This is a genomic window from Limosilactobacillus frumenti DSM 13145 (genome assembly GCF_001436045.1).
GTDB lineage: Bacteria > Bacillota > Bacilli > Lactobacillales > Lactobacillaceae > Limosilactobacillus > Limosilactobacillus frumenti.
Genome location: NZ_AZER01000013.1, coordinates 146,731 through 204,018, shown reverse-complemented (window position 1 = coordinate 204,018; position 57,288 = coordinate 146,731). Strand labels below are relative to the sequence as shown.

Genomic DNA, 57,288 nt, shown 5'->3' with positions numbered 1-57,288 from the left:
ACGCGGTTTGTCGGCTATTTTTCTGTGCGTTCAAGGACAGTAACACTCTCAACATGTGTTGTCTGTGGGAACTGGTCCACCGGTTGGATCGGTTTCGTAACGTGGTAACCATGATCCGCAAAGCGCTGAATATCTCGAACTAAAGTGGCTGGATTACACGACACATAAATAACCTTCTTCGGTGCCATCTTGCCAGTTGCTTCAATCAAGCTTTCTGCCAGGCCCTTCCGTGGCGGATCCACGATAACGACATCCGGCTTTAGTCCTGCTTCTTGCCACTTAGCAAATTGCTCTTCTGCCTTGCCAACAACAAACTTGGCATTCTTAATCCCGTTCCGCTTGGCATTGTGCTTAGCATCATCAATTGCCGCCGGAACAATTTCTACCCCATACACTTGCTTGGCGTTCTTGGCCACTGCCAGAGAAATCGTTCCGATCCCACAGTAAGCATCAATCACGGTTTGTGATCCATCCAAGCCAGCATTGTCGATGGCAGTTTGGTACAGTCGTTCTGTTTGTTGCGGGTTAACCTGGTAGAACGACAGCGGCGAAATGGCAAAATCAATGCCCAGCAACTGATCATGAATTTCAGGAGCACCCCACAAAGTTTTATTCTTATCACCAAGCAAACGGTTCGTCTTCTTGTCGTTCAGGTTCTGCACAATTGACTTGACCTCTGGCACACCAGCAACGATCCCATCAACAATCTGGTCAGCCATTGGCAACCGTTTAGTATTCGTGACCAGGACTACCATCACTTCATGACTGTAGTATCCCCGTCGTACCATTACCGTCCGAATTACACCCTTGCCAGTTCGTTCATCATATGGTTGAATGTGGTACTTTCGCAGCAAGTCACGAACAACAACGACGGCTTCGTCAATCTTCGGATCTTGAATATAGAAGTCCTCAATTGGGACCAGCGTGTGGCTTCCCCGCTTGTAAAAGCCGGTTTGTAATTGTCCATGAATTAACTTTACTGGTACTTGAGCCTTATTGCGATAGTGATATGGCTTGTCCATCCCCATCGTCGGTGCTACCTCAATGTCAGCTAAGTGCGCTTTCTCCAGCAACTCCTTGATCTGGTGCTGCTTAAACTTCAATTGCGCTGCATACTTAAGATGCCCTAGCGGTGCAATCCCGGTTTGAATATATTTTTTATCCTTAACGTTAACACGGTCAGGACTCTTGCTTTGCCATTCCATGACGCGGCCCCAGGCAAAATGGCTAGCAACTTTAGTAATCCGCACCGTAATTTTTTCGCCTGGTAAAGCGTTGGGTACAAATACTGGAAAGTCATCAATTTTGACAACCCCGTTACCTTCGTATGTCAAATCAACCACTTTAGCTGGGTATTCTTCATTTTTATGTACTGGAATGTGTAATTTCAACCTTATTCCTCCATTAATCTCGTAATAAACTTCTCCTATTATAAACAAAAGCGTGAGTTAAGGCGAGCCAGAAATTTATAAATAATAAATAGCCGTCAACTATGGTGATACCTCATATCTCATGCATAGTCATCCTACTATTGTCATTCTTCCTTGACTAATACATGCATATGCATCTATAATCTTATTCGAAGTTAAATGCATATGCATGTATCTTAAGGAGGAATGATTTATTATATCTATTACAAAGCGGCAACGAACTTTAATTGCCATTATCCTATTGCTTGCTTCATTTATTAGTCTGATGAGCCAGACGATGGTGGTAACTGCCATTCCAGTTATTCAAAATGAATTGCAGCAACCATTAAACCTTGTTCAATGGCTGACAACTGGTTATACCTTGGTGCTTGGAATCACCACTCCTCTCTCAGCTAATCTTTACGAACGTTATAACAATCGGCAACTGTTCTCTGGAGTCCTAGCAATCTTTATTGTGGGTACACTATTGGGATGTGTCGCTCCGAACTTCCTATGTTTATTAATTGCCCGCTTAATTCAAGCGGCAGCTGGTGGCGTATTGATTTCTTTCCAAATGACAGTACTGGTCTCTATTTATCCACCAGAAAAAAGAGGAACAATTATGGGATTGTCATCCCTCGTCATCGCTTTTGGCCCAGCTATTGGTCCAACCCTCGCTGGGGTCACGATGAAGTTTTGGGGGTGGCGCTCAATTTTTTGGGTTGTTTTACCTTTCATGATAATAATTTGGTTAACCAGTTTTGTAGTAATGCCCGTGTTTACTCATGCCCATCCCATTAAACTCGATAAATTATCTATCTTGGAATTAGTCATTGGACCAGGACTATTTTTAGCTAGCTTTTCCTTTTTTGATCACCAATTGGTATTAGGTTGCTTGATGCTGGTAATTGGAGTTATAGTATCAATAGTTTTCTATAAGCACCAAGCAAATTTAGATACTCCTCTTTTGGACTTCACTGTCTTTAGATATCGTCCTTTCCGCTTAATGCTCATTGCAGGAACTTTTCTATTCATGACTCTTCTCAGTGCTGAACAGATGATTTCTGTCTTTGCCCAAAATAGTCTGCATGTTTCAAGTATGACAGCGGGGCTAATCCTATTTCCCGGGGCATTTTTAGATGCTATTACTGGCCTGATTGTCGGCCGCTTGTACGATCGCATTGGTGTCAACTTAGTAGCAATTCCAGGGCTTATTTTATGTATTCTGACCACTATTCCAACCTTATTTATTACCGATCATATTTCGCTGGTCAGTCTGACATTGCTGTATATTGGTCGAATGGTGGGAATTGGGATGGCATTTGTCCCAACAATGTCTGAATCTTACCTGCACATGCGCAAGGAAGATATTGGTCAAGCAACCGCATTGAGTAATGCGTTGCGTCAAATGGCCGGAGCACTAGCGGTAACAATGGTAGTCGTGATTAGCGATGTACCTAGCAATCCAATTTTGGGGATGCGCTGGTCAATGGGCATCACTTTACTTTTTGCTATCCTGTCATTAGCCGGCTGCTTAATCTATTCCAGTCAGAAAGGATTGAAACAACAGTAATGCAAGAAGATTTTGTCGGTCAAGTCGCGATTTTGAACGCATTAATCCGCCGTCGATTAGACCATTTATTACACTCTCTGGGCTTGTCAGAAATTAATTATTTCTATTTAATGATCATTGATAAAACCCCCGGTATCAGTCAAGCCGGTTTAGCAGAACGGATTATCCGTGATCAATCCAGTATTACTCGCCAGGTCGATCGCTTAACAAAACAAGGTTGGCTTGAAAAGCGGCGGTCCGCTTCAGATGGTCGTCAAACTTTACTATTTCTCACTAGTCAAGGTAAAAAGGTAATTCCACAAATTCATGCGATCACTGAGCAGGTCAATGAAGAAGCATTGTCGTCATTTGCACCTGAGCAACGTGAGAAATTTCAACAATGGCTATATAATACCCGACAAAAATTTATCAACTAAACAGACAAAGAAGCAATCAGTACCACATTGGTGCCGATTGCTTCTTTGTTTAGTCTTTATTAATAAAGAAAAGAGACCCAATGATTGGCCTCTTTCAATCTTAATTCTGTTTTTGATCCTTAATCTCATCGACACCCTTAACGAAGTCCTTCTCGACACGCTTAAAGTCTTCAGACTCAGTAATTGCATCATCAGGGATTTCATCCAGGTTGGCAACGACTTCGAGATGTTGCTTCAAATTATGGAACTGCATTGGTGCATCGCCACCATATTCACCATCAAGGTTAATCATCAGGCGATCTGCTTTATCCAATGGCTGTAAGTCAACATTCGCTGCTTTTGCATAAATGATCCGAGGGTCTTCCAAGTGATTTCCTTGAAGGGCCTTGGCCATTAAGCTCATCATATCAACCAAACTGCTCTTCTTGACAATGATCATCGTGAATTTACCGTCATCCAAAGCAGCATCTGGCACAATTTGCTCAAAGCCACCAACAGAATTGGTCAAGGCTAACAGGATCATCGAAACTTGACCTTTGTATTCATGATCATCATACTTAATTTTCATTTCAACCGGCTTGATTCGAGGAAGCAGTTCGGCCCCCTTTGCGAGGTACGCTGCATAGCCGAATAAGGACTTCATCTGTGAAGGAACGTCGTAAGTCAGTTCCGTTAACGTCCCACCAGCCGCAATGTTCATAAAGTATTTGTCACCAGCTTGGCCAATATCAATCTTGAACTTCTTGTTCTTACGCAAGATCAACTTAGCTGCAGCAATCGGATCATCACGCGGAATCCGCAATGCACGAGCATAGTCATTCGTCGTCCCTGCCGGAATGATTGCTAACGTGGGCCGGTGTTCTAATCCGGCAATCCCGTTAACAACTTCATTGAGCGTTCCATCACCACCAGCAGCAACGATCAGATCAAAGCCCTCTTCAGCAGCCCGTTTTGCTTCATTGCGTGCAGAATTAGGCGCAGGAGTTGTCGCAAAGGCACTGGTTTCATACCCCGCCTTTTCATAGATTGACAGGATATCAACAAGGTACGTGCGTAACGCTTCCCGACCCGAAGTTGGATTATAAATAATTCGAGCACGTTTGCGCATGACTATCCCTCCTGTTTATTGAGCGTCTAATGACTTCTTTAGTAATTTAGTAACCACTTGTGGGTTAGCCTTACCACGGGTTTGCTTCATAATTTGACCCATTAAGTAACCAACAGCCCGGTCCTTACCGTTCTTGTAGTCTTCGATGGATTGAGCGTTGTTAGCTAAAACATCGTCAACGATTGGTTGCAATTGAGCAGGGTCAGATAATTGAACTAAACCATGTTCCTTAGCGTAGGCGTTTGGTTCTTCACCATTCAAAATTCCCTTGAAGACCTTCTTAGCCATCTTGGAGGAAATTGTCCCGTCATCAATCAACTTAACCATGCCAGCCAAGTTAGCTGGGGTCAACTTAGTATCAGGCAGGTCAACGTGGTTATCATTCAAGTATGAGTTCACATCGTTCATCAGGTAGTTAGCAACCCGCTTTGGATCGCCACCATCCTTAACTGCTGCTTCAAAGAAATCAGACATTTCCTTGGTCTGGGTCAGAACCATGGCATCGTAATCAGTTAAGCCTAGATCCTTAACGTAATGTTGACGACGTTCACCAGGCATTTCTGGCATTTCAGACTTAATTTCGTTAATCCAGTCATCGCTAACGTTCAAATCAGGAATATCTGGTTCTGGGAAGTAACGATAATCATCGGAACCTTCCTTGGTCCGCATGGCAACAGTAGTTCCAGTTGGTTCATCGTAACGACGGGTTTCTTGGGCAATCGTGCCACCAGACAAAAGAACGTTTTGGTGACGCTTTTCTTCGAATGCTAATGCTTTACGGACGTAGTTGAAGGAGTTAATGTTCTTCATTTCCGTCTTAGTACCAAACTTATCGGAACCGATTGGCCGGATCGAAATGTTAGTATCAACCCGCATCGAACCTTCTTCCATCTTAACGTCAGAAATCCCGGTAAATTGGATCCGTTGACGAAGAGCTTCCAAGTATGCAACAGCTTCATCTGGAGAAGCAATATCAGGCTTAGAAACAATTTCAATCAAGGGAGTTCCCTGACGGTTCAAGTCAACGTAAGAATACTTACTGGTGTGCGTGTTTTTACCGGCATCTTCTTCGATATGCATTTCTTCGATCCCGATCTTTTTCTTCTTACCGTTGACTTCAATTTCAATCCAACCATCGTGAGCAATTGGTGTTTCAGATTGGGTAATCTGGTAAGCCTTTGGGTTATCTGGGTAGAAGTAGTTCTTCCGGTCAAAGTGCATGTGGTGGGCAATTTGAGCATGCAGAGCTAATCCTGCCATGATACCATCACGAACAACACCCTTGTTTAAGGTTGGCAGGACACCAGGATATCCCCAATCGATGACGTTAGTATTAGTGTTAGGCTTGTCACCATATTCAACTGGTGATGGACTATAAATCTTGGACTTGGTCTTTAATTCAACGTGAACTTCTAGACCGATAGTTGTTTGAAAGTTCATCTTAGTTTTGACCTCCTAACTTAGGTGCTTTCTTGTGAACATCAGTGGTTTGTTCAAAGACGTAACCAGTGTTGTAAACTGTTTGTTCGTCGAAGGCCTTACCAATGATTTGAAGACCAACAGGCATCCCGTTCTTAGCTGAGAATCCAGCTGGAACAGACATTGCAGGTAAGCCGGCCATGTTAACTGGAACAGTCAGCACATCGTTCATGTACATGGTTTGTGGATCATCAATTTCAGCACCAATCTTGAATGCTGGGGTAGCACCAGTAGCACCGACAATCACATCATGATCCTTGAAGACATTATCAAAGTCTTGGGCCATTAGGCGACGAACCTTCGCTGCCTTATTGAAGTAGGCATCGTAGAAACCAGCTGAAAGTGAGAAGGTCCCCAGCATAATCCGCCGCTTAACTTCTTCACCAAAGCCTTCTGTCCGTGAACGAACATAAACATCTTCAATGTTCTTAACATCTTTAGCACGGAAGCCATAACGAATACCATCGTAACGTTGTAAGTTCGATGATGCTTCAGATGATGCCAGAATGTAGTAAGCTGGAACACCGTACTTAGTGTGTGGTAAGGAAACTTCATCCACAATTGCCCCTAAGGATTCAAGATGGTCAAGGGCAGCCTTGATGACGTCATGAACATCATCGTTGATCCCTTCAAAGTATTCCTTTGGTACGGCAATCCGCAGACCCTTAACGTTGGTATCATCATTCAGTTGAGCAGCCCAGTCTGGCACTTCCTTGACTGAAGAAGTCATGTCGTGAGGGTCGTTCCCAGAAATCATGGCCGTTAACAGAGCATTATCCTTAACAGTCCGGGTTAACCAACCAACTTGGTCAAAACTAGAACCGAAAGCAATGATTCCCCAACGAGAAACACGGCCGTAAGTTGGCTTCATCCCAACAACACCGTTAAATGAAGCTGGCATCCGGATAGAACCACCAGTATCAGTTCCAAGAGCACCAAGGACATCGCCGGCGGCAACAGCAGCAGCGGAACCACCTGAAGAACCACCAGGAACACGGGTAAGGTCCCATGGGTTGTGCGTTGTGAAGAATGCAGAGTTTTCAGTTGAAGACCCCATCGCAAATTCATCCAGGTTAGTCTTCCCAACATTGATGAAGTTGTTAGCATTCAACTTTTCAATAACAGTAGCATCGTAAACAGGGTTAAAGTTTTCTAAAATCTTGGAAGCAGCGGTCGTCCGCAAGCCCTTGGTTAAGATGTTATCCTTAACAGCCAATGGAACACCTGCAGTTAATTGATCGTCTTGAATACCAGCAGCGTCGACTTCAGCAGCCTTCTTCAAAGCGGCTTCCTTGTTCATTGTTAAGAAAGCCTTGACTTGATCATCATTAGCTTCAATGTGGTCAAAGGTTTCCTTCGTTAATTCGGTAGCACTGATCTTCTTGTTTACTAAATCAGCATGTAATTGAGATAGATCGGTTTGGTAGAAATCCATTATTCGCCGTCCTCACTTTCGTCAATGATTGCTGGAACACGAATGTAACCATCATCAGTATCTGGTGCATTCTTCAACAATGCATCGGTTTCTTCCTTAGAACTCTTAACGGCTTTGTCTTCACGCATTACGTTAACGCGATCAGTAGCTGAAGTCATTGGTTCAACGTTATCTGTGTCAACTTGCGTCAAATCTTCGAACATATCGATAATGTTGCCTAATTGAGTGGTAAACTTACCGAGCTCATCTTCAGGGAATTCAAGTTTGGCAAGTTCAGCAACGTGTTTTACTTGTTGCTCAGTGATCTTACTGGCCATTCTCTCTACCTCTTTTCAAGAAATTATGTCTACATACATTTAATCATTCTAGCACAGAATTGTCCTGTATTTCAGCAATTAGGGTGAAGAAAAGAGGATGACTTGCTAGCCATCCTCTTTTGTCGATCATGATTTAATTAGTACGATTCAAAAATGTGCGTTTGCCACTTATCGGAACCATTATTCCGGTAAACAACGGATTGCATCTGGGAATCAGATTGAATCTTAATGTCAATTGGAATCCCACTTGGCAAGTACTTCTTAGCAGCCCGTGCAATATACTGTGTGAAGCTGTTAATTTCCGTTTGACTGTAGAACTGTGTTGTCACCGTGATGTGCATCCCCGTCAAGGACTTACCATCATATTGAGCTTGCGCAGTCACACCAGAAACATTCGGGAAGAAGTTCTGTACCTGACTCTTGAAGTTTGAGAAGTTATCATTGTCAGTTTGGTTAGATTCAGTCGTACTGTTATTCGTCCCATTAGCCTTTGGCAGAACAGCAGTCTTGTAATCCAAGTCATGCCAGCTACTAATGGAGTCACCATTGTTCTTGCTGTAAGCAAAGAAACTGCCACCAACTAAACTATCATCAGGAGCCTGTTTGTACAGAGCAATAACAATTGGGACGTCTTTTAATGCTGGATTTTGACGCAGACGCTTTAAAACCTTTTGGGCCGCAATTTCACCCTGACGATGAACCTCATCATTGGAGATGTTCTTCGTGTAATTTGGTCCATCAGTCTTCTTTTGGTAATTGTATTCGGAGTTAATCCCAATCCCAATCGTAACGCCCTTCAGCTTCATTGAATTACCACTTTCTTGCATGTAATCCTGTTCTTCAATTTGCTGAACGTATTCTGGATTTGGATTGCTCTTCTTACCTTGGGCAGGGTTCAATCCTTCAGGGTTCTTCTTGGTCTTCCGTCCTAACCAGTTTTCAACAGTATTGGTGTCTAAGTACTGACCTTCTTGGAAGATGTAGCTCTTGGTGGAGAATACCCGTTTGGAAACTTGGGTTAAGCCACTTTCAAAGCTCTTTAAGTTATAGGGATTACTGTTCTGGCCAGTGTTAACACCCCGCGCCTTGCTGACCCGGTAGTGTCCCTTGTGGATCACCCCTTGATAATTACCCGCACCAGATCCGGTCGTGCTGTAATCCTTGGATGATGATTTTCCACATGAAGCCAAAACGATTGTTGACATCAGAAGCACAGTGCTAATGATGACCTTTTTCCACTTGGTTTTCACGATTATTGTTCCTCCTCCATTGCCTGGTGAAAGCGTCCTTCATCCCAAACAGTGATACCCAGATCTTGGGCCTTAGTGAGTTTACTACCCGCCTTATCACCGGCAATGACGATATCAGTCTTCTTAGAAACACTGCTGGTAACCTTAGCCCCATGATCTTCTAACCATTGTTTAGCTTCACCACGGGTCATCTCAACCAGTTTCCCGGTCAATACAACCCGACGACCGTTCCACTCACTGTCCTCATCAACTGGTGTGGTACTACCAAGATATTCAAAATTAATACCAGAATCACGCAGTTCATTGATCAGCTCAACCACTTGCTGGTTAGCGAAATATGTCTCCACACTTTCACCAATCGTTGGCCCAATACCATCCACTGACGATACTTCATCCGCAGATGCGTGCATCAGGTGATCAAGGTTACCAAAATGTTCCATAATCAAACGTGCTGCCTTAGCACCAACATGGCGGATACCAAGGCCAAATAAAAGACGTTCGACAGAATTATTACGACTATTGTCGATCGATGTCAATAGATTAGTGGCTGATTTATCACCAAATTTATCTAAAGTTAATAATTGATCACGATTAAGGGCATATAAGCCAGCAACATCATGGATTAATTTCTTATCCCACAATTGCTCAATGATCTTAGGGCCTAACCCATCAATGTTCATCGCGTTCCGCGAGGCAAAGTGAGCTAAGCCTTCCTTGATTTGCGCTGGACACATTGGGTTAATGCACCGTAAAGCCACTTCATCATCTAAATGGACTAGCTTAGAACCACATACCGGACATTCCGTTGGGATCTGGTAAGGTTCACTATTAGCAGGACGCTTCTTAAGGTCAACTTGCGAAATTTCTGGAATAATATCGCCAGCTTTGTGAAGATAAACCGTATCACCAATGCGGATATCCTTATCCTGCAGGTAATCCGGGTTGTGGAGTGACGCCCGACTAACAGTGGTCCCCGCTAACTGAACTGGATCCATTACTGCAGTCGGTGTCACATTCCCAGTCCGGCCGACAGTCCATTCAATATCACGAACAACCGTGGCTTCTTCTTCGGGAGGAAACTTATAAGCAATTTCCCAGCGTGGAACTTTGACAGTATTTCCAAGGGCAATCTGGGTATCCAGGTCATTAACCTTTTCGACAATCCCGTCAATCCCATAAGTCAGTTGATCACGTTGAGCAGTGTATTCATCGATGTAATCTTCAATTTCTTGCCGGTTATGGACCACTCGATTATTGGGGTTCACTTTAAAGCCTAGTTCACGCATCTTATCCAGGGCTTCCGCCTGCGTACTGACACCAATCTTTTGGTATTCAGGAACATAATACATAAACGTATCTAAGTCCCGATGAGCAGTCACTTTAGGATCAAGTTGCCGTAAACTACCCGCTGCCGCATTCCGTGGATTAGCAAATGTCGGCTGTCCCGCAGCTTCACGCGCAGCGTTCAATTTAGCAAAGGATTTCTTTGGCATGTAGCATTCACCACGAAATTCAACTGACAGTGGTTCAGGTAATTCGTGGGGAACCGACTTAATAGTCATCACATTAGCCGTGACATCTTCACCGATATTTCCATTTCCCCGCGTGGAACCTTGGACAAGCTTCCCATTTTCGTAAACCAGGGACAGGGACAGTCCATCGATTTTGAGTTCCAAATTATATTCTGGGGTAACCTCAACATCAGCATTATCTTGCTGACGACTGTTAAAGTCCATTAACTCATCGAGCGAGAAAACATCCCCCATCGACAACATCGGGATTTCATGCCGGACCTTCGTTAATTGGCTTTCCGTTTCCCCACCAACTCGTTGCGTCGGTGAATCAGGAGTAACTAATTCCGGAAATTTAGTTTCGATTTGGACCAGCCGTTGGTAAGCACGGTCATAAACGTAATCCTCAACAGTCGGATTATCCTGTTCATAATACTCACGACCCCACTGACTAATTTGTGCACGAAGGGGCCCAATTTCCTGTTGGGCTTGAGCTAACGTTAATTCTTCAACTGGTGTTTGCTTATTATCCATGAAATTGGCCTCACTTCATTGTTAATCCACTTTTTTAATTGGTGCAAAACTGGCCAGCAGCCGTTTAACTCCTTGGTCAGGGAAAGCAATATCAAGTTCCATATCGTTACCAGTTCCACTGACCTTTACGACAGTTCCTTGACCCCACTTCTTATGGCTGACCTTATCACCAGTCTTCCATGATACCTTATCAGCACCGGTCCCAGTGTTCGTAACCGGCTTGACCCGTTTGCCTGCACTACGATACTGGTGTTTTTGCTGGTGACGGTACGTGGTTGCAGTTGCAGCATCACCACCAAATGGCAGTTTCTGTCCGCTAACTGACGTTTCTTCATCACTATTTTCAAATTTCAAGAGATCCGGATTGATCTCTTCCACAAAGCGTGACGGCTGATTGCGTTGAATACGCCCATAAAGCAGCCGCGAGAAAGCATTTGTCAGGTAGAGCTTCTTTTTAGCACGCGTAATACCAACGTAGGCTAACCGACGTTCTTCTTCCAATTCGTCATCTTCCATGATGGCTCGTGATAGTGGGAAGATTCCTTCTTCCATCCCCACTAAGAACACAACTGGAAATTCAAGTCCCTTAGCGGCATGGAGAGTCATCAACGTCACGGCAGGAGCTTGTTCGTCAACATCATCCTGGTCAGACACCAAGGCTAAGTCAGCTAAGAAATTGGTGATCTTCTGGATATTACTATCATCGTCATCCTTGTGCTGTTCATCATACTCTTTAGTAACGGACTTAAATTCGTCTAAGTTCTCCCGTCGTGCCTGGGCTTCCAAGCTACGATCGTCTTTAAGGGACTTATTGTAGCCACTGCGTTCCAAAATTTCTTCCGTCAGATCAGTCAGATTCAGAAATTCAGCTTGCTTTGTTAAGTCACGCATTAGTTGGCCAAATTGATCAATTTTAGTCCGGGTACGAGTTGAAATATTATTGGCAATATCAACATTTTCTGCTGCCTGCAACAGTGACCAATGATTTTCATCCGCAAATTCACGGAGATGTTCGACACTGGTCATCCCAATACCCCGCTTAGGTGTATTCACAACTCGGGTGAAAGAAATCGAATCTTGTGGGTTAACGATTAGGGTTAAGTAGCCCAAGACGTCTCGGATTTCCTTCCGGTCATAGAACTTGTGACCACCGACCATCGTATATGGGACACTGGACTTAAGGAAGGTTTCTTCGATCATCCGTGATTGGGCATTTGTCCGATAGAGAACTGCAAAATCGTTGAAGTTATAACCATGCTGGTCATGTTCTTCCTTGATTTTAGCAACAATGAATTGGGCTTCATCGTGTTCGTTTTGCGCCCGGTAATACGAAATCTTGTCTCCTTTGCCATTTTCCGTCCACAGGTTCTTCTTCTTCCGTTGGACGTTATTTTCAATCACTTCGTTGGCTGCATCCAGAATGGTTTGGGTTGAACGGTAATTTTGCTCCAGCATTACCGTATGGGCATTTGGATAGTCACGTTCAAAGTTCAAAATGTTATTCATGTTAGCGCCACGCCAGCCATAAATACTCTGGTCAGCATCACCGACAACACACAGGTTTTGATACTTTTGGGCTAATAAGTTAACCAACTTGTACTGGGCATCGTTGGTATCCTGGTATTCATCAACGTGAATGTAATGGAACTTATCCTGGTAAAATTCGAGCGTCTCGGGATCTTTTTCGAACAACTCAATCGTCTTCATGATCAGGTCATCGAAGTCTAACGATTGGTTAGCTTCTAGTTCCTGCTGGTAAAGTTTGTAGGCTCGGGCAACTAATTGTTCGAACATCCCATTAGCTTCCTTAGCATATTCATCAGGTGTCTGGAGAGCGTTCTTCGCGTTAGAAATAGCAGACAGGATACTCCTTGGATCAAACTTTTTGGTATCAATGTTCAGTTCACTGCAAATCCGCTTCATTAACGTCCGTTGTTCACTGGTATCCGCAATAGTAAATGCTCGGTTATAACCAAGTTTCTCAATATCACGCCGTAAGATCCGCACACACAGGGCGTGGAAAGTCGATACCCAAACATCACGAGCGCTTTCACCAAGGAGCTTGCCGACCCGTTCCTTCATTTCTCGAGCAGCCTTATTGGTGAAAGTAATCGCCAAAATATTCCAAGGAAGCACACCCTTTTCTTCGATCAGGTAAGCTACCCGGTGAGTTAGTACCCGGGTCTTCCCAGAACCAGCACCGGCCATTACTAATAAGGGACCTTCAGTAGTTAAAACTGCCTCAGTTTGCTTATCGTTCATACCGTCTAATAATGATTGACTACTCACGCCTTGTTCCATCCTCTCTAAAAATCAGTCGGCTCATATTATACCAAATTTTGCAGTTTAATGGTGTGAATCGAACGTATGTTACTAAAAAATCTGCAATCAGATTGATTGCAGATTAGTGAATTATTCATTTGTTTCTGATTGGCCTTGGTCTGCTTGCTCATCAGTAGTTGGTTCCGCTGGTTTAGTATTCCAAACCTCGGTGTTATCAACTTGTTCTTGCAGTGCCTGGAGGTCTTCCTCACCAGTTACCCAGACAAAGCCCAGTAGTGCTTGCGGATCATTGCCGTCAACATCATTGAAGAAGCGGAATTGCCAGTTATCCTTCAATAACCATTGCCGTTGAATAGCACGGGACTGGTAATTACGGACAACCATCAATAACCCGGATTGTAAGTTGGTAATGTTGTGGATTGGCATGCCAACAACGGCCCGGATTTGCTCTTCATACTGGTTAACGTTAGTTGTACTGTCGTAAACATTGGCAATCGATGTTAACCCTAGTTCAATGTTTTTGACATAAAGGGTCCCAGTCGATGTGACGTAGAAATTAATTGAGAAGACACCGGTGTACTGCAGGGAAGCAGCAACACTCTTAACAATCCGCCGCATTTCAGTTGCCATATCATCATTAACTTCCGCTGGCGCAGCCGCCGAAATCAATTGCCGGTCATCATCATAGTTCAATTCAGCCACAGGGAAGATCTGTAAGTCATCCCCACTTACCGCAGCGGTCATCGTGTATTCATGAGTGTGCTCAATCCACGATTCCAGCAAATACGTACCAGTATCAATAAATTCGGCTGCTCGCGTAATATCAGACTGCCGACGAATGATCATTGACTGTTCACCAATCCCCCGTTGAATAGGCTTCAAAAGGGCTGGATAACCAATGGAATCAATGGATTGGTAAACATCATCTAAGCCGATCACAGTCACATATGGGGCAATATTAATGTTTACCTGATCTAAGAAAGCCCGTTCCATTAAACGGTCCTGGACGATTTCCAAACCATTGATTCCCTGTGGAATAGCTGCATATTGACCCAAGTAACGCAGAACTGAAGAATCAATATTAGGAGTTTGGTAAATAATGGCATCGCAGGCTTCTCCAAACTGCATTAACTTTTCTTTGTCATTATATGCGCCATCCAGTGTGAAATCAGCCATCTTCGTGATATTTGGCTGGGCACGATCAACATATACCCCAACGTTAAACCCGGCCTTCTTGGCACAAGAAATCAGGGCACCACCATTACGGTTGATCCCGATAATCCCTAAAGTGCTCCCAGGGAAAATTGGCTTTGTACTCATTTACAACACCCCTCCTATTGTTCTGGCATGAACTCAACTTTGCCGTTATCCAGTGACTTAATACGAGCTAATGATTCAACACGGATTCCCCGGTCCTTCAATTCATTCGCCCCAGGCTGGAAACTCTTTTCAATCACAATTCCAGCACCAGCAACATCAACACCAGCTTGGTCAGCGATTTCCAGCATTCCTTCAACTGCTTGACCATTAGCCAGAAAGTCATCGATCATCAAGATCTTGTCACTTGAGTCAACATACTTCTTAGAAATAGAAATCCGGTTAGTAGTCTTTTTTGTGTAGGAGTAGACATCAGCGGTGTACATATCATTATTAAGGGTCAGGCTCTTGTGCTTCCGTGCAAAGATAACAGGAACCTTCATTGCCAGCCCGGTGAACACAGCTGGAGCAATCCCTGATGATTCGACCGTCCAGACCTTGGTAATGCCTTCATTGGCAAAACGTTTAGCGAATTCTTGTCCGATGTGCAACATTAATTCCGGGTCAACCTGGTGGTTAAGGAAGGCATCGACCTTCAACACATTACCAGGTAAAACTGTTCCGTACTGTTCAATTTTTTCTTTAAGCTCTTTCATCTTCCTGCTCCTTTGCACTATTTATCATAATTATATAACTTATAGGTCTGAATAACGGAAATTAGCTTTTGAGCATAGTCAGGATCAGTCGCGTAGCCTGAATCTTGCAGGGCTTTCGCCGCTTCCTGATAGTTAGCGGCTTTGACAACCCGATCATAATTCTGTTGGTTCATATCAGTACCGTGCATCATCAATTTGGTGTGGTCCTTAATAGAATCGTCCCAACTATCATAAACCCGGAAGCGCCCTTTCGTTACAATCCACTTACCATTAATATACTCTTTAGTGGTCATAACTTGTGAATTAGCACCAGTTCCCTTGATACCAAATAGATTATGGTACTGGGTAGACAGTTTACTAGTTCCCCAATTTGATTCTAGAATTGCCTGGGCAATAGTAATTGATGCATAAACATGATAAGTATTCTGCATTGCCTGAGCCTCTGGAGCAACCTGCTTAATAAAACGTTCCTTTGCTTCTCGGTCCCGCTCTTGTGCTTGTTGTTCAATGCGTTGTTGGTTCCAAATTCGATAATAGTGGTGGCCAATGTAAGCCCCTAGGAGGACGATAATTGCCACTAGCAGCCATACTAATGGACTCACACTACTCTTTTTTCTCCGCCGACGTCTCCGTTTTGCCATTGATGAAATCTCCTTTTATTCTACTAGCTATTAATTGTAGCAAAAATCCGCTTTACTGACAGGGGATTATCCATATATTTTGTCGAAATTAAAAAGCACCAGCAAATGCTGATGCTTTTCATATGGAAGCGATAATCGAAAATATTAACGCTTACTAAATTGAGCAGCCTTACGAGCCTTCTTCAGACCTGGCTTACGACGTTCCTTCATACGAGGGTCACGAGTCAAAAGACCGGCCTTCTTAAGGGCATCACGGAAGTCAGGGTCAACGTTGAGCAGTGCACGGGCGATACCGTGACGAACTGCACCAGCTTGACCAGAGAAGCCACCGCCATTAACGTTAGCTAAGACATCGTATTGACCATTAGTCTTAGTAACATCAAATGGTTGGTTAACGATAGCACGTAAGTTGGCAAATGGAATGTAGTCTTCGATTGCCTTACCGTTCATCGTAATCTTACCAGAACCTGGTACTAAGCGAACACGGGCAGTAGCGTCCTTACGCCGACCAGTACCGTTGTATTGTACTTGTTGAGCCAATTCCATTCCCTCCTTAGATTAAGTTAGTAATGTCGAGTGTTTCAGGCTTCTGAGCAGCATGCTTGTGGTCTTCACCAGCATAAACATGAAGCTTTAATCCCATCTTGTGTCCTAAGGAATTGTGTGGAAGCATACCCTTAATAGCATGTTCAACCAACTTTTCAGGTTCCTTAGCACGCCAGTCACCAGCAGTCCGTTGCTTCAAACCACCAGTGTATTCTGAGTGACGGTAGTAAATCTTGTCAGTAGCCTTTTTACCAGTTAACTTAACTTGTGCAGCATTGATAACAATGACATTGTCACCAGTATCAACGTGTGGAGTATAGGTTGGCTTGTTCTTACCACGCAGGATTGATGCGACGACGGTGGCCAGACGACCCATTGGGACATCCTTAGCATCGACAACGTACCACTTGCGATCAACTTCACCAGGTTTTGCGATGTATGTCGTTCTCACGATTAAGTCCTCCAATTTTGTTTTTCTTTTACATATAATAGTGTACCGAGTTATTAGATGGAAAAGAAATACCAAGCACTAGTATACCTTCTTCAACCGATAACGTCAATTCCTTTCGGCATCTTTCCCATAATCAACTGAAACTAAATACAATCCACTTGCCGGGGCAGTCATTCTGGCTTGGGTGCGGTCCTTAGCGGCCAGAACTCGTTTCACGTCTGATACAGGTCGTTGCCCACTACCTACTTCCAATAAGAAGGCAACCATAATCCGAATTTGATTATACAGAAAGCCATTCCCAGTGAACTCAAAAACCACTTCATTTTGCGCCGGATCACGGTGAATTTGAACATCATAAATTGTTCGAATATTACTCTTGGCTTGGCTACCTGACGCAACAAAGCTTGTAAAATCATGTTCGCCAATAAAGTCACGCGCTGCTTCCCGCATCTTATCCACGTCAACTGGGTACTTGAAGTGGGCCGTATAGTTGCGCTTGAAAGGATTGACAAACTCTCCCTGGTCAACACGATAACGGTAAGTTTTGCGGTGGGCACTGTACCGTGCATGAAAATCATTTGAAACCAACTCGGCTTTTTTGACCAAGATATCCAGGGGAAGCAAACTGTTTAACGCCTTGCGCATCGATTCATTGCTCAAGTGGTATGGTAAATCAAAATGAGCCACTTGATTTAACGCATGTACCCCAGCATCAGTCCGTCCTGACCCAATCACCGGAATAGGTGGATCAGGATGTTTAGCGATCTTATTGACCGCATTCTTGAGTGTTTGTTCAACGGTCCGCTTATGGGGCTGAATCTGGAAGCCAGAAAAGTTAGCCCCGTCATATGCAAATGTAATTTTGTAACGGTACATCCCCGTCCTCCTTAATTAACTCAAATATGTTCGTAATAGCACCAGGCCAACCGTCAAGGCAACCATTAGAACCATTGCAATTGTGTCGTGACCTTTCCACCGCAATTGACGAAACTGAGTCCGCGGGGCACCAGCCACATATCCCCTTGCCTCCATGGCCACTGCTAATTCTTCCGAGTGCTGGAATGAATCGACAAATAGTGGAATAAAAATCGGTAGAACATGGTGCAACCGGGCCAGCAAGCCACCTTGATTGAAGTGCATGCCACGCATTTTCTGAGCATCAATAATCTGGTGCATTTCCGTCATAATGGTCGGCACAAAGCGCAGAGCAATCGACAGCATTAACGCCATTTTATCCACCGGAATATGAATATACTTAAGTGGTGTCAGTAAGCTTGAGAATGCTTGTGCAAGCTGTAATGTCGGCGTAGTAGCTGTTAAAACAGTCGACGCCGTGATGATCACAATGAAACGGTAAATCAAAATGAGCGAATTTACCAGTCCATCGCTAGTAATCGACATCCATCCCCAATGCCAGTAGGTTTGACCACCACTAGAAAACAGGACCTGAAACGCCGCGGTAATGATGATCACCCAAACAAAGGGGCGAATACCTCGCCAATACATTTTGACAGGAATGCGACTAAGATAGATGGCCGCCAGCAAAGCCAAAAACAACCACCCTGTCGTCCACCAAGTATAGGCAAAGAAAACAGCAATCACGTACCACACGCACATTAACAATTTAGCGCGGGCATCTAAGCGGTGAAGCGGTGAAGCAAGCGGAATATACGCTCCAAAGACTAATTGACTATTCATCCTGTTCACCCGCTTTCAATTGGGTTGCAAGCTTTTTTGCTAGTTCATTTAATGATAGTGGCAAATTAGTACCCGGTGGTAAAAGTTGCTGACCAAGCTGAACCGCTGCTGGTGGCAAAACATGATTATGTTTCATCAGCTCGGCATTCCGAAATAATTCCTGAGGATGACCAGCAAATTGGAGCTGACCATCACCCATCAGCATTACCCGATCAGCGTGCTCCGCGACATATTCAAGATGGTGCGTAATCATAATAATCGTCACACCCGCTTGGTGTAGCTGATTTAAAAGCAATAATAGGCGTTGACTAGCTCCAGAATCTAATCCCGCTGTGGGTTCATCTAAAATTAATATTTGGGGCTGCATTACTAGAACCCCAGCAATTGCTGCCAAACGTTGCTGACCACCAGAAAGTTCTAGTGGGGATTGCTGATAACGATTCGTTGGAAAGTTTACCTGCTCAAGGGCAGTTTGGACTTGCTGATTAATTTTTGCAGTCGACCACCCTAGATTACGTGGGCCAAATGCCACATCGTCCCAAACCGTATTCGCAAAAAGTTGATGTTCAGGAAACTGGAAGACATAACCTACTGATTGTTGAATACCAGCCTGTTGAGCCTTGTTCGATTGTTTCGTCAAGCTTTGCCCAAGGACTGTCACTTCCCCAGTTGTGGGCTTAGACAATCCCGCAATCAGGTTAACCAAGGTCGACTTACCACTACCTGTTTGACCGATGATAGCAGTAAACGAACCACTTGGGATAGTAAAAGTAACATCCCTAATTCCGCTGCTTGCCAAGGATGTTCCGGAATGATATGTATAGCCTACTGAGTTAAATTCAATCGCTGTTTGAGCCATTGTACTGCCTCCTCAGTGGTTAAGTAACGATCTGGTGTACTAATACCAAGTTGTTGTAATTGGTTGAGCAGGTGCTCCCCTGGTGCCAAATGCAGTTCTAGTTGCTGAACTAATTTCTGCTGCGACAACACAGCATGAACTGGACCTTCAGCAAGGACTTCTCCATTATTTAACGCTAAAGCACGATCAGCTTGTTCGGCTTCTGACAGGTGGTGGGTAACCATAATGATGGTAAGGCCTTGCTGTCGCAAATTAACTAGCAAGTTCATAATTTGCTGACGAGCTAAAGGATCCAACATACTAGTAGCTTCATCCAGAATAAGTATTTTCGGCTGTAACGCTAGTACACTCGCAATAGCCACTCGTTGCTGTTGTCCACCAGATAGAGTGGCTGGTGACGTATGACGATATTCCCACATGTCAACAACTTGCAAGCAGCGTTTAATGATGGCTGGCATTTCATCACTAGGGACCTGCCGATTCTCGAGTCCAAAAGCAACATCCTCGGCAACAGTTGAGCCCACAAACTGACTACCCGGATTTTGGAAGACAATACCAACCTGTTGATGAATGCTTGCCAGATTTCGATCATTGACCTCCGTATTACCGATGTTAATCAACCCGGTGCTTGGCAATTGTAAACCAGATAATAACTGAACCAGTGTGCTCTTACCGCTACCATTTTGGCCGATAACTGCTAACAATTCACCGGCCTTAACTATTAAGTCCAGATTTCGTAAAGCCGTTCCATTCGCACCTGGATATGTAAAACTGACATCATGAGCTTCGATCACATTCACCAACATCACCACCAATCATTAATAAAGTCCTTTTTATTGTACCAGACGTTCCAAAAAAATTTAAAATAAAAAATCACTTACCACTAGGGTGCGCGATTAAATCGCATTCGAACTAGACTAGGGATAAATCCCACCATCGTAACGTTCTATACCACTAATGATAGTGATTCTTTATTACGTATTTAGTTAACCCGGTTGATTGGATTAGTCAACGAATTCCAAAATAACCATAGGTGCGCCGTCACCACGACGAGGCATGGTCTTCAGAATACGAGTGTAACCACCCTTGCGATCGGCAAACTTAGGTGCCAATTCTTCAAACAAGTTTTGTAATGCTGATTGGATACGAATGTCATCGCCATCTTCTTTAACATCGGCAACAACGTTACGTACGAATGATGCAGCCTTACGACGAGATGCTAAATCGCCACGCTTAGCGAGAGTAATCATCTTGTCAGCAGTCTTACGAACTTCCTTGGCACGAGCTTCGGTAGTAGTAATACGACCGTTAACAATCAAATCAGTAGTTAAATCACGCAATAAAGCTTTACGTTGTGAACTTGTACGTCCTAATTTACGGTAACTCATGAACTGGTTCCCTCCTTTTTCTTGGGTTAATATTAATCATCTTGACGGAATGAAACGCCGAGATCGTTTAACTTCAACTTAATTTCTTCAAGTGACTTTTGTCCTAAATTCCGAACCTTCATCATGTCGGCTTCAGTACGGTCAGTTAATTCCTTAACGGTGTTAATACCAGCACGCTTAAGGCAGTTGTATGAACGAACAGAGAGGTCAAGTTCCTCAATCGTCATTTCAAGCATCTTTTCCTTATGCGTTTCTTCCTTTTCAACCATCACTTGAGCATTTTGTGCTTCCTCAGTAAGGTCAACAAACATCTTCAAGTGTTCGGTCAAAATCTTCGCACCTAAACTAACCGCTTCAGTAGGTGTCAATGAACCATCGGTCCACACATCTAAGGTCAACTTATCGTAGTCGTTCCGTTGACCAACCCGAGCGTTTTCGACAGTGTAGTTGACACGTTCAATCGGGGTATAGATTGAGTCAATTGGCAATACACCAATTGCCAGATCGTCCATACGGGCCTTGTTATCATTAGCTGATAAATAACCACGACCCTTATCGGCAGTCATCTTAATGTGCAATTCTGCACCATCAGCAACAGTAGCAATGTAAAGATCTGGGTTGAGTACCATAACTTCCCCATCGCCTTGAATATCACTAGCAGTTACTTCAGCGGGACCTTTGACATCAATTTCCAGATCCTTTGGTTCTTCAGAATCAATCTTCAGAGAAACCTTCTTGAGGTTTAAGATAATCTGAGTTACATCTTCAGTAACACCTTTGACGGTGCTGAATTCATGTAAAACACCATCGATCTGAATACTGGTGATCGCAGCACCTGGTAATGATGCTAATAATACCCGACGCAGTGAATTACCTAAAGTAGTTCCATAACCACGTTCCAGCGGTTCGACAACGAACTTACCGTAGTTATCTGTTTCTTCAACTTTATGAATGTTTGGCTTTTCAAATTCAATCATTCTATCTCTGTGCCCCTTTCAAACGTGGTTCGTATTTTAGACGAAAAGACCATTGATGGATTCTTGTCTCCAGCAATGTCAATTAAACACGACGACGCTTTGGAGGACGAGAACCGTTGTGAGGAACAGGAGTTACATCACGAATTGCAGTAACTTCAAGACCAGTTGCTTGCAATGCACGAATTGCTGATTCACGACCAGAACCTGGACCCTTAACTTCAACTTCAACAGTCTTCATACCGTGTTCCATAGCTTGCTTTGCAGCAGCTTCTGAAGCCATTTGAGCAGCAAATGGAGTAGACTTACGTGAACCCTTGAAGCCAAGTACACCAGCTGATGACCAAGCAACAGCGTTACCTTGAACATCGGTAATCATGATCAAAGTGTTGTTAAATGTTGAGTGAATGTGAGCTACACCAGTTTCAACATTCTTTTTTGCACGACGCTTACGCGTACCTTTTTTGGTTGCCATAAACTAACTAACCTCCTTCTCTAAATTATTTTGGTGAATTACTGGTCTTCTTACCAGCAATAGCAACAGCCTTACCCTTACGAGTACGAGCATTGTTCTTAGTGTGTTGACCACGAACTGGTAATCCACGACGGTGACGCATGCCACGGTATGAACCAATTTCTTGAAGACGCTTGATGTTCATGGAAACTTCACGACGTAAGTCACCTTCAACTTGGTATTGATCAACTTGTGTACGGATCTTTTCTTCTTGTTCAGGAGTCAAATCACGAACACGAATATCTTCTGAAACACCAGCGGCTGCTAAAATCTTTTGAGCACGAGTGTTACCAATTCCGAAAATGTAAGTTAAGCCGATTACGATTCGCTTGTCACGAGGTAAATCGACACCTGCGATACGAGCCATTTATTGCACCTCCATTCGTTATATTATAAATTACTTACCCTGGCGTTGTTTATGCTTAGGGTTAGCAGAGCAAATGACCATAACACGTCCATGACGCTTAACAATCTTGCAGTGCTCACACATCTTTTTAACTGATGGTCTTACTTTCATGTTATTAATCCTCCTAGAGAGTCACGTTCGTTTTACTTGAACCGGAAAGTAATCCGACCCTTAGTCAGATCGTATGGTGACATTTCAACCTTAACACGATCACCAGGTAAGATCTTAATGTAGTGCATCCGAATCTTACCAGAAACGTGTGCCAAGATTTCAGCACCATTTTCCAGTTCAACTTTAAACATAGCATTAGGTAAGGTTTCAGTAATCTTACCTTCAACTTCAATCACATCGGCTTTTGCCACTATTGGTTCCTCCTTGATTCACCAAGAATTGACGTAAAAACGGTGGAAAATGACTAGCACCTTCCACTGTAAGCAATATAAACCTAACAAAGTTTAGCATATGCCATTAAACTTCGCAAGGTTAATATCAACTTAAAGGTTGTTCAGCACCTTTTTAACATCTTCATAAACCTTATCAATGTCTTGTGCGCCATCGATAGTGTGCAAAACACCTTGCTTTTGGTAGTAGTCTACCAGTGGTGTATTCAACTTGATGTTGACATCCAACCGGTTCTTAACGGTTGCAGGCTTATCATCATCACGTTGGTAGAAATCATGATGACCACAAACATCACAAGTGCCTTCAACCTTAGTTGGGTTGTAAATCTTGTGGTAAGTAGCTCCACAATTCCGACAAATGAATCGACCACTCAACCGTTCTACCAATACATCAGGTTCGACATGAATATTGATAACTGCATCTAGTTGTCGATTACTTTCAGCTAACATCTTATCCAAAGCTTCTGCTTGGTTAAGGTTGCGAGGAAAGCCATCAAGCATGAAGCCATTAGCAGTATCATCCTTGGATAACCGTTCTTTAACGATCCCATTAGTAACTTCGTCAGGAACTAGGTTACCCTTGTCGATGTACTTCTTAGCTTCAATACCCATAGGCGTTTGATTCTTAATTGCTGCACGGAAAATATCTCCCGTTGAGATGTGAGGAATATCAAAATCCTCAACAATCTTTTGAGCTTGGGTACCCTTACCAGCACCAGGCAAACCCATTAAAACAAGATTCATACTCATTTACCGTTTCCTCCTTTTGGTTCACGAATAAATCCAATGTATTCTCGCTTCATTGTTAAACCGTTCATCTGTCGAACGACATCTAACGCAATCTGGACAATGATCAGTAAACTCGTCCCACCAAGTCCAATTGATTGACTCAAGTTCCAAACGTTACTTGCAATCAATGGAATCAATGAAATCAAACCTAAGAAAAGTGAACCAACAGTACTTAATCTCATTAATAAACCAGAGACAAACTGTTGAGTTGAATTACCAGGACGAACTCTGGAAATGTATGAACCCTGCTTTTGAAGATTCTCTGCTAACTTTTCTGGGTTAACTTGAACGAATGCGTAGAAGAAGGTAAAGACAACAATTAAGAATGTGTACAATGCAATTCCTGGACCAGACTGCATATTAAAGACAGTCGTCATAACTTGATACCAGGTATCTCCACCATGATTTTGTTGGAAGGCCATCAAAATAGTTTGTGGTGTTGAAATAAACGAACCAGCAAAAATAACTGGAATAACACCGGAAACATTAATCTTTAATGGCAGATAACTACTTGCTGGAGAAGTCGTTGTCCGTCGAGTGTACTGAATTGGTAACCGGCGTTCAGCTTGTTGAACCCAGGTTACGAAAGCCACGATGATCAACAATGCTAAGACAACTAAAGCGATAAAGCCGATTCCCATCCAAAGTGCTGAACCGGATTCACCGGAAATTTGATCCTGCCATAGTTGGCGAATTCCTGAAGGCATCTGAGCAATGATACCTGCAAAAATCAGCATTGAAACACCATTACCAAGACCACGTTCAGTAATCATGTCCCCCATCCAAGTAGCAAACATGGTACCAGCCGTTAGAATTAAACCGATCGTCAGATACGTCGTTGGCGTTGGATGGTTAACCAGTTTAACAGAGCTTAAGGCGTTAAAACCAGCAGTAATCCCGATCGACTGAATAAAGCCAAGAACAATGGTCAACCATCGTGTAGCTTGGTTTAATTTCCGTCGACCAACTTCACCCTGCTTACTCCACTCAACAAATCTTGGGACAATATCCATCTGCAGAAGTTGGACAACAATTTGTGCAGTGATATATGGAGACACACCCATTGCAAACAATGAGTAGTTTTCCAATCCACCACCACTGAAAGTATTTAGGATTGAAGCCAATCCAGTCGATGAAATTTCCTGCAGTGCAGCAGCATTAACGCCTGGAACTGTAATTGCCGCCCCAATCCGGTAAACAATCAATACAAATAAGGTAAAGAAGATTTTCTTTCGAATATCTTTAACCTTAAATGCATTCTTAACGGCTGTGATCAATTACATCACCTCAGTTTTACCGCCGGCAGCTTCAATAGCAGAAACTGCTGAAGCAGAAAACTTGTTAGCCTTGACAGTTAACTTCTTAGTTAACTTACCGTTACCAAGAACCTTGATACCACTCTTCAAGTTCTTAACAATACCGTTTTCCATCAAAAGTTGTGGTGTAACTTCAGTACCGTCATCGAATTGATCTAAAGTAGACAAGTTAACAATAGCGTATTCCTTACGGTTAATGTTGGTGAAACCACGCTTTGGAATTTGCCGGTAAAGTGGCATTTGGCCCCCTTCAAATCCAAGACGAGTCTTACCATGAGCCTTTTGACCCTTAGTACCACGTCCGGAAGTAAAACCATGACCAGATGAAAGGCCACGACCCTTACGAAGACGCTTTGAACGAGAACCAGCAGCTGGCTTTAATTCGTTTAACTTCATTTAGTAGGCACCTCCTTATTATTTAGTTGTAATTACTTAACTTCTTCAACAGAAACTAAGTGTGCAATTTTAAAGATTTGACCACGTGTTGCAGCGTTGTCGGGAAGGACAACAGAGCTATTGATCTTACCTAAGCCCAAAGCCTTAACAGTCCGGCGTTGAGTTGGCTGACGGTGGGCAACACTGTGGATTAAAGTAACTTTAACTTGAGCCATTTTTTAGTGCCCTCCTTATTCTGCTAAGTGGTCGACTGAAACGCCACGTAACTTGGAAACTTCTTCAGCACTCTTCAATTTCTTCAAACCTTCGAATGTTGCACGAACAACATTGACAGGAGTGTTGGAACCAAGACGCTTAGAAGTAACATCGGCAATTCCGGCAAGGTCCATAACGTTACGAACCGCACCACCGGCAGTTACCCCAGAACCTTCAACAGCTGGCTTGAGTAAGATCTTACCACCGCCGTAAGTACCAATAACTTCATGTGGAATAGTAGTACCAACGATTGGAACAGTGATTAAGTTCTTTTCAGCAGCAGCTTGTGCTTTCCGAATAGCTTCAGGAACTTCTTGCGCTTTACCAGTACCAAAGCCAACGTGACCCTTACGATCACCAACGATAACTAAGGCAGCAAAACGCATCCGACGACCACCCTTGACAACCTTAGTGATCCGGTTGATAGCAACAACTTGATCGTCTAAGTCCAACTTTGCTGGATCAATGAATTCTGATGATGCCATTGCAGGTTATTCCTCCTTCTTATTAGAATTTAAGTCCGTTTTCACGAGCAGCTTCAGCTAATGCTTGAACACGACCATGGTAAAGGTACCCACCACGATCAAAGACTACATTAGTGATGTTCTTTTCGTTTGCGCGCTTAGCAATTAAAGCACCAACACCACTAGCTTGTTCAGTCTTGCTCTTTCCACTAACTTCACTGTCAATTGTGGAGGCACTTGCGAGCGTCACACCCTTTACGTCATCAATTAATTGAGCGTAAATGTTTTTGTTTGAACGGTAAACACTTAAGCGTGGGCGCTCCGCAGTACCAGAAATCTTACCGCGAACGCGCATGTGACGGCGTTGACGGATCTTGTTCTTATCTGGTTTAGAAATCACAATAGTCACCTCTTGTTATAAATATTAATGTAATTTGTTTAATGAACCGATATAGCAATCGAAGATTACTTACCAGTCTTACCTTCCTTACGGATGATGTGTTCGTTTTCGTAACGAATACCCTTACCCTTGTAAGGTTCTGGTTCACGAACACTACGTACCAAAGCAGCAAAGTCACCAAGGTGTTGCTTGCTGATTGAGCTTAATTCAATAGTAGTATTATCTGGAACCTTAATATCAACATCGTCAGGCTTGTCCATTTCAACTGGTTGTGAGTAACCAACAGTTAATACTAACTTGTTACCCTTGAGTTGAGCACGGTAACCAACACCGACGAGCTTCAAAGTCTTGCTGAATCCATTAACAACACCTTGAACCATGTTGTTAACGTTTGCCCGGGTAGTACCATGGATCATCTTAGTTTGGTTGTCATCTGAATCACGGTCAAACTTAACAACGTTATCAGCGACAGTCATCTTAATCAATGGTGAAATTTCACGACTCAAAGTACCCTTAGGGCCCTTAACAGTAACAACGTTACCATTTTGTGAAACTTCAACGCCCTTTGGCAAATCAATTTCCTTGTAACCAATACGACTCATGCTTGCACCTCCTAACTTGTTTTAATTTATTACCAGATGTAGGCGATAACTTCGCCACCAATGTTCTTGGCGCGAGCAACCTTGTCAGTCACAACACCTTCAGATGTTGAGATAATGGCAATCCCTAATCCGTTGAGAACTTTAGGCACAGCGTCTGCCTTGACGTAAGTACGAAGACCAGGCTTTGAAATCCGCTTTAATCCGGAAATAACCCGTTGGCCATCCTTACCATACTTCAAGAAGACACGAATGATGCCTTGCTTGTTATCGTCAACGTATTCAACATCGCGAATGAAACCTTCGTTCTTTAAGATTTCAGCGATGTCCTTCTTCATCTTTGATGCAGGTGCTTCAACTGATTCGTGGTGAGCCATGTTGGCGTTACGAATACGAGTTAAGAAATCTGCGATTGGATCACTCATAGACATCGATGTTTTCCTCCTTTTGTCGGTGATTTGTTTACCAGCTAGCCTTCTTTAAGCCAGGAATTTGACCCTTGTGGGCAAGTTCACGCAAGCAAAGCCGGCATAAGTGGAACTTACGGTAAACTGAGTGCGGACGTCCACAACGTGCACAACGCGTGTATTCACGACTTGAGAACTTAGCTGGACGGTTGCACTTAGCAATCATTGATTTTTTAGCCAATTTGTGGAACCTCCTTTATTTAGCAAACGGCATACCAAGTTGAGCCAGTAATTCGTGTGATTCTTCATCAGTTTGAGCAGTAGTTACGATAACAATGTCCAAACCACGAACACGGTTAACCTTATCATAATCAATTTCTGGGAAGATTAATTGTTCACGAACACCAAGAGTGTAGTTACCACGGCCATCAAATGACTTGTTGCTTACACCATGGAAGTCACGAACACGTGGAAGAGAAACGTTGATCAACTTGTCTAAGAAGTCATACATACGTTCACCACGTAAGGTAACCTTAGCACCAATTGACATTCCTTCACGAAGACGGAAGCCGGCGATTGACTTCTTGGCCTTAGTGATCAATGGCTTTTGACCAGAAATCAAACCGAGTTCTTCAACGGCTTCATCAAGGTTCTTTGAGTTGCTAGTTGCATCACCAACACCCATGTTCAAAACGATCTTGTCAATCTTAGGTGCTTGCATAACTGATGAGTAGTTGAACTTATCAATTAATGCTGGACGAATTTCACTTTCGTACTTAGCTTTTAAACGATTTTCCATTGAAATTATTCCTCCTTTCCTGAATTATTAATCGATAGTCTTGCCTGACTTCTTGGCAACACGAACCTTCTTACCATCAACGAACTTAAATCCAACACGTGTTGGTTCGTTAGTAGAAGGATCAATCAGCATTACGTTTGAAGCATCAATAGCGGCTTCGGTATCAATAACACCACCGTTAGGGTTTGAGTTACTTGGCTTTTGGTGCTTCTTGACCATGTTGATACCTTCAACAATTACACGGTTAGCTGAAGCAATGGTCTTCTTAACAGTACCTTCCTTGCCCTTATCCTTACCGGCGATAACGCGAACTTTGTCACCTGTTTTAATGAACATGTTGATTGTGCACCTCCTTATTTTTGGTTAAATCTTACAGAACTTCTGGTGCTAATGAGATGATCTTCATGAAGTCGTCTCCACGAAGTTCACGAGCGATTGGGCCAAAAATACGGGTACCCTTAGGGCTCTTATCGTTGTTGATCAGCACAGCTGCGTTTTCATCAAACTTGATGTATGAACCATCCTTACGGTGTAATCCTTGCTTAGTCCGTACAACTACGGCCTTAACAACATCACCCTTTTTGACAACGCCACCTGGTGTTGCCTGTTTTACAGTAGCAACAATGATGTCACCAATGTTACCAGTCTTGACACGGGAACCACCCAAAATCTTAATTACCAAGATTTCGCGGGCACCGGAGTTATCAGCGACCTTCAACCGACTTTCTTGTTGAATCACGGTTAATGTCCTCCTTCCATCTACAATTAAGAATTAGAATACGAATTTTAGAGTATTTCTGCTAATTAAAGGGTAGCAGCCTTTTCGACAATTTTAACAAGACGGAAACGCTTCTTTGCCGACAATGGACGAGTTTCCATAATTTCTACAGTGTCGCCCATCTTAGCTTCGTTGTTTTCGTCATGAACATAGTACTTCTTTGAGTACTTAACACGCTTACCGTAGATTGGAGCACTCTTGTAAGTGTCAATAACAACAGTAATGGTCTTATCCATTTTATCGGAAACAACGCGGCCTTGATAAACCTTACGTGCATTACGTTCTTCACTCATGCGCTAATCCTCCTTTTCGTATTCTTATTTGTTTAATTCTTGTTGACGAAGAACTGTCTTAACCCGGGCAATGTCTTTGCGTACTTGCTTAAGACTTGCAGTGTTTTCCAATTGGCCAGTAGCTAATTGGAAACGTAAGTTAAATAATTGCTCCTTCAGTTCCTTTTCACGGTCAAGTAGCTTATCAGTGGTTAATCCATTCAGTTCTTGTACGTAATCTTTACTTTTCATTAGATTGTCCACCTACTTCCTCACGTTTGATGATCTTAGTGCGAACTGGCAACTTGTGACCGGCAAGACGTAAAGCTTCGTGGGCAACTTCTTCAGAGACGCCCCCTACTTCAAACATTACCTTGCCACGCTTAACTGGTGCAACCCATCCTTCAGGAGCACCCTTACCATTACCCATCCGGACACCAACACCTTTGCTAGTGTAGGAGAGTTGAGGGAAGATCTTGATCCAGACCTTACCACCACGCTTCATGTAACGGGTAATAGCAACACGAGCAGCTTCAATTTGACGGTTACTAATCCAATGGGAATCCAACGCTTGTAAACCATAGTCACCAAAGGTAACAGTCTTGCCACCCTTAGCTTCACCACGCATGTGGCCACGTTGAACCTTACGGTGCTTAACTCGCTTAGGTACTAGCATGTTTTACTTCCCTCCTTGTTCATCGTTCTTCTTGGTTGGTAAAACTTCACCACGGTAGATCCAGGTCTTAACACCAAGAACACCGTAAGTGGTGTGTGCTTCATCCCATGAGTAATCAATATCAGCACGTAAAGTATGCAATGGAACAGTACCATCTGAGTATGATTCAACACGAGACATATCTGCACCGTTCAAACGACCAGCAACTTGGGTCTTAATACCCTTTGCACCGGCACGCATTGCACGTTGCATAGCACCACGCATTGCACGACGGAAGGCAATACGAGCTTCCAATTGACGAGCAATGCTTTCACCAACAAGGTGTGCATCTAAGTCTGGCTTCTTAATTTCCACAATGTTGATGTGGACACGCTTGCCAGTTAACTTATTTAATTCCTTACGAAGTGCTTCAACTTCTGAACCACCCTTACCAATAACCATACCAGGCTTGGCAGTATGAATTGAAACGTTTACGCGGTTAGCAGCACGTTCAATTTCAACGGTTGATACTGAGGCATCAGCAAGTCGCTTTTCAATGTACTTACGGATCCGAAGGTCTTCGTTCAAGTAGTTGGCAAATTCTTTGTCAGCGTACCACTTAGCAGTCCAGTCGCGAATGACCCCAACACGAAAACCATTAGGATTGATCTTTTGACCCACTATTCATTCCTCCTATCGTTCTGTAACAACCACTGTGATGTGACTAGTCCGCTTGTTAATTGGTGAAGCAGAACCCTTAGCACGTGGACGGAACCGCTTAAGGGTTGGTCCTTCGTTGGCAAATGCTTCGCTAACAAATAATGAAGCACGATCTAAGTCAAAGTTGTTTTCAGCGTTTGCAACAGCAGATTTTAATACTTTTTCAACATCTGAAGCGGCACCACGAGGAGTGAACTTCAGAATAGCAAATGCTTCGGCAACGCTCTTACCACGGATGGCGTCTAAAACAAGACGAACTTTCCGTGCAGAAACACGGACCATCTTGGCAGTTGCCTTAGCGGATGTAATGTTTTCAGCCATGTCTTAATTCACCCTCCTTACTTTGTCTTCTTGTCATCTGTTGCGTGACCATGGAAAGTCCGAGTTGGAACAAATTCACCAAGCTTGTGACCTACCATATCTTCTTGTACGTAAACTGGTACATGCTTCCGACCATCGTAAACGGCAAATGTGTAACCAATAAAGCTTGGGAAAATTGTTGAACGACGTGACCATGTCTTGATGACAGTCTTCTTTTCAGAACCTTCTTGTTCCTTAACCTTCTTAAGCAGAGAAGCGTCAGCGAAAGGTCCCTTCTTCAAACTACGACCCATTTAGTGTACCTCCTCTCGGGTATTTAGACGATATTTAATATTAACGAGTATGTGGACCACGCTTCCGGCCACGAACAATGAACTTGTTTGAACGAGCCTTGTGTGAACGGGTCTTCTTACCAGCAGTCTTCTTACCCCATGGAGACAGAGGAGATGGTAAACCAACAGGTTGCTTACCTTCACCACCACCATGTGGGTGATCGTTAGGGTTCATTACAGAACCACGAACGTGTGGACGTTGACCTGCATAACGGGTCCGACCAGCCTTACCCTTAATGATCAGGGCGTGTTCGTCGTTACCAACAGTACCGATAGTTGCACGGCAAGTTGCAAGAACCATCCGAACTTCACCAGATGAAAGACGAACTAAGACGTACTTTTCTTCCTTACCAAGTAATTGAGCAGAAGCACCAGCTGAACGAGCTAATTGGCCACCCTTACCTGGCTTTAATTCAATGTTGTGGATAACAGTACCAACTGGAATGTTCTTCAATGGAAGAGCGTTACCAACCTTGATATCTGCATCTGGACCAGATTGAACAGTCATGCCAACCTTCAAGCCCTTAGGTGCTAAGATGTATGACTTAGTACCATCGGCGTAACCAAGTAAAGCAATGTTTGCAGTCCGGTTTGGATCGTATTCAATAGCCTTAACAGTTGCTGGAACATCATCCTTGATCCGCTTGAAGTCGATAAGACGGTATTGACGTTTAACACCGCCACCACGGTGACGAACAGTGATGTGGCCGTAACTGTTACGACCAGCGGTGTGCTTTAATGGAGCCAACAATGACTTTTCTGGGGTTGACTTAGTAATCACATCAAAGTCATAACCGTTCATGTTACGGCGACCGTTAGTGGTAGGTTTGTACTTACGAATTCCCACTTTGTTTTCCTCCTTTTTTTAATGATTAGTTGTTGCTGTCATCGTTGAACAGCTTAATTTCGTCTGAATCGGCAGAAAGAGTAACAATAGCCTTACGACGACGCTTAGTGTAACCAACGTAACGGCCTTGACGCTTCTTCTTACCCTTTAAGTTCATGATGTTAACCTTAACAACCTTAACGCCGAAGACTTCTTCAACTGCGTTCTTAACTTGAGTCTTAGTTGCTCGTAAATCAACATCGAATGTGTAACGCTTGTTGTCCATGCCAGCCATTGAAGCTTCGGTAACAACTGGGCGTAAAATAACTTGACGTGCTTCCATTATGCGAGCACCTCCTCTACTTGAGAAAGAGCTGACTTAGTGATGACAATCTTTTGGCTGTCAACAACGTTTAAGATGTTAACTCCAGCTGGAGTAACAACAGTAGCGTTGGCCAGGTTACGAGCAGACAATGCTGCGTTCTTGTCATCATCAGTAACAACAACCAGTGCCTTTTCAGTCACTTTCAGGTTGTCCATCACACCAGCAAATTCCTTAGTCTTTGGTGCATCAAAGTTGAGTGAATCCACAACAACTAAGCTGTCATCAAGAACCTTTTGGGAAAGAGCTGACTTGATAGCAAGTTGACGAACCTTACGAGGAAGGCTGTACTTGTATGAACGTGGAGTGGGTCCAAATACGATACCACCGCCACGGAATTGTGGTGCACGGATTGAACCTTGACGGGCACGACCAGTACCCTTTTGACGCCATGGCTTCTTACCACCACCGCTAACAGCTGAGCGATTCTTAACAGCGTGAGTACCTTGACGTAAGGATGCACGTTGACGAAGAATAGCATCGAATTCAGCATTTTCATTTGGTTCAATGCCGAAAATGTCAGCGTTCAAATCGATAGTACCGTTTTGGCTACCATCTTGCTTGTACAAATTAACGCTAGTCATTATTAACTTCCTCCTTTCTTATTATTTATTGTGTTGCTTGCTCAGGCTCTTCTTAGTGTTAGCCTTCACAGAGTTTTTAATAGTAACGTAGGACTTGTTAGCACCTGGAACATTACCCTTGATTAAAAGAACATTGTTATCGAGGTCAACCTTAACAACTTCAAGGTGTTGCATAGTGACAGTCTTGCCACCCATACGACCTGGTAACTTCATTCCCTTAACAACACGGTTAATGATTGGTCCTAATGAACCTGGACGACGGTGATAACGAGAACCGTGTGACATAGGACCACGTGATTGGTTATCCTTGTGAATGTTACCTTGGTAACCATGACCCTTAGTAACACCCGTAACGTCGACAGTTTCACCTTCATTGAAGACATCAGCCTTAACTTCGTCTCCAACCTTGATGTCATCCCCTAATTCAGCGTCACGGATTTCACCGATGAAGCGCTTAGGGGTCGTGTTTGCTTTTGCTGCATGACCTTGTTCAGGCTTGTTGCTCAAGATTTCGCGCTTGTCATCGAATCCCAATTGAACAGCGTTGTAACCATCGTTTTCAACGGTCTTAATTTGCATAACAACGTTTGGAGTTACATCGATAACAGTAACTGGAACTAATTCACCATTGTCAGTGAATACTTGAGTCATTCCAACCTTCTTACCTAAGATTCCTTTGGCCATGAGTACACCTCCTATTTTGTTTTAATTTATTAGTTATAGTTAAAATTAGAGCTTGATTTCGATGTCAACACCACTTGGCAGATCGAGTTTCATTAATGAATCAACAGTCTTTGGTGTTGGGTCAATGATGTCGATCAAACGCTTGTGAGTCCGCATTTCAAATTGTTCCCGAGACTTCTTGAACTTGTGTGGTGAACGGAGAACAGTGTAGAGAGTCCGTTCAGTAGGAAGTGGAATCGGACCTGAAATTTGAGCACCAGTACGCTTTGCAGTTTCAACAATCTTGTCTGCTGATTGGTCAAGAATACGGTGTTCATAAGCCTTTAACCGAATACGAATCTTTTGTTTTGCCATTATATTCCCTCCTTCGTCAGATTTAAAATTTGACTAGCTCCGCGGAAATTACCGCCACATCCTGTGGCAAAGCGGCCGGGTGTGTCGCAACCTTCCGCATCATCGCGTCGCAGCTTCAGCTTATATGGGGGAGTGTATAATTCACCCCTCTTTGCTCAAGCACCTATCCATAATACTAAAGAATCATTGTCATATCAAGTCTTTTAACGAATTAATTTTGCTTTCTCTATTACAATTTTATTTCAGCAACTTTTCTGCTGTTTTACCTAAATTCTTTTTCAGCTGCTTTGTGCAAAATGATAGAATAGTTTTGTTATCGAATCGAAACCATTAATGCGGATCGATTTTTAAGGAGTCAAAAATGAATTTCAGTTTTAACAATCAGGTCCGGAAGAAAGATTACCTATATTACAGTTTGCTGTTTATCTTTCTGGCCGCCTGCGTTTTCGGATCATACCTTGTCCTTGGCCATACTTTTCTTTGGACCAAGGATGTTCTCAACCAGCATTTACCACTTCTCGCTGAATATCGACGAGCAGTAATAGAGTGGTTACACCATCCCACTACTATTAACCAGTGGTCATGGAAAATGGGTTTGGGGACAGATACATTTTCTGTCTTTTCCTATTATAATATCGGTGATTTATTTGCCTATATTGCTCTTCTGTTTCCAGCTGCCAAAATCACGACTGCCTTTAGTGTAATTTCCGTACTGCGCATGTATTTTGTTGGCCTGGCATTTGTTTATTTCTGCCAGCACTTTAGCTTTCGACCAAGCACGGTAATGGTCGGAACATGCACATATTTAGTAAATGCTTTCCTATTATATGCATGTATCGCCCAACCCTTTTTTACAACGCCATTTATTATCTTGCCGCTATTAGTAGTACAAATAGAGCGGGTCTTACAAGGTGGGCGCGTCTGGCCGCTCACTCTGGTCTTCACATGGATGCTGATTAGCAACTACTACTTGGCATTTATTTTAGTAATTGGCGCTATCATGTTCCTAGTAATCCGGGTACTAACCCATTACCGCAAAACACTCAACTACCCAGTAACCATTGCTAAGTTTGCTCTGGCAACCATTACTAGTCTGCTGTTATCCGCAATTATGTGGATTCCTGAACTGTTAGCTGTCATGAATTCCACCCGTGTTGGTGCAACTTTTGCTAACGGTTTGAAGACGTATCCACTATATTACTACCTCTTACTACCGAAACAATTAATTAACGGTGGTCAATGGTCTTTCATGTTCTGGACGGCTTTGGGGATTGTATCAATTGGCTTTATCGCCATCGTTTACGTTTATTTACATGCCCGTCAATATCCACTCTTAACAATTAGTCTGGCCATTGCGTTTGTAATGCTGCTCATCCCTGCGGTCGGAGCAACCTTAAACGGGATGATGGCTGCCTCCAACCGTTGGACACTGCTCATTTACTTGCCATTAGCATTAACGGTATGTATCTTGGTAGAACATGCACCGACAATTGACCGTCGGACCATGAACCGTTTGACGTTGGCAACCCTGATTTATTTAATCATTTTGATGCTCACCTTTATCTTTCAGGGTAATAATGACATTCTCTTGCCAATTGCCTTTCTACTCCTCTCATTGATGGGTCTATGGGCGATTAATCTCCAACTTACCAAGTATGCAGTACCGGCTCTAGTTGCCGTGGTCGCATTAAACGCTGGTGCCAATGCCATCTTCTCCTCACTTCCGTATAACGGTGACTTCTCGTCAGATATGTTAACGCGCGGTGAGTACAGTCATTTGACGCATCAACGGTATGGTGGTCTAGATAAAGGACTGCCAAGTAATTACTTCTACCGTGTATCAACCATTAGTCAAAACCAAATTATTGCTAATAAGCTGTTGGATAACGACCTGACCTCATCACTACACAACATTGATTCCTACTATTCATTACAAAACCGCTACCTTGGGCAGTTCAACGATTCGTTGCAAAACAATCAAACTACTGCTAACATTCCCATTCGTCAAGCTGACGATCGAACTGTTCTCAATCATTTCTACGGTACTAAGTACCTCTTTGTCCAAAGTGATGGTCTTAATGCTGAGAAGATCCCAGCCGGTTACCACCTCGATAAACAAACTGACCCGATTTATAACTACGATAAAGGGCAACCAAGTACTGCTAAATCTAAACAGGATTTGATTCCTATTCAGACGAACCGCTACCGTACGGCAGATAATTTCCCATTGCTATACTGGCAAAGTAGTTACATTAGTCCCCGTCGGTACCGCCAATTGTCACCAACTGAAAAGGAACGGGCACTAGCAGCTGGCGTGGTAGTCAACGATAGCAAAAAGGCAACGCATAATATGCAGCCTGCTCAGACGAAGCAATTAGTAGTGCCAATCACGACTCAACTGATTTCCAACCGTTTTAATCAGATCAATCCTGAACACTTAAAGTACACCGATAGTACTGAAACATACCACTTACAGTTGAAACTAACCGCTGCCCAGCGGCAGGCCTTGGCGGGTAGTGAACTGCACCTCGAATTTGCCAAGATTAAGTTCACACCGTTCACAATGAAAGAACAGATTAAGTACGAACAAGCTCATTTAAAGCAAATGGCTACTAACCCGGGCTCCATCGTTAATATGCGAGGCAGTAAGTACCAATACTGGCGCTACCACGTGTTAAACGGTTCTCCAGACTTGAGTTATAAGATTAATGTTGGCTCCCGTTACGGAACCGAAACTATTCAACAGTATCGGCAAAGTACATTGTCATTCTTCAAAATGATTCGCCACACAACACTGAACTTAGGATATTATCGTGGTAGTTTACCACAGCAGCTTTCCTTCCAGCCCACCAAGCTAGGTACTTACCAGCTCAAATACCGTCTGGTTGCAGAAAAGCTTGATGATCACTACTACCATCAGGTTAATGAGCTCCAATCACACGCTTTGACGAACCTACACTTCGCCAATAACCAGGTCAGTGGTAGCATTACCACCACCCAACCTGGTATTCTGACCTCGTCAATCCCTTATTCCAAAGGGTGGTCAGCACGAGTAAATGGGCATTCAGTTCGCGTTTTACGAACTAACCAAGCCTTTGTTGGTTTGCAATTACCAGCCGGGCGCCATCATGTCCAATTGAGCTACCAAACTCCTGGTCTTAGAACTGGTGCTTTAGTAAGTCTGATCGGCCTTATCTGGTCACTATTAGTTGGTATAATTACCATGTTGCTTGCTAAACGAAAACATTAGAATATTCAAAAGGAGCTTCCCATGCTAGCTAATGCCAGTATGAGAAGCTCCTTTATTAATAAAAAAGAGTTGATGAACAAATCATCAACCCTTTTAATAGTTCAATCAGGAAATTAGTTATTACCGTTTTCCTTAATGATCTTTTCTTGAATGGCCTTTGGAACTGGTGAGTAGTGGTCAAATGTCATCGTGAAGGTACCACGACCTTGGGTAGCTGACCGCAAAGCAGTAGCGTAACCAAACATTTCTGACAATGGAACAAATGAGTGAATCATTTGAGCACTACCACGTTCTTCCATACCATCAATGGTACCACGACGAGCAGTTACTTGACCCATAACATCACCCATGTTGTCTTGTGGTACAACGATGTCAACCTTCATAACTGGTTCCAGAATAACTGGATCAGCCTTCTTAGCGGCATTCTTCAATGCTAATGAAGCGGCAACCTTGAAGGCAGCTTCACTAGAATCGACTTCGTGGTAACTACCATCATAAAGCTTAGCATGCATATCAACTAATGGATAACCTGCCAAGACACCGTTTTGCATAGCTTCCTTCAAACCTTGTTCAACGGCAGGGATAAATTCACGAGGAACAACACCACCGACGATGGCGTCTTCAAATTCAAAGCCCTTACCTTCTTCAAGTGGAGTAAATTCGATCCATACATCACCGTATTGACCTTTACCACCAGATTGACGAACGAACTTACCTTGAGCAGATGCCTTCTTGGTAAATGCTTCACGGTAGGAAACTTGTGGCTTACCAACAGTAACTTCGGCATGGAATTCACGACGAAGACGTTCAACAATGATATCAAGGTGTAATTCACCCATCCCGGCAATCAGAGTTTCACCAGTTTCAGGGTTAGTTTCAGCCTTGAAGGTTGGGTCTTCTTCCGCCAGCTTTTGTAATCCACGATCCATCTTATCTTGGTCAGCCTTAGACTTAGGTTCAACGGAAACCTGAATAACTGGGTCAGGGAAGTCCATTGATTCAAGTTGTAATGGGTGGTCAGGATCAGTCAGAGAGTCACCAGTAGTGGTGTTCTTCAGACCAATAGCAGCGGCAATATCACCAGAGAATACTTCTGGGATTTCGTGTTGTTGGTTAGAGTGCATTTGAAGCAGACGACCAACACGTTCACGCTTATCCTTAGTAGCGTTCAGAACATATGAACCGGATTGCAGTGAACCAGTGTAGACACGTAAGAAAGTTAACCGACCAACAAATGGGTCAGTAGCAATCTTAAATGCTAAGGCAGCAAATGGTGCCTTATCATCAGCCTTTAATTCAACTTCGTTACCATCTGCATCATGAGCAACGTATGGACGAACGTCAAGTGGAGATGGTAAGAAGTCAATAACAGCATCCAGCAACATCTGAATACCCTTATCCTTGTAGGCAGAACCGGCAAGTACAGGGTAAAGCTTTTCTTCCAGAGTACCCTTCCGAATAGCGGCCTTAATTTCATCAACTGAAATTTCATCACCATTCAGGTACTTTTCCATGATGTTGTCATCAATGTCAGCTAAGGTTTCCAACATTGCGTCATGGCGCTTTTGAGCTTCATCCTTCATATCAGCTGGAATTTCATCAGTATCCCAGTGAGTACCTAACTTATCTTCATCATAAACGTAGGCACACATCTTGATAAGGTCAACAACACCCTTGAAGTTATCTTCAGCACCAATTGGCATTTGAATTGGTAATGGGGTAACGTTCAAACGGTCTTTGATTGTCTGAACAGAGTAATCAAAGTTAGCACCGATCTTATCCATCTTGTTAGCAAAGATAATCCGTGGAACATGGAAGTCATCAGATTGACGCCATACAGTTTCAGTCTGTGGTTCAACACCGGCTTGAGCATCAAGAATAACAATCGCACCATCAAGAACACGTAATGCACGTTCAACTTCGACAGTGAAGTCCACGTGTCCTGGGGTATCGATGATGTTAATCCGGTAGTCTTTCCAAACAGCAGTAGTGGCAGCGGAAGTGATAGTGATACCACGTTCCTTTTCTTCATCCATCCAGTCCATTTGTGAAGCACCATCATGCGTTTCACCAATTTTGTGAATCTTACCAGTGTAGTAAAGCACCCGTTCAGTAGCAGTAGTCTTACCAGCATCAATGTGCGCTACGATACCGATGTTACGGGTCTTATTAAGAGGGTATTCACGTTTGTTAGCCATCTTAAAAGTGTATCTCCCTTCAGTATAAATTTAATAATTAAAATTGATTTTGGTTACTTTAGAAAAAGGGGTGACCGTCGTCCTTTTTAACTACGTCACCCCTCTATTGTAACTGGTTAAGCAACCTGTTTCAATTCGTAGTGATTACCAGCGGTAGTGTGCGAATGCACGGTTAGCTTCAGCCATCCGGTGAGTATCTTCACGCTTCTTAACTGAGGCACCGGTATTGTTTGAAGCATCAATGATTTCACGAGCAAGTCGTTCAACCATTGTGTGTTCTCCACGCAGACGTGCGTATTGAACGATCCAACGAAGACCTAAAGTAGTCCGACGTTCTGGACGAACTTCGATTGGAACTTGGTAGTTAGAACCACCAACACGACGAGCCTTAACTTCCAGAACAGGCATAACGTTTTCCATAGCTTGTTGGAATACTTCTACTGGGTCATTACCAGTTTCACTCTTAATTTCATCAAATGCGGCGTATAAAATCTTAGTAGCAGTTCCACGCTTACCATCGATCATCAAGTGGTCGATCAAGCTAGTAACCAACTTTGAGTGGTACATTGGATCTGGTAAAATTTCACGCTTTTGTACATGTCCTTTACGTGGCATTACTTAATCCCTCCTAAAATTACTTCTTTGGCTTCTTAGCACCGTACTTAGAACGTGATTGCATCCGTCCTTCAACACCAGCAGTATCGAGAGTACCACGAATGATGTGGTAACGAACCCCTGGTAAATCCTTAACACGGCCACCACGAATTAAAACAACTGAGTGTTCTTGCAGGTTGTGACCAATACCAGGAATGTAAGCAGTAACTTCAATCAGGTTTGAAAGACGTACACGAGCGTACTTCCGCAAAGCTGAGTTTGGCTTCTTAGGAGTCATAGTACCGACACGGGTAGCAACCCCACGCTTTTGTGGTGATGGAGTCTTAACTTCTTCCTTCTTGAAAGTGTTGTAAACGTAACCAAGAGCTGGTGACTTTGACTTGCCCTTGTGGCTCTTCCGGCCCTTACGTACCAATTGGTTAATGGTTGGCATAATGTTTCCCCTTCCTTATTTTTAAGTCCACACATCCAGGTGGTTCTTTTTTATTTATAAAAAAATGATTGGATGTTATTAAATTTTCGTGCCTTCGTTGACGCAAAGTCTGCCCAACGACAGACACCAACGTTGCTAAAAAAGCACCTTTAATAGACTATCACGGGACTAAATGAATGTCAACGCGATTTTCAGGATTTAAAATAGTGATTTTGAAGGAATTTGCCGTTATTAGTAATTAGAGATTCTCATGATGGAGGTTATTAGCTTGTACTTAATTTTTTTAATTATCATTAGCGAAATTGGCACATCATTTGTGATGCTAACGGCATTCCGGCTAACAATTGGGCAAACACCCTGGCTGCCCCGCCATTCATATTGTGACAACTGTCATCAGCAACTCCACTGGTGGCAACTCATCCCCATTCTCGGCTATGTCATTCAGCGGGGAAATTGTCACTTTTGCCGACAAGTCATCAATCCGTTTATCTTTGGCAGCGAGTTAGTTATAGCAGTTGCGACCTCCGCGCTGGCTAATTATCACTTACTCCATGATAGCGAATTGGTGTTGCTATTATTAACCCTCGCATTCTTGTCAACAACCGACTTCTATGACCAATTCATCTATTGCTGGGGGTTACTTCCCTTAATCCTCCTAATTCCCCTCACCCAGTCCTGCTGGTTTAGGTTTTCTTGTTACCACGTCAGCATTCTATTAGTTGCTTTGCTATTTCTAATAATGCTAAGTCGGGGCTTAGGGGGCCTCGGTAGTGGTGACGTTGAACTAATTACTATCCTTCTCCTGATCATGGGCCCCTGTCAAGCAGCACTTATCGTCCTGATTGCGAGTGTATTAATGCTGGGATGGTGGTTGATCAAAGTTCATCCAGGTCGTCAAATGCCTTTCTTTCCGGCCTTAGCAGTTGGGATCCTATTTGTGGTCCCCTAATACAGAAAACCGCTAGCATTCGTATTGCACGAACACTAGCGGTTATTTGATTCATTCTTCATTTGATTGGTCTTTCTTAATTTGAATAAGAAAGAAGTTTTCACCATACTGAGCTAAACTTTCAATATTTTGAAATAGCAAGAGGATCCATGACATGGCCAGGCCAAATTCTAATAACTCGAATGCCGTTAAGGATAGGTAGTCGCTGAGCTTAAACACAATATAGTTAAAGCCCATCAGGCCCCCGATAATGTATGAGACATCCAGGAACTGTTTGCGGACATGTGGTAATATCCATCGAATGGCGACAATCAGGATCAGCATAATATAAACTAGCCACATCGAAATTCGGTCATGAAGGACATGGAAGCGCGGATTATTAGGGAAAAAACCGATTGCGGCAATGCAGGCAGCTTGCGCATATAGTAATAACCGCAAAATCAGCACCCGGCGATTATTGTACTTCTTCTGTAAATTAACAAAAAGGTAATCTACCAGGGCCATCATTAGTAGTCCTGAAAAGATTAATGTCACATTAAACTGCAAATTAGCCGAGTTCTGTGCCGTTCCCAAAAAGCTGAAATTATGTTTCCACCAGTTACGATCCGAATTGGTCAACATTGAAAAGAGCATCCCACCAATAATCATAATCGTTAATAGGTTAGTAACGATGCCCGGTGATAAGGTCAATGCCAAGTTAATCATGATGTAATTAACTGCCGAAATAATCAAGAGGATGAACATCGTCGACGTATAGAGGTCAAAACGAGCGTCCATAAACAGCTGCTCGAATAGCCAGAAAAAGGCGGAAAACGAGAAGACAATAATTAACCCACAGGCAACCGTAATTGTAATCAGGCTTCGCCAATAAAAGTCTTGAGCAGGCCCGTTTTTGTGGATCTTCGTAATAATGGCCGTAACGATAAAGACCAATAGGCCAGAGATCAAGCTCATTAATAATGAACCGTTAGCAATGGAATAGTCACCAATAATTGGAACAGTAGTTAGTTTCAAGTGCTGAGCCATTGCAAATAGTGCCAGAGTCAGAATGACGGCGGGAACAAAATACCACCAAAACTTTATTCGAGGCAACTGCTCCAGTAGGTTAGCCGGACGGACCATAATTTGTTTATGGGCCACATTTAAGGCTAATGATTCATCTTCTCCAAAATGGGTCTGTTTGATGGCCTTCTCCGGAATCTCGATTTTGTAGACTTGCTTTTTCAAAACATTCTCTCCCAATCAACGTAAAAACAGGACAATGGCAAAACGCCACAGTCCTGTTTCTTAATTAGTTTTGCTTGTCTTCTTCCTTCATCTTGGCTTCAAGATCCTTGATGGAGTAAGCAGAAACATTAACTTCTTTTGGTTTGATGTGACGGTAAGTACTCATACCAGTACCAGCTGGAATAATCTTACCAATGATTACATTTTCTTTCAAACCAACTAATGGATCGTTCTTACCACGAATAGCAGCGTCAGTCAGAACACGAGTAGTTTCCTGGAATGAAGCAGCTGACAAGAAACTGTTAGTTTCCAGAGCAGCCTTGGTAATTCCGAGGATAACTGGACGAGCAGTAGCTGGAATTTCTCCAGAAACTAAAGTCTTGTAGTTAGCATCACGGAATTGACCAATATCCATCAATTGACCTGGTAAGAGATCAGTATCACCTGGATCCATTACCCGAACCTTCCGCATCATTTGCCGAATCATGATTTCCACGTGCTTATCCAGCAAGTCGATACCCTGCATCCGGTAAACTTTCTGAACTTCGGCTAAGAGGTAAGTTTCAGTAGAAAGAACATCGCGAACACGGATCAGTTCCTTTGGATCAATAGAACCTTCGTTAAGAGCTGTTCCACGGTGAATGAAGTCACCTTCAGCTACCCGCATCCGAGCCGTGATTGGTAAGGTGTATGTCCGTGTATCGGTTTCACCCTTAACAGTAACATCCTTTGTCCGTTCTGCAGGGTTTTCTTCGATGGATTCCACTTCACCAGTAACTTCACTGATGGTTGCACGACCCTTAGGATTACGTGCTTCCACAATTTCTTGAACACGAGGAAGACCTTGGGTGATATCTTCGTTACCGGCAACACCACCAGTGTGGAAGTTCCGCAGAGTCAGCTGGGTACCTGGTTCACCGATTGATTGGGCAGCAACAGTACCAACAGCTTCACCGGCTTCAACACGGTCACCGGTAGCAGCGTTCCGACCGTAGCAACGTTCGCAAACACCGTGTTCAGTGTTGCAAGTGAATGCAGAACGAATCGTAACCTTCTTAACACCGGCATCAACAATCTTTTGTGCCATGTCTTCATCAATCAGGACATTTTTACCAACGATCTTTTCACCAGTCTTTGGATCAAAGACAGACTTCATCGTGTAACGACCCATAATCCGATCGTAAAGTGGTTCGATCATTTCGTTACCATTTGTAATAGCGGTAACTTCCAGACCACGGTCAGTACCACAGTCTTTTTCACGAACAACCACGTCCTGGGCAACATCAACCAACCGCCGAGTCAGGTAACCTGAGTTAGCAGTCTTCAGGGCCGTATCAGTCATCCCTTTACGAGCACCGTGTGAAGACAGGAACATTTCCAGAACTGACAGTCCTTCGTAGAAGTTAGAAAGAACTGGCAATTCCATAATCTTACCGTTAGGAGCGGCCATCAGACCACGCATTCCAGCAAGCTGAGTAAAGTTAGAAATGTTACCACGCGCACCAGAGTCAGACATCATGTTGATTGGGTTATGGATATCCATGTGTTCAATCAGCTTGTTCTGAACTTCATCCTTGGCATCGTTCCAAATACCGATAACCCGGTCATACCGTTCATCATCAGTAATCAAACCACGACGGAATTGCTTAGTAACCAGGGCAACTTGCTTCCGGGCCTTCTTAATAATGTCAGGCTTTTCTGGCAAATCATGAATATCGGAGATGGCAGTTGTCAAACCAGAAATGGTTGATTCGTAGTAACCGAGGTCCTTAATCCGGTCCAGGAATTGAGAAGTCTTAGTAACCTTGTACTTCTTGTAAACTTCCGCAATCAAGTCGGACAGGAAGCCCTTCTTGAATGGTGGAATTAATGGCGCATTTTCAAGGTATTCATTGATGTCCTCACCAGGGTCCAAGAAGAAGCGGTCATCGACGCCTTTTGTGATGTTATCAGCGGTTGGTTCGTTAATGTAGTTAAAGTCTTCCGGCAAAATCCGGTTGAACAGTAACTTACCAACAGTTGTAACCATGATCTTCTTACGTTGTTCGTCAGTGAATGGCTTCTTAGGGAATGATGATACTTGAACACCGACCCGGGTTTGAAGAGCAACATAATTGTTCTTGTAGGCCATTTCAGCTTCGTTGGTGTCCTTGAAGATCATTCCTTCACCTTCACGGCCCTTATCTTCCGTGGTCATGTAGTAGTTACCAATAACCATATCCTGTGATGGTGACACAATAGGTTCACCGTCACGAGGACTCAAAATGTGGTGAGCAGCCAGCATTAACAGCCGCGCTTCTGCTTGAGCTTCATCGGACAATGGTACGTGAATGGCCATCTGGTCTCCATCGAAGTCGGCGTTGTAAGCAGTACATACCAGTGGGTGCAGACGCATTGACTTACCAGAAACCAAGACTGGTTCGAAGGCCTGAATACCCAACCGGTGCAAGGTAGGTGCCCGGTTAAGCAGAACTGGGTGTTCCTTAATAACGTCTTCCAGAACATCGAAGACATCATTATCACGACGATCAATCTTGCGCTTAGCAGCCTTAACGTTAGCTGACAAGCCGCGCTTAACCAATTCGTGCATAATGAATGGCTTGAACAATTCCAGAGCCATTGGAACAGGCAACCCCATTTGGTTCATCTTCATGGATGGACCAACATCAATAACGGAACGACCAGAGTAGTCAACCCGCTTACCAAGCAAGTTTTGACGGAACCGTCCTTGCTTACCCTTAAGCAAGTGGGATAACGACTTCAGTGGACGGTTACCTGGTCCAGAAACTGGACGACCACGACGACCGTTATCGATCAAAGCATCAACCGCTTCCTGAAGCATCCGCTTTTCGTTTTGAACGATAATGCCCGGAGCTTGTAATTCAAGAAGACGCTTCAAACGGTTGTTACGGTTAATAACCCGTCGGTACAAGTCGTTCAGGTCAGAGGTGGCGAAACGCCCACCTTCAAGTTGTACCATTGGCCGTAAATCAGGTGGCATAACTGGAATAACATCCAGGACCATCCATTCTGGCTTGTTACCAGACTTGATGAAAGCTTCCAGAATATCCAGACGACGAATTGCCCGAGTCCGCTTTTGACCGGTAGCATCCTTCAATTCTTCCTTGAGTTCGTTGGCTTCCTTTTGTAAGTCAACATCAGCTAATAACTTCTTGATAGCTGCAGCACCCATTTCAGCCTTGAAACGGTCACCGAATTCAGCCTTTTTGTCACGGTATTCTGCTTCAGACAACAGTTGCTTCTTTTCCAGTGGAGTGTCACCAGGATCAAGAACAACGTATGAAGCAAAGTAGATAACTTCTTCCAAGGAACGAGGACTCATATCCAAGACAAGACCCATCCGGCTTGGAATACCCTTGAAGTACCAAATGTGTGAAACTGGAGCCGCTAATTCAATGTGGCCCATCCGTTCACGACGGACTTTGGAACTAGTAACTTCAACACCACAACGGTCACAAACACGGCCCTTGTAGCGAATCCGCTTGTACTTACCACAAGCACACTCGTAATCCTTGGTTGGTCCAAAGATCCGTTCATCGAACAGCCCTTGCTTTTCCGGCTTTAATGTCCGGTAGTTGATGGTTTCTGGTTTCTTAACTTCACCATATGACCAAGACCGAATCTTATCCGGTGATGCCAGTCCGATCTGCATGCTTTCAAATTTATTGACATCGATCAAAGGATTATTCCTCCTTATTTAGTAGTTTCTTCACCAATTTAACTAGTCTTGCTTGGTTTTATCCTCGTCAGTCGTTGCGGCTGATGGCTTGGAATCAGACTTTTCATCGTTCTTGTTATCGGCGTTATGTTGAGCGGCATACTTAGCCAATGCATCAACGTTAACAACTTCATCATCGTCTTCATCCATATTCTTTAATTGAATTTCGTTGTGGTTAGCATCGAGGACCTTCATGTCCAGACCAAGTGATTGCAGTTCCTTAACAAGAACACGGAATGATTCAGGAACACCTGGCTTTGGAATTGGTTCACCATTGATGATGGCATCGTAGGTCCGAACACGACCAACAGTATCATCAGACTTGTAAGTCAAGATTTCTTGAAGGGTGTATGCAGCACCGTAAGCTTCAAGAGCCCAAACTTCCATTTCACCAAACCGCTGACCACCGAACTGAGCTTTACCACCCAGTGGTTGTTGAGTAACTAATGAGTAAGGACCAGTTGACCGAGCGTGAATCTTATCATCAACCATGTGAGCCAACTTAAGGTAGTGCATTGAACCAACGGCAATCCGGTTTTCGAATGGTTCACCAGTCCGACCATCATAAAGAATCGTCTTACCATCTTCTGGGAACCCAGATTCCTTAATAGCATCCCAAACATCCTTATCAGTAGCACCATCAAAGACAGGAGTTGCCATGTGGATACCAAGCCGCTTAGCAGCCATACCTAAGTGCAATTCCAGCAGCTGACCAATGTTCATACGTGATGGCACACCCATTGGGGACAGCATAATGTCAATTGGCGTTCCGTCAGGCATGTATGGCATATCTTCTTCAGGAATAACAATGGAAACAGTACCCTTGTTACCGTGACGACCAGACATCTTGTCACCAACTTGGATCTTCCGCTTTTGTGCGATGTAAACCCGAACCATGGTGTTAACACCTGGTGACAATTCATCACCATTTTCACGCGTAAAGATCTTAACATCCTGGATAATTCCGCCGCCACCGTGAGGAACACGCAATGAGGTATCACGAACTTCACGAGACTTTTCACCGAAGATCGCATGCAGCAACCGTTCTTCAGCTGATAATTCAGTCATTCCCTTAGGAGTAACCTTACCAACTAAGATGTCACCATCATGGACTTCAGCACCAACTCGAACGATCCCGTTTTCATCGAGGTCCTTCAAAGCATCGTCACCGACGTTAGGAATTTCACGGGTCATTTCTTCAGGGCCAAGCTTCGTTTCACGAGCTTCAGATTCGTATGATTCGATATGAATTGAAGTGTAAACGTCATCCTTAACCAAGCGTTCGCTGATCGCGATGGCATCTTCGAAGTTGTAACCTTGCCAAGTCATGAAGGCAATCAATGGGTTTTGACCAAGGGCCAGTTCCCCTTGTTCCATGGATGGACCATCGGCTAAGACATCGTCAGCGTCAACGTGTTCGTTAACCTTAACAATTGGCCGTTGGTTGTAGTTCTTACCACCGTTAGAACGTTGGAACTTCATTAACTTGTAAGTGTCTAAAGTACCGTCTTCTTCACGAACACGGATTTCATTAGCATCGACATATTCCACAGTACCAGACTTCTTAGCAATCAGAGCCACCCCAGAGTCGTGAGCTGCTTTGTAGTCGATACCAGTACTTACTAGTGGTGCGTGAGGGTTCAGCAAAGGCACAGCCTGCCGTTGCATGTTAGCCCCCATCAGGGCACGGTTGGAGTCATCGTTTTCCAAGAATGGAATTGAAGCGGAAGCTACGGAGACAACTTGTTTTGGTGAAACGTCCATGTAGTCGACGTTTTCCACACTAGTTTCGATGTAATCATCCTTATCACGACACATAACCTGGTCATCAACGAATGAACCATCGTCATTCAAAGGTGAGTTAGCCTGAGCAATGATAAAGTTATCTTCTTCGTCGGCAGTCAGGTAATCAATCTTATCAGTAACCTTGTGGGTCTTCCATGAAACACGACGGTATGGAGTCTCCACAAAACCATACTTGTTAATCCGGGCGTAAGAAGACAGGTTGTTGATTAAACCAATGTTAGGACCTTCTGGCGTTTCAATAGGGCACAGACGGCCATAGTGAGTATAGTGAACATCCCGGACTTCATATCCGGCACGATCACGGGTCAACCCACCAGGACCAATGGCTGACAGACGACGCTTATGTTCCAATTCACCCAGTGGGTTGGTTTGATCCATGAACTGTGACAGTTGTGATGAACCGAAGAATTCCTTAATGGAAGCAACGACTGGACGAATGTTGATTAATTGCTGTGGGGTCACAGTGTCTGGATCTTGAATGGACATCCGTTCACGCACAACCCGTTCCATCCGGGCCAAACCGATCCGGAATTGGTTCTGGAGTAATTCACCCACAGAACGAATCCGCCGGTTACCCAAGTGGTCGATATCATCAGTTGATCCGATGCCTTCCTGTAAGTTGAAGAAGTAATTCAGGGAAGCAAGAATATCAGCTGGAGTAATGTGCTTGTGTTCCAAAGGAATATGACCATTACCCAACAGAGGAACAACCCGTTCTGGATCTTCGTGAGAGTAAACCAGGATCTTTTGTAATTTAACTGGTTCAGTCACAACCGCTTCATCAGAAGGGGTATAAGTGATCATCTTAAAGTCGTCACGGTCAAGGTAAGGTTCAAGCTTCTTAAGAACTTCCTTGGTAACTTGATCACCCTTTTGTGCTAACACTTCACCAGTGTCAGGATCAGCTAGCGTTTCCGCCAGGGTCTCACCTAACAAACGGTATTTCAACATTAACTTCTTGTTAGTCTTGTAACGACCAACAGGGGCCATGTCGTAACGCTTTGGATCAAAGAAACGGGCCGTTAAGAGGTTCCGGGCTGAGTCAGCAGTCTTTGGTTCACCTGGACGTAACCGTTCGTAAATATCCTTCAAAGATTCTTCAACACGAGAATCTTCAGCATTCTTGTGAACATCCTTATCCAAGGTCAAGGACAAGGTTTCACTGTTGCCACCAAACATATCAATGATTTCATCATCAGAGCCGAAGCCCAATGCCCGAATTAATTCAGTCATTGGCAGCTTCCGCGTCCGGTCGATACGGACGTATGAAATGTTCTTGGCATCAGTTTCGTATTCTAACCAGGCACCACGGTTAGGAATAAAGGTAGCGCCATAGTTAAGCCGACCATTCTTACCAGTTTCTTCATTATAGTAAACACCTGGTGAACGAACTAATTGAGAAACAATTACCCGTTCTGCCCCATTAATAATGAAAGTCCCTTGGTTAGTCATCAGTGGGAAGTCACCAAAGAAGACGTCTTGAGACTTAATTTCACCAGTTTCGTGGTTGGTTAAGCGTAAGGTAACGTGAAGTGGTGCTGAATAGTTAGCATCGTGTTCACGAGCTTCATCAACAGTATACTTAGGTTCCAAAAGTTGATAATCAACAAATTCCAGAGAAAGTTTTCCTTGGAAATCATCGATTGGCATAATGTCATCAAACATTTCCCGTAAACCTTTGTCCATGAACCAGTTGTAAGAATTGGTTTGAACTTCAATCAGGTTTGGCAGCTCGAGAACTTCTTTAATCCGCGAGTAGCTACGACGGGTACGGTGTTTACCGTATTTAACTAAATGTCCGGCCAAACTGTTCACCTCTCTAATTTATTCAGCGAGCTTTTTAAATGTTACATTTTGATTACAATTTGTACAAAATGGCATTTTTGAGCAAAAAAAATCCAAAAACAGTTAAAAACTGTCTTTGGTTTTTATAGCTGAACCCGATGGACAATAGATCACCGGGCCCATATGAGCTCGCAATTACATACTATTGTAGTGTACAGGTTTTTTATTTAATTGTCAACGATAATGAATGACTATTTAGTGATCGACAAACCATTAACGACACAATCCAAGATCAATTGGTCACGCTGCTCATCACTAATATCATTCCCCGCGATTGGCTGGTAGGTTCCAAAGATAGGCGTGATGTCCGCTAAGAATAGTTCAGCGGCTTCCCGTGGCAAAATATCAGGACGCAGGCCAACTTGCGGTTGCTTGAAGTATTCAGCAATTGGTTCCAAGTAATCCATCGTAAAGATCATATTGAGCTTTTGCTGAGAGCTCGTGGATAGTAAGCGCCGTGCTTGCCAATACTGGTCGTAAATACTCAGTGGGTGGTGTTTCTTCAATGCTTCAGTGATTTGCCAGATCTGTTCGTTTGGAGTTAGCTTGTGTTTCCGCATCACCTTATTAATATCCTTACGCACCTTACCCCCAAGCTGCGTCATAACGTCCAGATAAAGGACTTCCTTGTCACTGAAGTGGTGGTACAGTGCCGGTTGAGTAATCCCAATTTGTTTGGCAATGTCACGAGTGGAAGTTTCACCAAATCCTTTCTGTAAGAATAACTTAGTCGCAGTTCTCATGATCGAGTTCCGCGTCCGTTCTAATCGGTCTGAACGTTTCATTCTGTATCTCGTTCCTCAACTTATTAATCATCTTATAAATATATAATGCCACTAAACCCGTCCTTTGACAAGACTAGATCAGCCATTTTCCGCCATTCACGACCGATATTAAGCTAAGTCATCCCCCTCAGTATTCAATAATGGGCACTGCTTTTAAGTCACTAAATAAAAAAGTGCGTTCGGCAAACATCCGTAACGCACTTTAAAATAAGTTTTTAATCAATCTGCACAACTTGAGAATCATCCGCTTGCGGGTGGCGGGTCTTAATCGTAATCTTACCCCGTCGAGCACCAACTGTAACGTCGTCCCCAGTCTTCACGGCCCCTTCGAGCAAGGCAGTGCTCAGTGGATCTTCAATCTGATCCTGAAGAGCCCGCCGGAGTGGCCGTGCACCATATGATGGATCATAACCAACTTTGGCCACAAGGTTAATAGCCGCCGGCGTAACTTTCAGTTCAATGCCTTGTTCACTAACCCGTTTTTGTAGGGTCTTAACCATTAACTTAACAATCTGGTGTAATTCCTTCTTGTGGAGTGAGTGGAAAATCACCGTTTCATCAATCCGGTTTAAGAATTCTGGCCGGAAGTGAAGCTTCAATTGTTGCCGAATGGCACTGGCCATCGCCTGGTAATCATTGCTAATGTCCCGAGCACCAAAGCCAACTTCTTTTTCATCCTGCAACTGGGTGGCACCAAGGTTAGAAGTCATGATAATAATGGTGTTTCTAAAGTCAACTCGCCGGCCCTTGGCATCGGTCAGGTAGCCATCATCCAAGACCTGCAGTAATAAATTAAAGACATCAGGATGGGCCTTTTCAGCTTCATCCAATAGAACAACTGAGTATGGGTGCTGACGAACTTTTTCAGTTAACTGACCACCTTCATCATAGCCCACGTAACCAGGTGCGGCCCCAATCAGCCGGCTCGTCGAGTATTTCTCCATGTACTCAGACATATCAATCCGGATCATGTTATCCTCAGAGCCAAACATAGCTTCCGCTAGGGCCTTCGCAAGCTCAGTCTTCCCGACTCCCGTTGGTCCCAGGAACATAAAGGAACCAATTGGACGGTGAGGATCCTTTAAGCCACTCCGCGCTCGACGAATTGCTTTCGCCACAACGCTGACAGCTTGATCCTGGCCGATCACCCGCCGGTGAAGTACCCGTTCGAGGTTAACCAGTCGTTCACTTTCACTCTTGGTTAACTGGGTCAAAGGAACACCGGTCCATTCAGCAACAACCTTGGCAATATCTTCACCAGTGGTATGCAACTGGTAGTGGTCAGCGTCCTGCTTAGCATGTTGTTCCTGCCGTTCTAACTTTGCCCGCAATTGCAATTCCTGCTGGCGAAGCTCCGCAGCTTTATCGAAGTTTTGATCTTCAATGGCCTGTTCTTTATCTTTACGAAGTTGTTCTAATTGACCAGTCAGTGAATGACGGCTATTTTTCTTTTCTTCCGCATTAATCCGGACCATCGCAGATGCCTCGTCGATTAAGTCAATTGCCTTATCAGGCAGGAAACGGTCTGTAATATAACGGGCAGATAAGGTCACCGCTTGTTTCAATGCTTCATCATCAATTTGGACATGGTGGTGCTGTTCGTACTTTGGTCGCAACCCTTTGAGAATCTGCAAGGCAACTTCTGGAGTTGGCTCGTCAATCTGCACTGTAGCAAAGCGCCGTTCCAAAGCTGCGTCGGATTCAATGTACTTTTGATATTCATCTAAAGTTGTGGCCCCGATAGTTTGTAAATCGCCACGGGCTAATGCTGGTTTCAGAATATTAGAAGCATCAATGGCACCTTCAGCACCACCAGCACCAATTAAGGTATGGAGTTCATCAATAAATAGGATGACATGACCATCCCGGTGAATCTCATCAATTACTTTCTTCAAACGATCTTCGAATTCACCACGATATTTGGTCCCCGCAACAAGTGACCCCATATCCAGCATCATTAAACGCTTTTTAGCTAGCTCTGCCGGAACCTGACCATGAACCATTCGTTGAGCTAGTTCCTCTGCAATGGCAGTTTTACCAACCCCTGGTTCCCCAATCAGAACGGGGTTGTTCTTAGTTCGCCGACTAAGAATTTGTTCAACCCGCTTCAGCTCACGGTCACGCCCAACCACGGGATCAAACTTGCCATCACGAGCTAGTTGGGTCATATCACGGGCCAGTTTATCCAACGTTGGCGTTGCAGATTTGCCACTCTGTTGGCTGGCATTGTGTAATTGTTGTCGTGCCTGCAAGTCGGACACGCCGAGTCGCCGCAAAATAACCTTACGGACTTGTTGAGGCATTACATCTAAGCTATACAAGATCCGTGATGAGAGAACACTCTCGTCCGAAATCAAAGCTAACAGTAAATGTTCAGTCCCAATCTTAAGGGCACGAAGCTGTTGAGCTTCTTGGCCTGCTAATGCCAGGACCTGCTTGGCTTTAGGAGAATAAGGTAAGTATTCGCCATCCCCGCGATCCTCCATTGTCCCGTAACCAATCATCCGTTCAATTTCTTCACGAATGTCGTCACTGGTAATTGAGAATTGCTCAAAGATCTTGCTGGCAATCCCTTCTTTTTCCATCGTTAATGCCAAGAGGAGGTGTTCAGTCCCAACTGCTTGATGCTTAAAGTATCGTGCTTGTTCATGTGCCAGCATTAATACTCGTTTTGCACTAGGCGTAAAAGTATTATCCATCCAGAAACTCCTTTCTCTTTAACTCTCATACCGTAGTCGATTTAGCATGGCAACCAGTAAGCGGGCTCTTAATTGTGCCTCAGCATTGCGGTTACCAACCGCTAACGTCTGCTTAGAAAGGGCCACTAACATCAAGTCACCCTCACGTCGACTAATAACCTTTTCATTATATAGGGTTGAAATAACATCATAGGCATCCCGTTCGCTAATTGAATTCCCAATTGCTTGGATAAGCGTGTCAAGGACATCTAAATCATCTAACAGGTTGACCCGTTCAATTCTAATATAGCCACCACCGCCACGCTTACTTTGTACCAGGTAACCATGTTGAATGGTAAAGCGGGTCTTAATAACATAGTTGATTTGGGATGGAACGACGTCAAAGTGATTGGCAATTGCTGATCGTGAAATTTCAATTTGCGAAGAATTGCCAAGAATCTGTTTGAGGTATTCTTCAATCACATCCGAAATACTCTTTTCTTCCATCTCATCACCTCATTATCTGACTAATCTTGACCAAATTTTAGCACAGTCAGTACCGCAACACCAGTCAGATGTCTTCAGTAACAAGCACATTAGAAATATCAAAAACTCCAGAGCCTGCACTTAGCAAACTCTGGAGTTCTCGTTCATCATCATTTAGTGATGATAGTTATATTTATTCTAATGGGGAGATTTTATTAGTCCATGTGAGTAAAGTCAACAACGTTCCGACCAACAACCTTGTTGTCCTTCAATTCTTGGATCATGTCGTTGATTTCACTCAGCTTACGAGTCTTGACAATTGGGTGAACCTTACCTTCAGCACCGAATTGGAAGCATTCAGCCAAGTCTTGACGAGTACCAACTAATGAACCAGCAACGATGATGCCATCAAGAACAGTCTTAGCAATGTTAAGCTTCATGTCACCTTGTGGAAGAGCAACAGCAACTAACTTACCATCTGGACGTAATGAATCAACAGCTTGGTCAAAAGCAGAAGCGGAAACAGCAGTTACAACTGCAGAGTGAACACCGCCAACTTTTTCTTGGATTTGCTTGTCAACATCACCGTCATGACGGTTGATAACAATTTCAGCACCATTCTTCTTAGCAGCTTCAAGCTTGTCAGGGTTACCATCAACAGCGATAACGTGAGCACCAAAGACATTGTGAGCAAATTGGATACCGAGGTTACCTAACCCACCAGCACCAACGATTGATACCCATTGACCTGGCTTCAAGTCAGCAACTTTCAATGCCTTGTACATAGTAACACCGGCACAAGTCAAAGAAGTAGCTTCAACTGGATCAAGACCATCTGGAACCTTAACAGCGTAATCAGCTGGGACAATGCATTGTTGAGCCATTGCACCATCAACAGTGTAACCAGCGTTTAGAACGTTCCGGCAAAGAGTTTCACGACCAGTCAAGCAATATTCACAGTGGCCACAACCCTTGTAGAACCAAGCGATTGATACCCGGTCACCAACTTTAAGAGAGGTAACACCAGGAGCAACCTTTGATACACGACCAACACCTTCGTGTCCAATGATACGGCCAGGCTTCTTACCAAAGTCCCCAGCAGCAACGTGGAGGTCAGTGTGACAAAGTCCACAGTATTCCATGTCAACTAAAGCTTCACCTGGTTTGAGGTCACGTAATTTAACATCTTTAACAGTAACGTAGCCATCTACAGGATCGTTAATAACAGCAGCTTTCATAGTCCAAAATCTCCTTTTGAATATCTTGTTATCGTTTACACAAGTTATGATAACAAATATAACACCGACTTTAAAGGGAAAATGTGAATAAATTAACATAAATGGTATGAACCACTATTCCCAGAAATTAAGTGAATCATACGGAGAGTAAGTCAAAACTACTAGTACCAATGTGAAATTTTTATTTAAGGCTGGTTAGTCCCCTTCACATATGGATAACCGAAGTAAATGTTAAAGAGGTCACCACCAACATTGCGCAAGTCGTGGTAACTAATGTTGTTGGCGAAAAAAAGGAGCATTTGTTTGTCATGGACATTAGCCCACATGCAGCAGTTATACGGACCATAATTCCCGTTGGCATGAATAATCGGGTTATTCACATACACACCACCAAAATAGCTTTCCTCTCCCGGTGTTGTTTGTACACGAAGTAATTGATGGACCAACCGCGGATTTTCGAGAACATCAGTCATTACGAGACGCCAATAGTCTTGCGGTGTCATTAAGTAGTCTCCGGCGCCAAAATTTGCCGACATTTGTTGCAGTAACGTATCCTCTGACACGTTCTTGTTAAGCGGAATTATTCTGACATGGTTTTTAGTTGCTGATTTGAATTTCTTCACATGAGCAGGTTTCATCACGTACTGCATAACATAATGATGATACGAACGGTGACTGGCATGGCGAATAATTGCAGCGAGCATAATAAAGTCAGCATCAGAATACTTCCATGAAAAATCACCAGTTGATTGGAAGGAGGTTAAGCCAAACTTAAGCCGGGCATTTTCACCTTTTAAGGTGCGCGCTGGCTGGTTTTTTAAATCACGCAGCCCACTGTGGTGAATCATTAAGTGTTGGACAGTAATTTGGTTTGCATATGGAATATCAGAATAATAATCACTTAATGGTGTCTGCAGTTTAATTTGATGGTGGTTGACTAATGACATAATTGCTAGGCCCGTCACTAATTTCTGCAGGGAAGCAATAGGAAACAATTGGTTGGCTGATACTTTTTGTGAATCTTTCTGGTCAGTACGGTTTGAAATGACGAGCGGTTGATGATCGTGGCCATTCACGAGCACGATTCCATTAATCTGGTGTTGAACCATGTACTGGCGGATGGCATGTCTTTTTTGAACTGCTACTGACTGGGCATGTCCAGTCGTTGGTACTAGTACGGCTAATACCAACACTATTAATAGAAAAACTGCCTTCCGGTTCTTCACCATGCTTCACCCGCCTTTCTTTTTGGAATGTTTATCATACTCATATAACTATGAATTGGCCTTTCAGCATAGTACACAAATGGCGTCCAGTGCCGGACACTGGACGCCTATTTGTAATAACTGCGACAGCGTATCATAAATGACTGCTGGCACGTTACCTCTGAAATATGCAAATCGGGAATACACGATTTGAACGTGCGACCTCTTCGTCCCGAACGAAGCGCTCTACCAAGCTGAGCTAATTCCCGAAAAGAAAAAGCGTAACAATTACCAGGTAACCGTCACGCTTATACTAGTGCACCCAGAAGGAGTCGAACCTTCAACCTTCTGATTCGTAGTCAGACACTCTATCCAATTGCGCTATGGGTGCATAT

At 43.7% G+C, this 57,288-nt stretch carries 61 protein-coding genes and 2 tRNA genes; 4 read left to right on the top strand and 59 right to left on the bottom strand.

The genetic code is table 11. The features are described 5' to 3' along the window. Positions 1-14: 14 nt before the first annotated feature. Complete coding sequence (gene rlmD, locus FD27_RS03155; protein ID WP_057749380.1) at positions 15-1,391, bottom strand: 23S rRNA (uracil(1939)-C(5))-methyltransferase RlmD; 1,377 nt, start codon at positions 1,389-1,391, stop codon at positions 15-17. Between the two features lie 280 nt (positions 1,392-1,671). Here rlmD and FD27_RS03150 point away from each other — a divergent pair, with 280 nt between their 5' ends. Both FD27_RS03150 and FD27_RS03145 read left to right on the top strand, forming a co-directional pair. After that, positions 1,672-2,982 (top strand): MFS transporter, encoded by a 1,311-nt coding sequence (locus FD27_RS03150; RefSeq protein WP_083482682.1) that lies wholly within the window; start codon positions 1,672-1,674, stop codon positions 2,980-2,982. Further along, complete coding sequence (locus FD27_RS03145) at positions 2,982-3,398, top strand: MarR family winged helix-turn-helix transcriptional regulator (protein WP_057749373.1); 417 nt, start codon at positions 2,982-2,984, stop codon at positions 3,396-3,398. Before FD27_RS03150 ends, FD27_RS03145 begins: the two co-directional genes overlap by 1 nt. 100 nt (positions 3,399-3,498) lie before the next feature. Here FD27_RS03145 and FD27_RS03140 read toward each other — a convergent pair whose 3' ends face one another. From FD27_RS03140 to rpsJ, 45 genes are all read right to left on the bottom strand, one after another. Then, positions 3,499-4,506: a diacylglycerol kinase gene (locus FD27_RS03140; RefSeq protein ID WP_057749370.1), complete on the bottom strand. Its 1,008-nt coding sequence runs from the start codon at positions 4,504-4,506 to the stop codon at positions 3,499-3,501. Between the two features lie 15 nt (positions 4,507-4,521). Then, a complete protein-coding gene (gene gatB, locus FD27_RS03135; protein ID WP_057749367.1) occupies positions 4,522-5,946 on the bottom strand; it encodes an Asp-tRNA(Asn)/Glu-tRNA(Gln) amidotransferase subunit GatB in 1,425 nt (474 codons plus the stop codon). Position 5,947: 1 nt separating this feature from the next. Continuing rightward, positions 5,948-7,420 (bottom strand): Asp-tRNA(Asn)/Glu-tRNA(Gln) amidotransferase subunit GatA, encoded by a 1,473-nt coding sequence (gene gatA / locus FD27_RS03130; protein ID WP_057749364.1) that lies wholly within the window; start codon positions 7,418-7,420, stop codon positions 5,948-5,950. Beyond that, positions 7,420-7,737, bottom strand: coding sequence for an Asp-tRNA(Asn)/Glu-tRNA(Gln) amidotransferase subunit GatC (gatC, locus tag FD27_RS03125; RefSeq protein WP_057749361.1), 318 nt, complete (start codon positions 7,735-7,737; stop codon positions 7,420-7,422). Before gatC ends, gatA begins: the two co-directional genes overlap by 1 nt. A 137-nt stretch (positions 7,738-7,874) precedes the next feature. Beyond that, positions 7,875-8,987 carry a CamS family sex pheromone protein gene (locus tag FD27_RS03120; protein ID WP_057749358.1) on the bottom strand — a complete coding sequence of 371 codons (1,113 nt, stop codon included), beginning with the start codon at positions 8,985-8,987 and terminating at the stop codon, positions 7,875-7,877. A gap of 2 nt (positions 8,988-8,989) precedes the next feature. After that, positions 8,990-11,032, bottom strand: coding sequence for an NAD-dependent DNA ligase LigA (gene ligA / locus FD27_RS03115; RefSeq protein ID WP_057749354.1), 2,043 nt, complete (start codon positions 11,030-11,032; stop codon positions 8,990-8,992). A gap of 21 nt (positions 11,033-11,053) precedes the next feature. After that, complete coding sequence (gene pcrA, locus FD27_RS03110; RefSeq protein WP_057749352.1) at positions 11,054-13,333, bottom strand: DNA helicase PcrA; 2,280 nt, start codon at positions 13,331-13,333, stop codon at positions 11,054-11,056. 111 nt (positions 13,334-13,444) lie between these two features. Beyond that, complete coding sequence (locus FD27_RS03105; RefSeq protein ID WP_057749349.1) at positions 13,445-14,635, bottom strand: ATP-grasp domain-containing protein; 1,191 nt, start codon at positions 14,633-14,635, stop codon at positions 13,445-13,447. A 14-nt stretch (positions 14,636-14,649) separates the two neighbouring features. After that, positions 14,650-15,228, bottom strand: coding sequence for a xanthine phosphoribosyltransferase (locus FD27_RS03100; RefSeq protein ID WP_057749346.1), 579 nt, complete (start codon positions 15,226-15,228; stop codon positions 14,650-14,652). Between the two features lie 17 nt (positions 15,229-15,245). After that, positions 15,246-15,869: a glycoside hydrolase family 73 protein gene (locus FD27_RS03095; protein ID WP_057749343.1), complete on the bottom strand. Its 624-nt coding sequence runs from the start codon at positions 15,867-15,869 to the stop codon at positions 15,246-15,248. Between the two features lie 144 nt (positions 15,870-16,013). Next, complete coding sequence (rpsI, locus tag FD27_RS03090) at positions 16,014-16,415, bottom strand: 30S ribosomal protein S9 (protein ID WP_057749340.1); 402 nt, start codon at positions 16,413-16,415, stop codon at positions 16,014-16,016. Between the two features lie 7 nt (positions 16,416-16,422). Further along, entirely contained in the window at positions 16,423-16,866 is a 444-nt protein-coding gene (rplM, locus tag FD27_RS03085) for a 50S ribosomal protein L13 (protein WP_057749337.1), read from the bottom strand. A gap of 105 nt (positions 16,867-16,971) precedes the next feature. Further along, entirely contained in the window at positions 16,972-17,742 is a 771-nt protein-coding gene (truA, locus tag FD27_RS03080) for a tRNA pseudouridine(38-40) synthase TruA (RefSeq protein WP_057749334.1), read from the bottom strand. Positions 17,743-17,757: 15 nt separating this feature from the next. Further along, positions 17,758-18,564: an energy-coupling factor transporter transmembrane component T family protein gene (locus tag FD27_RS03075; protein WP_057749331.1), complete on the bottom strand. Its 807-nt coding sequence runs from the start codon at positions 18,562-18,564 to the stop codon at positions 17,758-17,760. Then, the gene (locus FD27_RS03070; RefSeq protein ID WP_057749328.1) at positions 18,557-19,423 is read right to left on the bottom strand and encodes an ATP-binding cassette domain-containing protein; all 867 of its coding nucleotides are present in this window, start codon (positions 19,421-19,423) and stop codon (positions 18,557-18,559) included. Before FD27_RS03070 ends, FD27_RS03075 begins: the two co-directional genes overlap by 8 nt. Further along, a complete protein-coding gene (locus FD27_RS03065; protein WP_057749325.1) occupies positions 19,390-20,223 on the bottom strand; it encodes an energy-coupling factor transporter ATPase in 834 nt (277 codons plus the stop codon). The genes FD27_RS03070 and FD27_RS03065 overlap by 34 nt, the downstream gene beginning before the upstream one ends. 204 nt (positions 20,224-20,427) lie before the next feature. Further along, positions 20,428-20,811, bottom strand: coding sequence for a 50S ribosomal protein L17 (gene rplQ / locus FD27_RS03060; RefSeq protein ID WP_057749322.1), 384 nt, complete (start codon positions 20,809-20,811; stop codon positions 20,428-20,430). A 32-nt stretch (positions 20,812-20,843) separates the two neighbouring features. Beyond that, complete coding sequence (locus FD27_RS03055; RefSeq protein WP_057749319.1) at positions 20,844-21,788, bottom strand: DNA-directed RNA polymerase subunit alpha; 945 nt, start codon at positions 21,786-21,788, stop codon at positions 20,844-20,846. An 82-nt stretch (positions 21,789-21,870) separates the two neighbouring features. Next, the gene (rpsK, locus tag FD27_RS03050) at positions 21,871-22,260 is read right to left on the bottom strand and encodes a 30S ribosomal protein S11 (RefSeq protein ID WP_003716676.1); all 390 of its coding nucleotides are present in this window, start codon (positions 22,258-22,260) and stop codon (positions 21,871-21,873) included. Between the two features lie 25 nt (positions 22,261-22,285). Continuing rightward, entirely contained in the window at positions 22,286-22,666 is a 381-nt protein-coding gene (gene rpsM / locus FD27_RS03045; protein ID WP_057749316.1) for a 30S ribosomal protein S13, read from the bottom strand. Between the two features lie 30 nt (positions 22,667-22,696). Next, complete coding sequence (gene rpmJ / locus FD27_RS03040; protein WP_057749312.1) at positions 22,697-22,816, bottom strand: 50S ribosomal protein L36; 120 nt, start codon at positions 22,814-22,816, stop codon at positions 22,697-22,699. Positions 22,817-22,848: 32 nt separating this feature from the next. Continuing rightward, positions 22,849-23,067 (bottom strand): translation initiation factor IF-1, encoded by a 219-nt coding sequence (gene infA, locus FD27_RS03035; protein WP_040530804.1) that lies wholly within the window; start codon positions 23,065-23,067, stop codon positions 22,849-22,851. A gap of 132 nt (positions 23,068-23,199) precedes the next feature. Next, positions 23,200-23,856: an adenylate kinase gene (locus tag FD27_RS03030; RefSeq protein ID WP_057749309.1), complete on the bottom strand. Its 657-nt coding sequence runs from the start codon at positions 23,854-23,856 to the stop codon at positions 23,200-23,202. Next, entirely contained in the window at positions 23,853-25,172 is a 1,320-nt protein-coding gene (secY, locus tag FD27_RS03025; RefSeq protein WP_057749306.1) for a preprotein translocase subunit SecY, read from the bottom strand. Before secY ends, FD27_RS03030 begins: the two co-directional genes overlap by 4 nt. Next, positions 25,173-25,607, bottom strand: a complete 435-nt coding sequence (gene rplO / locus FD27_RS03020) for a 50S ribosomal protein L15 (protein WP_057749303.1) — start codon at positions 25,605-25,607, stop codon at positions 25,173-25,175. Positions 25,608-25,639: 32 nt separating this feature from the next. Beyond that, entirely contained in the window at positions 25,640-25,822 is a 183-nt protein-coding gene (gene rpmD, locus FD27_RS03015) for a 50S ribosomal protein L30 (protein ID WP_057749300.1), read from the bottom strand. Between the two features lie 15 nt (positions 25,823-25,837). Further along, complete coding sequence (rpsE, locus tag FD27_RS03010; RefSeq protein WP_057749297.1) at positions 25,838-26,347, bottom strand: 30S ribosomal protein S5; 510 nt, start codon at positions 26,345-26,347, stop codon at positions 25,838-25,840. 22 nt (positions 26,348-26,369) lie between these two features. After that, entirely contained in the window at positions 26,370-26,726 is a 357-nt protein-coding gene (rplR, locus tag FD27_RS03005) for a 50S ribosomal protein L18 (protein ID WP_083482680.1), read from the bottom strand. Between the two features lie 65 nt (positions 26,727-26,791). Further along, positions 26,792-27,328 carry a 50S ribosomal protein L6 gene (gene rplF, locus FD27_RS03000; protein WP_057749293.1) on the bottom strand — a complete coding sequence of 179 codons (537 nt, stop codon included), beginning with the start codon at positions 27,326-27,328 and terminating at the stop codon, positions 26,792-26,794. A gap of 29 nt (positions 27,329-27,357) precedes the next feature. After that, positions 27,358-27,756 (bottom strand): 30S ribosomal protein S8, encoded by a 399-nt coding sequence (gene rpsH, locus FD27_RS02995; protein WP_057749290.1) that lies wholly within the window; start codon positions 27,754-27,756, stop codon positions 27,358-27,360. 31 nt (positions 27,757-27,787) lie between these two features. After that, positions 27,788-27,973: a type Z 30S ribosomal protein S14 gene (locus FD27_RS02990; protein WP_003716665.1), complete on the bottom strand. Its 186-nt coding sequence runs from the start codon at positions 27,971-27,973 to the stop codon at positions 27,788-27,790. 15 nt (positions 27,974-27,988) lie between these two features. Then, positions 27,989-28,531: a 50S ribosomal protein L5 gene (rplE, locus tag FD27_RS02985; RefSeq protein ID WP_057749287.1), complete on the bottom strand. Its 543-nt coding sequence runs from the start codon at positions 28,529-28,531 to the stop codon at positions 27,989-27,991. Positions 28,532-28,558: 27 nt separating this feature from the next. Then, complete coding sequence (rplX, locus tag FD27_RS02980; RefSeq protein ID WP_057749284.1) at positions 28,559-28,867, bottom strand: 50S ribosomal protein L24; 309 nt, start codon at positions 28,865-28,867, stop codon at positions 28,559-28,561. A gap of 34 nt (positions 28,868-28,901) precedes the next feature. Then, the gene (rplN, locus tag FD27_RS02975) at positions 28,902-29,270 is read right to left on the bottom strand and encodes a 50S ribosomal protein L14 (RefSeq protein ID WP_057749281.1); all 369 of its coding nucleotides are present in this window, start codon (positions 29,268-29,270) and stop codon (positions 28,902-28,904) included. A 65-nt stretch (positions 29,271-29,335) separates the two neighbouring features. Then, a complete protein-coding gene (gene rpsQ / locus FD27_RS02970) occupies positions 29,336-29,602 on the bottom strand; it encodes a 30S ribosomal protein S17 (RefSeq protein ID WP_057749278.1) in 267 nt (88 codons plus the stop codon). 24 nt (positions 29,603-29,626) lie between these two features. Beyond that, complete coding sequence (gene rpmC / locus FD27_RS02965) at positions 29,627-29,833, bottom strand: 50S ribosomal protein L29 (RefSeq protein ID WP_003664552.1); 207 nt, start codon at positions 29,831-29,833, stop codon at positions 29,627-29,629. Next, the gene (gene rplP / locus FD27_RS02960) at positions 29,823-30,257 is read right to left on the bottom strand and encodes a 50S ribosomal protein L16 (protein WP_057749275.1); all 435 of its coding nucleotides are present in this window, start codon (positions 30,255-30,257) and stop codon (positions 29,823-29,825) included. Before rplP ends, rpmC begins: the two co-directional genes overlap by 11 nt. Before the next feature lie 3 nt (positions 30,258-30,260). Next, positions 30,261-30,917, bottom strand: a complete 657-nt coding sequence (rpsC, locus tag FD27_RS02955) for a 30S ribosomal protein S3 (protein ID WP_057749273.1) — start codon at positions 30,915-30,917, stop codon at positions 30,261-30,263. 12 nt (positions 30,918-30,929) lie between these two features. Then, positions 30,930-31,277, bottom strand: coding sequence for a 50S ribosomal protein L22 (rplV, locus tag FD27_RS02950; protein WP_057749270.1), 348 nt, complete (start codon positions 31,275-31,277; stop codon positions 30,930-30,932). A 17-nt stretch (positions 31,278-31,294) separates the two neighbouring features. Next, positions 31,295-31,570, bottom strand: a complete 276-nt coding sequence (gene rpsS, locus FD27_RS02945) for a 30S ribosomal protein S19 (RefSeq protein WP_057749265.1) — start codon at positions 31,568-31,570, stop codon at positions 31,295-31,297. Between the two features lie 40 nt (positions 31,571-31,610). Beyond that, entirely contained in the window at positions 31,611-32,456 is an 846-nt protein-coding gene (gene rplB, locus FD27_RS02940; RefSeq protein WP_057749262.1) for a 50S ribosomal protein L2, read from the bottom strand. Between the two features lie 25 nt (positions 32,457-32,481). Continuing rightward, entirely contained in the window at positions 32,482-32,778 is a 297-nt protein-coding gene (rplW, locus tag FD27_RS02935) for a 50S ribosomal protein L23 (protein ID WP_057749259.1), read from the bottom strand. Next, on the bottom strand, positions 32,778-33,401 hold the full coding sequence (gene rplD, locus FD27_RS02930) for a 50S ribosomal protein L4 (RefSeq protein WP_057749256.1): 624 nt from the start codon (positions 33,399-33,401) through the stop codon (positions 32,778-32,780). The genes rplW and rplD overlap by 1 nt, the downstream gene beginning before the upstream one ends. A gap of 21 nt (positions 33,402-33,422) precedes the next feature. Further along, positions 33,423-34,085 (bottom strand): 50S ribosomal protein L3, encoded by a 663-nt coding sequence (gene rplC / locus FD27_RS02925; RefSeq protein WP_057749253.1) that lies wholly within the window; start codon positions 34,083-34,085, stop codon positions 33,423-33,425. Between the two features lie 45 nt (positions 34,086-34,130). Continuing rightward, positions 34,131-34,439, bottom strand: coding sequence for a 30S ribosomal protein S10 (gene rpsJ, locus FD27_RS02920; RefSeq protein WP_057749250.1), 309 nt, complete (start codon positions 34,437-34,439; stop codon positions 34,131-34,133). Positions 34,440-34,800: 361 nt separating this feature from the next. Between rpsJ and FD27_RS02915 the strand changes: the two genes are divergently transcribed. Next, the gene (locus FD27_RS02915) at positions 34,801-37,689 is read left to right on the top strand and encodes a YfhO family protein (RefSeq protein WP_057749247.1); all 2,889 of its coding nucleotides are present in this window, start codon (positions 34,801-34,803) and stop codon (positions 37,687-37,689) included. A gap of 113 nt (positions 37,690-37,802) precedes the next feature. Here the strand turns inward: FD27_RS02915 and fusA are convergent, their stop codons facing one another. From fusA to rpsL, 3 genes are all read right to left on the bottom strand, one after another. After that, positions 37,803-39,887 (bottom strand): elongation factor G, encoded by a 2,085-nt coding sequence (gene fusA, locus FD27_RS02910; protein ID WP_057749244.1) that lies wholly within the window; start codon positions 39,885-39,887, stop codon positions 37,803-37,805. 144 nt (positions 39,888-40,031) lie between these two features. Continuing rightward, on the bottom strand, positions 40,032-40,502 hold the full coding sequence (gene rpsG / locus FD27_RS02905; protein ID WP_057749241.1) for a 30S ribosomal protein S7: 471 nt from the start codon (positions 40,500-40,502) through the stop codon (positions 40,032-40,034). Positions 40,503-40,521: 19 nt separating this feature from the next. Further along, positions 40,522-40,935: a 30S ribosomal protein S12 gene (gene rpsL / locus FD27_RS02900; protein WP_057749238.1), complete on the bottom strand. Its 414-nt coding sequence runs from the start codon at positions 40,933-40,935 to the stop codon at positions 40,522-40,524. A gap of 268 nt (positions 40,936-41,203) precedes the next feature. Here rpsL and FD27_RS02895 point away from each other — a divergent pair, with 268 nt between their 5' ends. Further along, on the top strand, positions 41,204-41,884 hold the full coding sequence (locus tag FD27_RS02895; RefSeq protein ID WP_057749236.1) for a prepilin peptidase: 681 nt from the start codon (positions 41,204-41,206) through the stop codon (positions 41,882-41,884). Between the two features lie 51 nt (positions 41,885-41,935). Here FD27_RS02895 and FD27_RS02890 read toward each other — a convergent pair whose 3' ends face one another. The 10 genes from FD27_RS02890 to FD27_RS02845 form a co-directional block, all read right to left on the bottom strand. Next, on the bottom strand, positions 41,936-43,111 hold the full coding sequence (locus FD27_RS02890; RefSeq protein ID WP_235802997.1) for a DUF998 domain-containing protein: 1,176 nt from the start codon (positions 43,109-43,111) through the stop codon (positions 41,936-41,938). Between the two features lie 64 nt (positions 43,112-43,175). Continuing rightward, positions 43,176-46,811, bottom strand: a complete 3,636-nt coding sequence (rpoC, locus tag FD27_RS02885) for a DNA-directed RNA polymerase subunit beta' (protein ID WP_181577945.1) — start codon at positions 46,809-46,811, stop codon at positions 43,176-43,178. Between the two features lie 42 nt (positions 46,812-46,853). Continuing rightward, positions 46,854-50,471 (bottom strand): DNA-directed RNA polymerase subunit beta, encoded by a 3,618-nt coding sequence (gene rpoB, locus FD27_RS02880; protein ID WP_057749228.1) that lies wholly within the window; start codon positions 50,469-50,471, stop codon positions 46,854-46,856. A 221-nt stretch (positions 50,472-50,692) separates the two neighbouring features. Further along, a complete protein-coding gene (locus FD27_RS02875; protein ID WP_057749225.1) occupies positions 50,693-51,286 on the bottom strand; it encodes a TetR/AcrR family transcriptional regulator in 594 nt (197 codons plus the stop codon). A 215-nt stretch (positions 51,287-51,501) separates the two neighbouring features. Beyond that, positions 51,502-53,985 carry an ATP-dependent Clp protease ATP-binding subunit gene (locus FD27_RS02870; RefSeq protein ID WP_057749222.1) on the bottom strand — a complete coding sequence of 828 codons (2,484 nt, stop codon included), beginning with the start codon at positions 53,983-53,985 and terminating at the stop codon, positions 51,502-51,504. 18 nt (positions 53,986-54,003) lie between these two features. Beyond that, the gene (locus FD27_RS02865; protein ID WP_057749220.1) at positions 54,004-54,471 is read right to left on the bottom strand and encodes a CtsR family transcriptional regulator; all 468 of its coding nucleotides are present in this window, start codon (positions 54,469-54,471) and stop codon (positions 54,004-54,006) included. A 194-nt stretch (positions 54,472-54,665) separates the two neighbouring features. Continuing rightward, entirely contained in the window at positions 54,666-55,688 is a 1,023-nt protein-coding gene (adhP, locus tag FD27_RS02860) for an alcohol dehydrogenase AdhP (protein WP_057749216.1), read from the bottom strand. Positions 55,689-55,873: 185 nt separating this feature from the next. Then, complete coding sequence (locus FD27_RS02855) at positions 55,874-56,917, bottom strand: serine hydrolase domain-containing protein (RefSeq protein WP_083482678.1); 1,044 nt, start codon at positions 56,915-56,917, stop codon at positions 55,874-55,876. A gap of 171 nt (positions 56,918-57,088) precedes the next feature. Continuing rightward, positions 57,089-57,162, bottom strand: a tRNA-Pro gene (locus FD27_RS02850). Between the two features lie 48 nt (positions 57,163-57,210). Next, a tRNA-Arg gene (locus FD27_RS02845) sits at positions 57,211-57,284 on the bottom strand. Positions 57,285-57,288: the final 4 nt, after the last annotated feature.

Bases quoted from the DNA above. Each gene is read 5' to 3' on its own strand.
- FD27_RS03030 (WP_057749309.1), bottom strand. From the start codon at position 23,856: ATGAGTATGAATCTTGTTTTAATGGGTTTGCCTGGTGCTGGTAAGGGT.
- FD27_RS02915 (WP_057749247.1), top strand. From the start codon at position 34,801: ATGAATTTCAGTTTTAACAATCAGGTCCGGAAGAAAGATTACCTATAT.
- rpmC (WP_003664552.1), bottom strand. From the start codon at position 29,833: ATGAAAAGTAAAGATTACGTACAAGAACTGAATGGATTAACCACTGAT.
- rpsK (WP_003716676.1), bottom strand. From the start codon at position 22,260: ATGGCAACCAAAAAAGGTACGCGTAAGCGTCGTGCAAAAAAGAATGTT.
- rpsQ (WP_057749278.1), bottom strand. From the start codon at position 29,602: ATGAGTGAAGAACGTAATGCACGTAAGGTTTATCAAGGCCGCGTTGTT.
- fusA (WP_057749244.1), bottom strand. From the start codon at position 39,887: ATGGCTAACAAACGTGAATACCCTCTTAATAAGACCCGTAACATCGGT.
- rpmD (WP_057749300.1), bottom strand. From the start codon at position 25,822: ATGGCTCAAGTTAAAGTTACTTTAATCCACAGTGTTGCCCACCGTCAG.
- rplQ (WP_057749322.1), bottom strand. From the start codon at position 20,811: ATGAGTTACCGTAAATTAGGACGTACAAGTTCACAACGTAAAGCTTTA.
- adhP (WP_057749216.1), bottom strand. From the start codon at position 55,688: ATGAAAGCTGCTGTTATTAACGATCCTGTAGATGGCTACGTTACTGTT.
- ligA (WP_057749354.1), bottom strand. From the start codon at position 11,032: ATGGATAATAAGCAAACACCAGTTGAAGAATTAACGTTAGCTCAAGCC.
- FD27_RS03055 (WP_057749319.1), bottom strand. From the start codon at position 21,788: ATGATTGAATTTGAAAAGCCAAACATTCATAAAGTTGAAGAAACAGAT.
- FD27_RS02870 (WP_057749222.1), bottom strand. From the start codon at position 53,985: ATGGATAATACTTTTACGCCTAGTGCAAAACGAGTATTAATGCTGGCA.
- rpsL (WP_057749238.1), bottom strand. From the start codon at position 40,935: ATGCCAACCATTAACCAATTGGTACGTAAGGGCCGGAAGAGCCACAAG.
- rplX (WP_057749284.1), bottom strand. From the start codon at position 28,867: ATGTTCATTAAAACAGGTGACAAAGTTCGCGTTATCGCCGGTAAGGAT.
- rplO (WP_057749303.1), bottom strand. From the start codon at position 25,607: ATGAAGTTAAACGAATTAAAGCCAGCTGCTGGTTCTCGTTCAAAGCGT.
- FD27_RS03100 (WP_057749346.1), bottom strand. From the start codon at position 15,228: ATGAAAGAGCTTAAAGAAAAAATTGAACAGTACGGAACAGTTTTACCT.
- FD27_RS03095 (WP_057749343.1), bottom strand. From the start codon at position 15,869: ATGGCAAAACGGAGACGTCGGCGGAGAAAAAAGAGTAGTGTGAGTCCA.
- rpsE (WP_057749297.1), bottom strand. From the start codon at position 26,347: ATGGCATCATCAGAATTCATTGATCCAGCAAAGTTGGACTTAGACGAT.
- FD27_RS02855 (WP_083482678.1), bottom strand. From the start codon at position 56,917: ATGGTGAAGAACCGGAAGGCAGTTTTTCTATTAATAGTGTTGGTATTA.
- FD27_RS03105 (WP_057749349.1), bottom strand. From the start codon at position 14,635: ATGAGTACAAAGCCAATTTTCCCTGGGAGCACTTTAGGGATTATCGGG.
- FD27_RS02865 (WP_057749220.1), bottom strand. From the start codon at position 54,471: ATGGAAGAAAAGAGTATTTCGGATGTGATTGAAGAATACCTCAAACAG.
- gatA (WP_057749364.1), bottom strand. From the start codon at position 7,420: ATGGATTTCTACCAAACCGATCTATCTCAATTACATGCTGATTTAGTA.
- rpmJ (WP_057749312.1), bottom strand. From the start codon at position 22,816: ATGAAAGTAAGACCATCAGTTAAAAAGATGTGTGAGCACTGCAAGATT.
- rplC (WP_057749253.1), bottom strand. From the start codon at position 34,085: ATGGCCAAAGGAATCTTAGGTAAGAAGGTTGGAATGACTCAAGTATTC.
- rpsS (WP_057749265.1), bottom strand. From the start codon at position 31,570: ATGGGTCGTAGTTTGAAGAAGGGACCTTTCGCTGACGCTTCTCTGCTT.
- FD27_RS03075 (WP_057749331.1), bottom strand. From the start codon at position 18,564: ATGAATAGTCAATTAGTCTTTGGAGCGTATATTCCGCTTGCTTCACCG.
- FD27_RS03140 (WP_057749370.1), bottom strand. From the start codon at position 4,506: ATGCGCAAACGTGCTCGAATTATTTATAATCCAACTTCGGGTCGGGAA.
- FD27_RS02875 (WP_057749225.1), bottom strand. From the start codon at position 51,286: ATGAAACGTTCAGACCGATTAGAACGGACGCGGAACTCGATCATGAGA.
- rplD (WP_057749256.1), bottom strand. From the start codon at position 33,401: ATGACTAGCGTTAATTTGTACAAGCAAGATGGTAGCCAAAACGGTACT.
- rpsM (WP_057749316.1), bottom strand. From the start codon at position 22,666: ATGGCTCGTATCGCAGGTGTCGATTTACCTCGTGACAAGCGAATCGTA.
- rpsH (WP_057749290.1), bottom strand. From the start codon at position 27,756: ATGTCTATGAGTGATCCAATCGCAGATTTCTTAACTCGTATTCGTAAC.
- rpsJ (WP_057749250.1), bottom strand. From the start codon at position 34,439: ATGGCAAAACAAAAGATTCGTATTCGGTTAAAGGCTTATGAACACCGT.
- truA (WP_057749334.1), bottom strand. From the start codon at position 17,742: ATGTACCGTTACAAAATTACATTTGCATATGACGGGGCTAACTTTTCT.
- rplW (WP_057749259.1), bottom strand. From the start codon at position 32,778: ATGGAAGCACGTCAAGTTATTTTACGCCCAGTTGTTACCGAAGCTTCA.
- rplF (WP_057749293.1), bottom strand. From the start codon at position 27,328: ATGAGTCGTATTGGTTACAAGGAAATTGATTTGCCAAAGGGCGTTGAA.
- FD27_RS03070 (WP_057749328.1), bottom strand. From the start codon at position 19,423: ATGGCTCAAACAGCGATTGAATTTAACTCAGTAGGCTATACATATCAT.
- rplP (WP_057749275.1), bottom strand. From the start codon at position 30,257: ATGCTAGTACCTAAGCGAGTTAAGCACCGTAAGGTTCAACGTGGCCAC.
- rpsI (WP_057749340.1), bottom strand. From the start codon at position 16,415: ATGGAATTGGCTCAACAAGTACAATACAACGGTACTGGTCGGCGTAAG.
- gatB (WP_057749367.1), bottom strand. From the start codon at position 5,946: ATGAACTTTCAAACAACTATCGGTCTAGAAGTTCACGTTGAATTAAAG.
- rplE (WP_057749287.1), bottom strand. From the start codon at position 28,531: ATGGAAAATCGTTTAAAAGCTAAGTACGAAAGTGAAATTCGTCCAGCA.
- rplV (WP_057749270.1), bottom strand. From the start codon at position 31,277: ATGGCTGAAAACATTACATCCGCTAAGGCAACTGCCAAGATGGTCCGT.
- rpsG (WP_057749241.1), bottom strand. From the start codon at position 40,502: ATGCCACGTAAAGGACATGTACAAAAGCGTGAAATTTTACCAGATCCA.
- gatC (WP_057749361.1), bottom strand. From the start codon at position 7,737: ATGGCCAGTAAGATCACTGAGCAACAAGTAAAACACGTTGCTGAACTT.
- FD27_RS03145 (WP_057749373.1), top strand. From the start codon at position 2,982: ATGCAAGAAGATTTTGTCGGTCAAGTCGCGATTTTGAACGCATTAATC.
- pcrA (WP_057749352.1), bottom strand. From the start codon at position 13,333: ATGGAACAAGGCGTGAGTAGTCAATCATTATTAGACGGTATGAACGAT.